This is a genomic window from Chitinophaga sp. LS1 (assembly GCF_034274695.1).
Classification (GTDB): Bacteria; Bacteroidota; Bacteroidia; order Chitinophagales; family Chitinophagaceae; genus Chitinophaga.
Genome location: NZ_CP128362.1, coordinates 7,636,546 through 7,691,255 on the forward strand (window position 1 = coordinate 7,636,546; position 54,710 = coordinate 7,691,255).

The window sequence follows — 54,710 nt, forward strand, 5'->3', positions numbered from 1 at the left end:
GCTGAAGGGAGGCCATAATAGGAGAACCCTGAGACTGGGTTCTTATGCCAGATTAAGGTTCTTTGAACACCATTTTCGTCCTTAAACCAATTCTCTTTTTCAGACTGACGCGGATTGTATAGAGGGAGTTTTTTAGCCCGTTTGATTTCATCTGCTGTGAGATATCCTTTTTGGCGAAGAAACAATTTTGATTGAATAGCATAAGTGATGATATCATCATCGTCTGGTACGCCCAATCGCCATTCAAGAAAATTATGAACGTATACGAAAAAGTACTTCTGTCCAGCAGAAGTAAATCGAACTAATTCAATCGGAACGTTGCCCCAGGTAAAGAAATCCTCAAAGTTCTTCTCTACCAAAGTAGATGCTGGTTCGTTCTTCTTATTCATAGAAGCCAACCAATCATTTAATTCTGGTGGAAGCTCTTGTCCGTCCTTATCATAGAATCCAGCCCCCTTGCAAAACCTTTTCTTTGTAGTAATACACCGGTTGTGTGTAGCTGATAATAACCGGGCCTCCAACAGCTGGCTACCAAAATCATCTTTCTCGTTTAGGAATGGGATATACCGAGTACCGTTAACAAATGAGAATACCCTTCCTCCCTCAAAGGGAATGGGATTTTTTGCATCAATACGTACCTCATTGCTTACCTTACTGGATTTTCTTGCAATCGGCCTTTCATTTGTATTCTTCTTTGGAACGGGCATGTCGGTTGATGATTATTCTTGAGCAGATGGATTGATTACCTGGTCTTCTTCTTTTTTCACAGTCAAAGCCTCGACTACAGGCAAAAGCGGTTGCACCTTTTCTTTTAAAAGTTGATCCAGTGGAGGAAGCTCTTCAAAATGGCTTAACAGGGTCGGATCCTGACTTTGCTGTGCAATAATTGCGAGGTCTAATAGATCATCGCGCTGTGAAAGCGGAAGTCCGCTGGTGCCAAAAGCGACAACAACGGACTCAGACTGCTTTTTTAGTTTAATGGAAGGCATCTTCTTATTGTTTTTTGCCATACTGAAAGGATTATAGATTACATAAGGGCTTCAAGAGATGCCCAGGTGCCAGAATACTCACGCAGGTTACGGGAGTAATTACCTTTCAGGACAATATTGCCACCATTGAAGTCATCGAATACTTTACCAGAAGAACCGTCTGATCCATCCTGAGCGACAATGAACTTAGGAATGGATGCACCACCCACATATTTCTCTCCTGCAATGAAGATTTTCCCTGAGTTCAGGCGGATTGCGAGACCCAAACCGCAGCAACAGCCAGCCGAATCAATTGCCTGCAGGAAGTTGGTCAGCAGGGTGCTGTTTTCTGGTAACTGGAAGTCAAATTCATGCTCATACTTGGTAGCACAACCATTCTTTGACTGTTTCCATTTCCACTCCGCCTGGTCCGGCTGGAAATTGACTAAATACATTTTCGCACCATCCTCCGCGGTAGCACCAGCTCGTAGCGCTATGGCGCTATAAGGAGCGCCTGCAGAGACCTGGGTGAAATTGAAGTCGGAGGGATCAAATATGGCGATATCTGAAATACCCCCTGTTACCCCGCCACATGGTCTTGTATATCCTTGTGCAACAAAACAAAGCATTGTTTAAATTTTGAGTGTGTTAGATAAAAACAATCAGCCCCCGATTATGACCAGGAGCTAAGAGCGATGACAACAAATTCAGGAAGGGCTATCTGAGTGCCTGCTTTCAGGAAGAGACGATAATACCATTGCATTTCCTTTTTCTCATACCAAACCTCCAGCGCGGTTTTATCGTCTTCTCCCTCGCCATAGTTCTTGTCAGTGGCAAAGACGAAGTTTCCACGCAGTGTCAGGATAGCGGCATGGCCCAAAGAGCCTTTCAACTCTGAAATGATAGGCTTCCATATCTGTTCTACGAGAACTGGAATACCTTTGTATGAGAGTTGTTTGATGCCATTTGCCAGGTCAGTATATCCCTGAGCATCCGTACCGGTGATAATCAAGTAATCTTCGTATCCAGCTGCAATGTCTTTTGATACATAGAAAGCCTTTTGATTATCCGCAAACGCAGACATCAATACAGGCTGCTTGTCATACAATCCCTTGATCAGGGTGTATGCAGCAGTAGCATTGGCGGTATAATCTGTACCGTCTGCGATTGCGATAGTTTGACCGGCAGGGATTACTCCTGCGGTGATATACTTTTTAATCCATTTGAAGATGCCATCAAATATGTTGGTACTCCACTGGGCATTGACACCGACAACGCGATCAACGTCACCGAAATAGGCGTTTGATGCTATGTCTACGTTTACTGCTCCTTGGAAGAATGGCAAAATCTTATTTCCGAAAAGCGGATCGTTTGCTCGGAAATCCTTAAGACAGCCGGTGTAGAATTCATTACGGCAAAACTGGGTTGCACCGTACACTTCTTCAACAGAGATCTGCCTGGTAGTAGCACCAACTACCTTTTTGTAGTTTATGTCACAGGATGCGTCTCTGCGCTGCAGGATATTTTGCACCCTGCGGATGTCGATAATTGGCCTTTTGCTGACCACATTATCCATGATTGAGAACTCGTTCAGTGTGCCCTGAAATGGGAATCCTGCCGGAACGATATCAGCAAAAGCTGGCTGAATGATCGATTCGAAGAATGCGAGCGAGTCTATTGAGAAAGTTTCAAACATTTTATTTCAGGTTTTAGAATGGGCAGGTGAAAGAATTACTTTTTGTCCCAGCCAGCGAGATCACCCGCAGCCTGGATATGGAAGGCGCTCCCATCTGCATGGAAGTCCTTGTTTGTAATGACAGTTGCCGTGATATTGAGCGGCTTACTGAGATTGAGCGTAGAGACATCAATTGTTTTTGCACCACCAGATCCGGTGGTGGTAATCGTATCACGCTTCTCGTTACCGAATTGATCATGCACTTTGATATGCACTTTTTTCAGTCCATCACCAGAGCCATAGGTGGAGCCATCTTGTACAGCAACAGTCTTTGCAGAGGCATCAAACGTGTATGAAACCTTTGGCAGGAAACTGGCGATGCTGCAATTGTTCTGGCACATCCCGACCAGGTTGGAATTGTCGATTGCTTGCATTTTATTTACTTATTGAAGAGTGAAAGAATGTAGGGTTGAGTATTAGGATTTTTTGAAACCGCCAATTGGTTTCACATCGCCATTACCGCCAGTACCACTATTTTCATTTGTTGGCTTACCCTTGACGTCAGCTAGCTCTGTCCTCAGAGATGTATTTTCTGTTTTCAGGTTGGTTACTTCAGTCGTAAGATTGGTGATCTTGTCACCGTATTCCTTCGTCAGGGCACTCTGCACCGTATTCTGCACACTGGTTACCTGTGCTGAGATATGGTTTTCAATTTCTGTAGACATGTCTTCCAGCGGCTTTGTAAGAGCTTCTACAATTTGGTTTACAATGTCAGCCGGCTTGGCATTTTCATCCGGCTTAAGACCTTTTAAGCCATTGAGAAAGTTTTCGAAGAACCTTTTCATATCGTTATTTTGGTTTAGAATGAATTGTTGAAGAGTGTTAGTGGGATCAATTGCTGGTGGCTGTTTTACGGCAGAGTTGTATGCCGCGAGGACATCCTTATTAGCGTAATCCCATGTATCAGCGGAGAGCAGATTAGTGAAGGAAACTTCCTCGGAGACTTGTTTGATGAAACCCTTCTCTTTTGCTTCTGGTCCCAGCATCCAGGTTTCAGCATTCATCATATTTGTGATTTCTTCAGCACTGAGGCCTGTCGATTTTGCATAGAAATCACGAATCGCATTGTTAAACTGACGCAGAATTGTAGCCTGTCTTTCCACCTCATTTACATCACCGTATGCCAAACCAGAGGCATTATGGATCATAAACCAGCTATTGGCAGACATTTCCGGAGAATCTCCTGCCATGAGGATGTATGTAGCGGCACTTGCCACAATGCCACGGCCAAAGGTGTTCACCTTCTTACCTCGTTTTTTTTCGTCCTGTAGGTAATCGTGCATCGCCATGGCATCTGTAATCATGCCACCAGGAGAGTTGATGAAGATGTTGTAAACAGCAGCATTTGACTTCTGTAAGTCCTCCCTGAATGACTTGAAGGATACAGAGGTATCGTCACCAAACCAGTCGCGGTAAATCTGCTGGGTTTCCGCATCGACTATGGCCCCGTCGATGAATATATCTACCGAACCTGAAGAGGCATTTTGCAACCGGAAATTGAAAACTTGTACAGGACGCTTCATGAAAACAAAGGTCCGTTTGTAAAGAGTTTTAAATACTCTTTTAGAGTATTTCTATGGCAAAAAAAACCATAGATTATTTAGCCGTATCGCATTTTGTACAACCATATCTAGCCTGGTCAGTGGTTATACCAAGCTTATTTTTAATTTCTCCATAACTGTGGTTATTCTGCCGCAACAGGCAAATCTTAGCATTACGGATAGCATCCTCTCCAATCAGTTGAATAAATTGTTCCCAATTGGAGAGGGCTATTTCCTGGATTTTGCGGTCTAGTTCTGTCATTCTCTTACTCATAGTGTACCTATTTGGGATTGTTTAACGGCCTTCTTTTGCGCATCTGTGACTGTTCTGGTTTCCTGAACCACCTGAATACGATCAATTCTGTTATTGACAGCCTGAATAGATTTAGTTTGCTCCATCAGGATCTCATAGTACTGTTCTGATTGTGCATTGCTGGTACTGATTGAAGTATTAGAAACTGAAGGTACGAATACTGGTGCCTGAAGGCTTTCTCCTAAACCACCACCAAACTCAAACTTCTGAATAGCGGCACCAGGTGCAAAGGATACCCCACCGCCAAGGGAATTGAGAGCAGATGCTATCTGAGTATGATTACCAGAAATGGTATAATCCCCAGTAGGTGCGTTCTTCGTCCGGATTACCGCCAATTCATTGGCTTCAGCTTCAAAAGTTCTTCCCTTATATGCGAATGGAGTACCGCCCCTGTTATGTGATTTACCCCCGAACCTTCCACCGCGTGTCGGGACGTCAGCAGATCCACCATACTCAAATTGGGTGTTATCAATTTCATTAACACGAATTGCATACCTACCCAATGCAAGCAATGACTGTACTGCATACTGTGCAACGCCTGCAGCGCCAAATGTTACACCATTTAATACGTTAGCTGCCGCCGCTGCTGCGATATTAGCAAGCTCTGTTACCAATGCCAATCTCGCTTCTTTTTTCTTTACCTTTTTCAGTTCTTCTCCCGCCTGCTTATCGGCCTGCTTTTTCTTTTCAGCATACTCCTTATCAAGCCTTTCTTCCTCTGCCTTGCTTTGTGCACGAGCTTTAGCTTGCTCAAGCTCGGTATCAAGGCGCTCCTGCATATCCTTCTGGCTCTGCTTAATACGGTTTTCTTCTGCATTGAAGTAGTTGTTCATTGCCGTCTCGGCCAGGCTATAAGCACCTGATAAACCTTGATATATAGTAGCGGTCAATTCATCAGATGCACCAGAAAATTTTTGAATAAGGCTTTTTAAGGTATCCGGAAGAGACAAAAGGGTGGTTTTTTGATTTTCGAGTGTTGCCTTTTGTAATGCTTGTTGTTTCTCATATAACTGGGTAACAAACGTGTTGTACTCCTGTTCGGTTATTTCTTTACTCTGTAATTGCTGCTTGTATTTAGGAAGCAGCTTTTCCATATTACTCACTTCTAAGGCGAGTACACCAACATCCTCCGTCTTATTGAGCTTTTCAGTTAAGTTCTGCTTAACTACAGTAGTATTCTTGCTTTGTGCGATAGCCAGTTTCTGCTTTTCTATATTAGCCTTATATGCCGCAATTTCCGCTTCTCCTTGCTTTTTAATGTCCTCTATAGACGCCTTTCCCAAAGCCAATTGATCTTTCTGAACATTTTGATTAACAGTTGAGATAGAATCAGCCCTCTCTTCAGCATTTTTCTTCGATTGGATATGGAGTGAATTTTCCAACTGATCCATGGATGCATTAAAAGCTGTTTGAGCATTCAAAATTGCTGTATCAGAATCCAGTTTAGCCTGGGCAAGTTCTGTTGGAGTGGCGATGGGATTATTTTGTACTGCCTGCAGTTTGGATTCAGCCTCCTTTTTCGCATGTTCAAATTGATCTTTCAGACGCTCTTCGCCAAGTTTGAAGAGCTTTTCATTAGTTTCTCTCTCATTATCCACCTTCTCTGATTTCAAGTCAGATATGAGCTTCCTTTCAGCAGCATTTGCCCCTTTTATAAGAGCAAGTTTAGCATCGATATACTTTTGATTGATTTCGAGGATATTCTTCAGATATTCTTCCTCTGATTGTTTACCCTGGGTAAACTTCAGCTTTTGAGCGGACAATTCTTCGTCTCTGTTGGCATCTTGATCTCTCAGTACGTCACGCTGATTGCCGGTAAGGCGTGAACCCTTGTCTTTATTTTTTTTATCCTTCCCTTCTGCATTCTGCAGCTCATCCTGTAGCTTTGTTCGTTGTGCTACTAAATCTTTTAGCTTTTGAGAACCTATTTCTGCTCTTTCTATCTCCTCATCCAAAGATTTTATCTCATCTTTTACAGTAGAAATAGTCCGTATTTTTGGGACGTTCGCAACAGCTGTATCTCCTTCTTTAACTGTTTGCGTTAACTTGCCGTATTGTGCTTTCACAAAAGCATTTGCCCGGCTAATTTCAAGATCTTTTGCGGCAAGTTGGTCCTGTACGCCCTGAATTGCGGCATCAATCGTAGATTTTCCAAACAAAGAGCCAACAAAAGCCCCAAATGGGACACTTCTTCTGCCTGTAGAAAGAAACTTCTGCTCTTCATCAGTAAGGTCATTCTTTCCCGTCTTACCTTCCTTCCTTTTCAACTCCAAATCGAAAAGGGTCTTCTCTAACCTGGTCCGATCTTCTATTGCCTTATTCGCTATTGCTTCCCCTGCCTGTAATTCTGCTTTTTCGCGAAGTGATTTTAAATACCCGTCTAAAATCTGTTTCCCTTCGGCCTGGGCTATGTTTTCCAAAGTCAGTCCTCTTAGGTATTCAGGAGCAATGGCTATTAGATCCTGCAAAGCCTTCTTACGGCTCCTTTCACTTATCGTGTGATCACCGATTACAGAGACAAGTAGTTTTGTTTTATTAACAGTGGCACCTATTTGATCCTGTACCTTATTGTGTATATCATTTAAAAGCCTGAGAGATGCGGCATGAGCTAGCACTTTATCTGTAGTCCCGGATATTGCGCCTGCAAAAGCCGCCATTGTGCCCACAGCAAGGCCAGCTAATGTAAGTATTATGCCCAATGGGGTGGCCAACAATGTACTATTTAAGAATTGCGCTGCTACCGTAGCCACTCGCATGGTTCCAGTCCAAAGCGCTAATGCTACAGCGTAGGCATTGGTAAAAATTGTAACAGCCCCCAATGCAATTCTACTGAGAACGATCTGCGTATTGACCAATAATAGATTTGCTTTAGCGAGGAATAATTCCTTATTCAGGATCGCCCATCCAGCAGTCCAAACGGTAGTTGCAATAATTACCCCAGGAATATTCCCTAATAGAAATGTGATAATCCCTGCAATTGCAGTTAAAAGAAGTTGAACTGAACGGTTGCTTCCCAGTATTTCAAACTTTTTAGAAATTTTATCCAGGGTTGCGGCAAATGTATCATTCTTTTTAGCAAATGCATCTGCCAGCGCAGCCTGATCACCTAACGCCCTGGTCGCATCGGCCATACGTTTCTTCGCATATTCTGCATTACCTGCTATATCACCCAAAACACCGATAACCCTGGCACCTCTTAAATGGAAATCTGTTACTCCTTCAAAAAACTTTTCCATTTCGCCAGCATTTCCCTTAAGCTTAGCCGCAACCTCTACCAGCGCATCTATTGGACTATCACGCAGTAACTTATTGAACTCTTCCAGGCTCTTACCCGTGAGGTCTGCATATTTCCTGGTATCAGTAAAAAGTTTGATTACTATTTGAGAGAGGGCAGTAGCAGATACCTCCTGTCGTTGGCCCAATTCTTCAAGCGCTGCACCCAAACCCAATACTTTATCGATCGTAATACCAGTAATACCCCTCACACCGGCTAGTCGTTCAGAGAAGCCTATCAAGAACCGCCCCGTTGCAACCCCTGAAGATGTTAGTTTGGCTATTGCGGCTCCTATATCACCGATATTTTTGGCAGTAACGTGCTTATCCTCACTATATACGTTAACTAACTTTACCAGGCTAGCTACCGCCTCATGAGGATCGCCCGCTTCATTTCCTAAGACTACGAATAACTGATCAAGAGCCTGAGTTACACCTACTATTTCATCCTTAGCCACACCTTTCTTTGCAACGATAGTGGCAATATCCACCAGACCTGCCAAAGAGGTACGGGTATCCAGTTTTTTTAGACTGTCTATGAGACCGTTAACTTCATCAGTGGTCCCTTTTGTGTAAATTTTTATTCTGGCGATGGAGTCGGAAAGCTCATAGTTTTGGTGGATGAGTTTCTGAGTGCCTGAAAGCAATGCCTGAAACCCAAAATAGCCAATAACAAACTGTGCAAGCTGGTTACGCATATCAGCAAATCCCTGGGCAATACCAGAAGTGATCTGGCTCCCTACCCCACCCATACCACGCATATCCTTCTCCAATTGAAGCACTTGGTGGTCAAGTTGAGACGCTTCTTGCCGGTTGGCAATCATTTTCTTTTCAATCGCATCCAGTCCACCCGTGCCAGCAAGCTTGACCTGGTTATATTCGTTTTTCAACTGGGCAAAGGAAGAGTTTAATTCGGTTAGACGGCTCTTTGCCTTTTGTATTTGCCCCCCTACAAGGTCACCAAGCCCCATTTGCTTAAATGCCTGTACAATACCAGTGGTATATTCGCCAACGAGTAATTTATCTTGCGAAAACTGGCGTCGGAAATTCTGTTCCGCAGCAGCTAATTGTTGCAATTTTTGAATGGCACTATCATATGTATAAAGCTGCCCATTAACACCAAGAGGATTACCAGTAGGAGTAGCCTTTACGACCTTGTACAATTCGGCATACTCTTTTCGCAACGCATTATAGCTACCGGCCGCCGCCTGGTTACTTGATTGCTGCTGCTTCTGTTGATTGATCTCTGCCTGCCGGGCAATTTGTAGTGCCTTGGATTCATTACGTTGATTGATAAGCTCTGTCCTTAGCTGGGCTTGTTTGGCTCTCGCTTCCTCATAAGCCGAACTAGCTTTTTTTAAAGCATCTGACTCCACACCTTGCGCCTGAGCCGCTTCCGTAGCTGCTTTAGATGCATTCCGTTTTGCCTTACCTACGTCGTTAAACTTGACAATCAGCGTATCAAGTTGCTTTGATACCTCATCATACCCAAGGGTACGCAGCTCATATATCTTTTGTACTTTACCGAAAGTTGCAGCCATAATTATGTAGTTTCAATGATTGCGCCTGGTATATCTGATATCAGCGCCTTCAGTGGAGAATATTTTGTGTCGTACTTGTCCTGGAACGCTATCTTCAGCGTAGGATAAACAGAGTTAAAATCTGATTCTATGATTAGTGACCATTTCCGCAAATAGCATTCGGTAGAACCCTCTGACATTGGCCGGTAGTCGGTCATTTTAACCAGTTCCCACCGTTCACCACGCACTATTTTATGCTCTCTGTGATACCAATTAGTCGCATCCTTATTATTTAATCTGAAATTGGTAGTATAAAACTGGCCATTCCGCATGATTGCGAATCGCTGCAGGAAGAACCGGCGTAGTAAACCCGGCGTCCTCACATTGGCAATCTTCTCATCACAATATGACAACACTGGATCACCCTGCCCTCCTTCCTGATAGTTGGTTGCAAACATGTAAGGGATACCTGTCTTATCCTCACCATCGAATCGCCATCCACCGGCATCATATACTACTCCTTTGTACCAGGCGAGTTTAGGCTGGAAGGTATTACTCGCCTCATCGTTACTGGTATTGCTGATGTTCTCCGGAATGATACAGATCAACTGAGGCTTCACAGCTACAGCTCCTTTATTCTGCCATTGGTCTATTTCATAGTGCATCACCGGAGAAAAGAACCTGTTTTCTATGGATTTGGTATCAGCTTTAAACCGTTCAGGGAATACATACTTTGCAGCAGCCAATACATTAGCGTTTCGGTCCTGAATGAGCTTTAGAATACCGTCGTTGGTGTCATCTTTAAACTTCATGGTCACCTCTCTTTCATAATCACGATATAGTTCAATCGTTGAGGTTTGAGATAGATCCTGCTTCTGATTCCAGTCGATATAATCTCCGTTGAAGTACCCTGTTCTTGTGTTGGTTAGGTCGGTATCCAAAGAATACGGGTGTGCGGGTTCTAGTATAACAACCTTTTGAAGCGGATCAGTGCCAGGCAGAAGATTGAAAGTATCTATGACCCCAGCAAAGAAGTCGAGAAACTTGTAATTCTGGAAAGCAGTGTAGTTTTGGAAGTCAATTGTGCCTCCTAATGGGATGCGGATGTATGCCAGTGTAAACTGGATCACCTCAACTTTTACTGTAGGGGAGAATGTACCAGTGCACTTGACATAGATTCTGGCACTTACAAAGTCACCGGGAGATACCTGAGAGGTGAAATTATCGTCTTTTACGTCTCGCTTGTTAAATCCTTGAGTAACGGTTGACTGATGGATAACATCATGCGTCTCTCTAATCGTAGTATTAACATACCACTCAACCCTGACGGTTACTTCCTGATGGTCTTGCATCTCGACCTCCCAATCGAACTGAAGGTTGAATGTGGTTTCGATTAAACCATAATTGAACGTAGCATATGTCCAATACATAATATGATTAGTGTAATCATATAGATACAGATCGTTAGGATCAAAAGCTCCATCAGTTGTTTCATTGGTAACCTTCACATCCAGGTTTCCATCAAAGAACCCAGGAGCCGTTACCTTTTCAATGCCTTTAGCGAGGAAGCGTAAGTTATCCTGTCGGTTACCTTCACTAGAAAGAAAATTACACCAGGTCCAAGGCATTACCAGCCGGCGAAAATAATTTGTGGTCAGGAATTCAGATTGAACCTTATATCCCAAACTTTTAAAAGCCCAGTAGATAATCCAATAAACAGAAATGGAAGGACGCATGTACAGCGGGGTCACATTATCATCCTTGTATTCCCCGTCTGTGATTGTGGTATCATAGAAATCGAACGGCTGGCGATACCTCACCGGTGCGAATACATAAGGTAAGGCTTCAGTATTACCAGTAAATAGCCAGGAATCCAGGATATTCTGTTTGGTAAATTGGAAATTAATATGCTTCAGCAGGTCATACAGGGTGGTTTCCTTTAGATCGATCATCCAGTCCGCATTATTGCCATAAAAATCAAACTGATAGGAAACCGGCTTGTCAGTATGGGTCGCATTGGTCAGAAATGCTTTCCCTATCAAAAGCTCATCACCATTTGCCTCAATCTTACCTGATCTGTAACTCCGGAAGATGGAGCCTTCTGTCAAATCCTCAATAGATGGATTGTGAAAGGTGTTTGCCAGCTGGTCATTATTTACCGTAGCGGGTATAGTCACATTAAACGCTTCACTGGACTTCTTCTTGGTAAAATCTTCAGCATCTTCCAGGTTGTAGCTAATGCTGATGTCTAGATCAGTGTTAGAAAGCTCTACTTCCTGCCCATCGAGAGTGATCTTTATGTACTTGGAATTCGGCATCAGTTACGTATTGTAATGTCAGTGTTGGAAAGCTGGAATTCGACAGTAAGGAGGTAAACATACCGGTCTTCAGTCTTCAATGTGTTATAGGTGGCATCTTTCAGCAGGACCGGAAGGTAGTCATCTGGCTGTCCCTGAGTTCCTTTCCACTCAAGCCACACCGAAGGGCTGCGAAATAGTTCTTTCAGCCACTTTATTACATCCTCGCTAAAGACACTGGTAACCTTGTAGGTCTCATTTGCCTGAACGCCGAAGCGGTTCATACCTCCATCAGATTTAACCAATGGCACAGACAGGGGCTTCTGCCATGAACTACTTTTAACCTCGTAGTTTTCCTCTGCCTGGATAAAGGATATAGCATCAATGGCACCGAGACCATTTAAGAAGTGGAGCCTGTACGTTTCATCTTCAGATGCAGCGCCATCCTCAATGAAGTAATGAGGAGTAGTGGCAACGACTGCGCTTTCAAGATTTGTAACCTCGACGTAGTACTCCTCCACGTCCTTCCAGGGTACGGAAGGATAGATGTTTGCAAGGTTCTTTGGTCCAATTGGGATGTATTGTACTGTCTGATCCATAGTATTATGGGTTTAAACCATCTTGTAAATAACCGGTCCTTCCGCCTTCGCAGCTACCGAAGGCTGTGAAATAGATATCATATTTCCCTTTGGGGGCTGTAACGTCTATGTATGCCGGGTTGGGGTCGGCAAAAGCAACAGAGAAATCACCGGTGTCTGTAGTCTTACGGTATTCAATCTTCACACCGGTAGTGTAGTAGGGCAATGTCTGCCAGGTAAAGCGGAATCGCTGGGTAGTAGAATCAATTTCAGCAAGGCCAACAGAAGGAATAACTACAGGACATGCATTTGCGAACACTTTAGTAACATGATTAAAGGTTGTCTGCCCTTTGTACCTGTAATAGGTAATAATGCCCTTAATCGGGCTATTATCTATGTTTACGATGGGGAAATAGTCGCTTCTGCCCAGTTTAATGCTATTCGTGGCTGGCCGGTGAGACAAAGGGAACACATTTGCACCCCAAGTACCCGATTTGAAGGTGTTAAGGTGAGTGGTTAATACCTGGTTATCCTCGTGCTGCAGGGTAGAATTGACAATGTAAGACATGTTGCTTTGGGTGCCAGTGCCGGTACTGGGTGCTCTATTGCCTGTGCCTTGAACAGGTGCGACTCCTTCGTACAGAATAAAGCCATCTGATGTTATCTTCGATGACCGGAATTTACAGTATACACTGGTCATAGCCTGATCAGCGGGGTAAATCTTTTCCCCTCCATTAGGTGCCAGGTACTTTCTGAGGTATTCCTGTGCCGCATCCTGGATATCAAACTGCCACTCACCGGTGGATAAGGCCAGAGTCTTTGACAATGATTTGTAGAACACACCGCCGAAGTAGATATCACAGAATACAATAGGCGGTGCCAAGGTAGTACTATCGGTAGCAGTAGCTGTCACCAGGTAAAGAATGGGCCTGTAAGCCGCACTTAAACCGCTGGTAGCTGGTTGGTATGTGATTGCTGTAATTGGCATTATATGGTCTCCGATTTACATTTTTGAAAATTCTGTTCGACAAGCCTATCAAAGTTTACAGACATGTAGGCATCCAGCTCCTGCTCCTTCTTTGTCATTGCAGCCTCAATCATCCCTGTACGTTGTCCCGTACTACTAAACCTGTTACTTGCGGTAGTGGGCATGCCCTGCTGTTTATGTTTATTGGCGGTAGCAAACGCAAAAGCCAGTGCGTCCTTATCACTTTTTCCTCTCAATATGAAGAACTGCCGCAAGCCTTCTATATATTTGGATGTCCCAGCACCTGTATGTGCACCAGGTGAGTATGGCACCCTGCCTGCAGCAACTCCGTTATTGACAAATCGGGTATATTCCACGGCGGAAGCGGAAAGGATACGGAAAGACCCGAATTTGCCGACCACATAAGAAAGGGAGCTTTCCATTCCTCCTGTTAGGTAGTGGCCTTGTGCCCGGCTTTCTGCCTTGATACCGGCATTTACTATGAATGCCCCTCCTTTCATTACTTCTTCTGGTGTATTCATATGGCATTTAACATGTTTGATTGTTTCTCCAATAATATCAACGTATCCTGCAGCTGACGATAGTTAGTGAGAATTCGTTCTTTACACAGGCCGCACCCCATGTCTATCACCTCATCAGGAGACACATAGGTTTTCCAGATTTGAAGCAAATAGGCCATGCTGGGGTCTGCCTGGCTGGCTGTTGCCCGGCTGATCATGTTTGTTTCCAGAATCTCCTTACGATATTCTGCCGGTATTTTGCCGGCGATTTCCTTGATGGTCATGTCAGTCTGATTTTAAAGTGTTCACAAACCTTTCGCTTAATACGATCTGGTTTCATATGAGGGTACTTTTTACGCAACTTCATGGTATAAGCCTGGATCTCCTTAAACTTTTCAACAGGAAGGCCTAATCGTGCCGCTACCTGTTCGTATGCTATACCTGACTTTTCACCAATTGGTGATATCTTTTGAATATATGGCAGATAGTAGTTCGGTACGATCATAGGCTTTGTACTTTCTTTCATTGCTGCCGCTTCTGCCGCTATCCTAATAGTATTGGGAATACTGCCAAAGTCACATCCGAATTTCATTGGGCCTTGTGATAATTCATCTGAACAATCCATTATTTACAGTTTGTAATTATGAATAGATCAATGAGGGCTATAAATGGCCCTCATTGAATTACTTGCTAAACGTCAGGGTAATAGTATCACCTGGTACGAAGAATGTATTAGCTGGTGCTTCAGCTGTAATCATTATGGTAAGCTCACCAGATGGAGTGTACTTAGTGAAATCTTTGTACTCGCCGTTAGGATCATAAACCGCAGTCAGTTTAGCTCTTTTGGAGCCACCGAAATCCTCTACTGAATTGACTTTAAATTTTGCTACAACTTGATTCATGTTATTATTTGTTCGGTTTATCCCCCGTTCCAGGGTTTTTTACAGTTTGTGCTCCGGATGCGGATCAGCAACCGGCACGGTGATTAAAGAAATGTCTTCGATGTTGTAATCCTCAATCTCACAGCCAACCATCAGAGAAAACTGGAAATCCAGCCTTACGCCGGACACCCGGTCAGTACCAATCAAGGATACCGGGTCTATCATCTTATCATATTGAGAACCACCAGGGAGGCGAAAGATAGAATTGGTAAGGCCCCTATCACGCTGTAACTGATCCACTACACGCAGGAAGTTCACAGCGCATCGCTTCATATCATGCCAGTCTTGCGTAATGGTGTGTGTTGAAGTACGGGTATTTGGGTTGGGTGCCTTTATCTGGTTGTTGCCAGTATAGTAGGTTGTATTCAGGAAGAACATAACAGCTCGGTACCTCTCCCACTCTCCCATTTTACCATCAAAACACCCCTGGCTACGTGGGGGCATCATTATAGCAAGCGGATATTTCTGCCCTGCTACCGGCTTAATGTCATCATTGATGACGCCTTCCAGCTGATCACTGTTAATCTCCAACCCGAAGCGAGGACACAGGTGAAAGCGCCCCTGAACGCCTTTCGACTGTTCAAGAACGCTTTTGAAGAAGGCTTCTATGAAAGGATAGCTGGTCATGCCTGGGCGGTTTTTGCGGAGAAGGAACCGAGTGGGTTTTTATCCAACTCCTCTTTTGCTTTGATGGACTCCACCGCAAGATCTTTTTTGATCTGATCATCTATTTCACCAGATAACTCCTGCCACTGTGCAACGGCCGCAACCCCTGACTGCAGCAGTTCCACATATGACTCAACACTTACACCAAGATCCCTTGCACTTTTATTCTCCAGATTATTAGACAGCAGAGCAAAGTCCATCATGGTTAAATCCTCTTTCTTAACCATCAGGAGCCTTTTAAGCTCATAAGGAGCAATGCCAAGAGATAAACAGGAGGAATACTCCAATGCAATTTTGGCAGCATCAAACCACTTAGGATTAATTGCTTCAAATGGCATGTTGGTAGTTTGTAATGCCTTCTGTTTTCTTTCGTTGAATTGCTGTACTACGTTCATATAGTTTGATTTAGTTGATGACTACTTTGATTTCTCTCTTTCGGCCTCGTAATCGAGGTGCTGTGCTTCGTTGAGTTCCTTTTCTTCTGAGGCATATATCAGGATATCAAAACATTTGGCCTTTCGTACACAGTCTATGCTGCTCATGTTTGATCCAGGTATATCGAATACTTTTGTTTTGGCTATGGATTTAAGGAAATTGACCCATCCCCATTGCTCGAAGTGTTTTGCTGAGTGCCTACCACCTCCTTTGATTCGGCTACGGTGGAAGACTGGAAATGATGAATGGACAAACTCATTGAAGCGGTCAAAAAAAAACCGACACCCATGGCAATATCCATTGGCAATTCACGCATCATTTCAATGCGCTCACTGTTTTCATAAAGGAAGGATTCGTCATATTCTTCAGATGGCTTTCTGAGGTATATAGCACACAGCTGTAGCATTGCATCCCATCTGCTTTTGCCCAAAGCAATTAGGTTCTGTACGACCTGCTTTGAGTCGATGAACTCACCGAACTGCATTTTATCTCCATGCTTAAGTGAAGGCGGGTGGAGAACCCATGTTTCCCCTTTCCAAGAATACTCCTGCCGACATTCTACTTTGCTCTCACTTTCAAATAGCACAGAAAGACAAGCATAGTAGATATTTGCAATCTTATCTACGAACTCACTTTCTTTTAGCGCTTCGGGAGTACAGTTGGCGAAGAAGGCGAAGGTTCGGAACATTTTCTCCATTTGGAACTCAACTACTTCAAGCTCTTTCATAGGCCCATCCTCCATTTCGACAATCTTCTTAAGCCACTCATCGAGGTCATTACCATATTCCTCCTGAAAAGCTATTCTCTGTCCCAGTGTGAACTCAGATAAAGAGGATGGGATAACTACCTCTTTGTCATTAACAGTTATTCTCATTGCTGGCCTGGTTTACGACCTCTTTTTTTAGGTTGATCTACCTGCTGTGTCATGTCGGCTTCCTTCTGCTCATCATCATTCTCTTCTTCCTCCTCCTCACTATCATCATCGTCAGATGAGGTTAACGGATCGACGATAGGATCTGTAACAGGTAGAGTATTGTCTTCCTCCAGCTGTTTGTCAATTGCTGCCTGCTGTGCCGCGTCGGCCTTCTTCTGCATAATGGCGATGGCGATATCTTCAATGAAGTCTTCATCGATCTCACGATCTTCGTAATCATCAACACCAGCCAACTTTGCCACTCCCCGTATAATCAGCTGTTCCTCTGGAATAGTAGCACTATGTACCAAACCTTCAGGAGAGATGGTATCAAATTGTACATAGAGCTGACTTACTCTGTCCCTAAATGCCTGCATGTCTGCTTCATCTGCAGTAAGATCAGCCTGTTCTATCTTCTTACCGTAGGTGACTTCCTCACCCATAAAGTTGGTAATGGGCTGGTGCTCTGGTACAACATCGCTATTTACTGAGCCACCTGTCATACCAGCAAGGCGATTTCTGATTTTAAGTAATCCGGAGCAGACAAAGAGTAGTACAGAAGGGTGGTCCTTAAGCAGCGTTTTGAAGTATCCATCTGCTTCATTAAGCATATCTAATGCTTCCGCTATAGGGGAATTGTTTTTGTCCATAAACAATCTTTTTTTTCAAAGGTAGTCAAAAAGAGTATTTACACATCTAAAAGAGTTTATAGACGGTCTAATTTAGACCGGTTTTGCTCTGTGCGAGTGGTAGGGGCTGCAGTAGTAGTATTGGCTGTCTTGATTTTCTTCTTGCGCTTCAGCCCTTTATAAGTCGTAATACCATACCTACCCGCATCTTTAAGGTGGTTATTTGCGTCTACTGGCTCGTCTGTTGGTTCGCCATCAGCACCTAGTTTCCACTTATACTCTTCGTTCTCCATCCATAGGTTATCAGAACATTCTGTACCGTAGTTCTCCATAGCATTGACTTGTTTGATGCCAAATTTGAGGCTATCAGGACCTTTGTCGGCTGCTCTGATATGGGTAAATCCAAGATCCCGTAATTCCTGTATACTCTTAGGCTCTGCCGAATCAGCAATAATAATTGCATTCCTCGGCACTCCACGTACCCGCATCATGTCTGCCAAAGCCGGATTAGTCAGGCCCGGTTCATAAATCACCTCATGCCAGAATGCCCTGTTATTATGTATCTTGAGCTCTACCACTGCTACGGGATCACCAGAGTAACCAAAGTCAATGGCATATATAGATGTGTATGGTAGAGACCGGAAGAATTCAAGTGTAATATGCTTCCAGTTCCTGTATATTCTGCCTCGGGCACCTTCCGGCACCAGGCCCAATACATCAACGTAATACTGTTCAGGGTTGTAGAACTGGCTATCAGGGTCACCATACGCCTGGTATTTAGCCAGAGTCTTAGGATTAAGGTTCTTTATGTTGTCCTTGTAGGTAGAATGGATGCACAATACATCAGGGTTGGATTTAGGGATGGCCTTATAATATGGTAATGGCTTGCCTTCCGGATGATATTTACCGTCTGAGTCTGTATATGGGTTTCCATCATATAACCCGCACTCCTCCAGGTTATAGAAGCGCTTTATCAGCCAATGGTTTTTACTGGGCGGGTTATACAGGAAGATTACCTGGATATTCTCAACCTTATCTGTACGGATAGAGTCATCCAGCTTATTCACCTCTCCTTCATGGTTCTCATCTGCCTCCTCAATCAATACGTGGGTGATCCCTGCCAAGGATTTAAGTTTTGCGGACCGGTTACCACTGGATTTATTAAACCCCTTACTGATGATGGTATTACCTGTAGGCTTATACAGGATGGTCATTTTACTTTCATTGATCTCAAAGTCTGCCTCGTCGAAATCGCTTTCCTCTATCCTGTCCTTAAAATCAGCAAACAGGGAATCCCTGATATCAGAGAACACGTTGCGCAGGAATACACCACGGAAGTAGGCTGGTTGGGTAAGGAGGATGAGGAAATAATCGGTGCCGAAATGAGAGCGACCAGCTGCACGGCCTCCCCAGATGTGAATATACCTGGCTTTAGTTGTGAATACAGGCTTGTATAGGCGGGATATATGGTGCCGGTGCTCAGCCGCCATAGTCCTCAAAGATTATTCGCGTTGTAACATCGTGTTTGATAGGTTCGCCATTAGGTCCTGATTGCTCCTGTGCCACCCTGTCTTTATACTTTTCAGGGGCATGGGCCTTAAGGAGTACGATCAGGAGGGTATCGCTGTATTCCTGTACCCAGGCAATCCTCTTCCCTTTATAATAAACCCCCTTTTTAACGCCTTTTACTGCCCTGCGCTGGGCTTCGTCTTCCAGTACCCCAACCGACATTTTAGAGGCAGATTTAAAGCCCTCTATGAATGATTGGTTGCCCTCTTTGGTTTCATCAAGCCAGTTATAAAAGGTTCGACGGGCCACCTTTGCCTTCCTGCAGGCTTCAGTAATATTACCGCACGCCTCATAGGCAGACAGGACATCCTTCTGTATTTTTTCGGTTGTTCGTGCCTCTCCTTTTTTTAATCGTGCCATTGTGCCGTGATTACAACACAAAGGTAGTCAAAAAGAGTCAGCAAAACTCTATTAGAGTTTTGCTGACTTAATACTATTTTACCATACCACATTGGACAGGTAAACGAAAAACAGTTTATTTAATATTATTTATGCGTTGTTAATTCAGATGCATGAAGTAATGATATGGGAGATGGTATTATTGGAGAGATGAATGGTTATTATGCAGAGTGAACACACTTAATTTACCGCAGCTGTGAAAAAGGGATTGAGGTGATTACAAATAAAACATCTTATCAAGTACAATCAAGTCCTCCATATCATCAAAAGTACCCCACATTAGCTCTCTCCATAAGTCCTCTATATTTAATCGTTTGTTTCCCGAAAGGGAGATGCAATAAATTTTTTTAATAATAATACGATTCCAAAAGCCCTTGAAACAGCGCTCCCTTATCTTTACCTTCCATATGGTTATTCTTCCATCATTAATAAAAGGTATATTTTCTTCACACTCCCGCGCAAAATTTAATAACTTATATCTACCCTTACCCTTTTCCATTATTTACCGGTAACCTGGCCGGTAAGGTTTAATTGTTAGAGATTGTATCATGATCTATCCGCTTGTCCCAATCTGGCGTAATGCCATCCTCCTTTGTAGGTATTTCGGATACCAGTTCCCCCACAACCTTTAAATACCCCTGGTTTGTATTGCACCATTCCTGAGCCAATCGCTTATTTGGTGCGTCTACATAAGGACCTGCCCAGCTCTTAAGCATTCCATCGTTAGGATCGATGGCTTCGATTTTAGTTACCCACTTTCTCATTATGTCAGTTTTAAAAGAATGATTTAAATAAATCATGAAGTAATTCAGATTCTCTTTTTCTTCTTTCAACCTCTTTAATTCGTTCTTCTTCCGCCTTTTTTATATCCCGCTGTTCATGCTCTATTGACCATTTGGAACGTTCAAATTTGCTGCATTTAAACGCGCCACAGGAATTATAAATTTTCTTTACGGGGTCTCCCGGTTCCCTAGGGCATTGCTGTGTCATCCACAGATTACAATCTCCGCATCTATCATAGTGTTTCATCCTTCCCGGCCTCCTTCTCCGGTATTTGCTTTGGAACCTGTTCCTCTTCATGCCGGTCTGTGTCTGTCTCTTTGAAAAACGGACAATAATGAGCGGCACACAAATTAGATTCGTCCTCTGTACACCCACATGCAGGGCATTCTTTTTTATCCTCATGCGTGCTGACTGGTGCTGCATTTGAAGGCTGCTCAACTTTAGGCGATGACGCTATTACTTTACCGCAATCATAGCAACGCAAAGTCGTGCCGCCGCAGTTATTACATTTGAGTTGTTCCATCAGCTCTTTACCCGGCCCGGATGCCCATTCGTCGAATTTAGGGGCCTTGCCGCTGCTTACATATAGGTGATGCCCGTAATCTTCGTAAGCGTCTGCAATTTTTTTTATAAGTTCGTAATTAGCCATAGTATTGAATTAAAACGTTAATGTCATGGGCAATACATCCAGCTTCTTTTGCCCTGTCTATACTTTGAATCTTCCAACGGAATAGTTCGTCTGTAGCTGATGTTCTGCCGTCCTGCTGGTATATTAACTGGACCAAGGCGCATACATAGCCCTGTAGAAATATCTTTTCTTCTGGTTTCATTATTCAGATTCGTTTAAGGCGTTAATTAATGCATCAGCGGCTTCAACAGCCTGAGCAGCCGTACCGCCAAAATAATCAGCAACAGGATTATTTGCGATGATCATGGCTGCCATAAACCGAGCTGCGAATTCTTGTCGAATAGTTAGCCCATTTAATCCATTGTTGTCTGTAACAGGGCAAGCCGGTTCGTCTCCTGCAATTTTCATAGTATTGCTTTTAAAAGTTGTTCAGGAATCGGGCACCAGTGGGAGGCGGTATAAGTAACACCAGGTGTGGCAAATTCATACATGGTGAAGTCGTCTGGATTACCAGTATAGGTGCCGCCTAACATCCGACCGTTATCATGGCTGTGCTCAACGCCAACAATGAATAGGCATCGGTCCCCTCGTTTTGGCAGTGATTCTGTTACAGGGATCCACCGGAGGTTGCGTAGTGCCCAACCAGCACCAGCAATAAATCCTCGTATAATTTCATACTGACCTGCAGGGCTGGCAATATGCCGACATTGTGCATACTTCCATCCAGCTTCGCGAGTTTCGTTATCCATTTGATTCGGCCCCCTTTGCCGGTTCAGTTAATTCTTTCATCGTAGTATCAAGCTGCTGAGCATCTACGAATAGGCAAACCATAATATGGGTATTAGCCAGCCCAGACATATGCTTTTTAACTAAGGAACCTGTAGAATCATCTACTCCAAACGTAACCAAGCCACCGGCTTTAACACTTCGGAACTCTACAAGAGTGTTAGATAAGCGAACATCTTGATCCCTGTCTGCCATAATACCAATGGCGCGGAACTTTAATTCATTTTTATTCATTGTTACCCGCTAACGTTGCGGTCTCCGGTTTTATCTTATACACAGAAACAATATCTAATGCCACGCTCTTTCGATAACTGACTTCAACAGTCTCCTCAGGATTAATCAGGTCCAATAAGCACTGATCTATATCCTCTTGCTTAGCATAATCATACATATTAAAAACCAGGTTATTTGGACCCATTACTCCACGTTCCATATCTATGATTGTATAGAATACTGTGTGGTGAAAATTGAATGGTTGTGTACAAATAATAAAGCGTTCATTTCTCGCCTTGATAGTGTATGCTCGTTTCCATGGAGCAAAGATTATCTTGTCTCCTGGTTCAGCACTGTTAATATCAATTATCCTTTTCATTATTTTCCGCTAACGTTACGGCCTCCGGTTTAAAGGTGATGAGATTCTTTTCGATCAGGTGAATGTTTCAGGTAATCACTCATAAGTCAAATAATGTGGGCATTTTCACGCTTTCTTCCGCAGCCTTGCAATATGCTGAGCCGTCAATAAAGTAGTTGTGATTAAGCTCAAAGGCAACACCAAACCTTTCCAGTTCAACAGCTATCGACGGTACTGTCATTATCCCACCAAACGGGTCCAGAACGATATCACCTTTATTTGATAGCTGATTGATCACCCGCTTTCCCAAGTCTATCTGTAAAGGGCATAAGTGCATTTCCTTACCTTTGCTGTACTGAGAACTATTGAGTGTTCTCATGCGCGTGATATCTGTCCATACTTCGTCTGACCAGCTTTGCGGCTGTAGAAGCATGAATGTGGTTGGAAGTTTACCGGCAGCTTCCAGGGCATCACCAATTGAAACATGGTAATCAAAGTCGTAAACCTGATTGAGAGAGTAATCTTTAAATACCTTGAATATTTTATCATGCTCCAAACCAGCGATTTCATTAGGTGTAAGAAGCCTGTCTCCGGAAGAACGGGCAAAGTCATGAGCATCTACCTGCCATTTTGATAAGGAGTATTTCTTCTTTTCCTTCACCACAGGGATGTCTGCATAACTGTTTGAGGTATCGGTAGGAGGCTTTCTAAACAGGAGTAGATACTCCGGCATTCCTACGCCCATCTTGCTACCATCCTTACACTGTTCAGACCAGCCGAGGCGATAGGTTTGGTTATTCTCGCGCACGACATCAGTAACTATCGTCTTCATTCCCATGTAAGCAAATCCATGCTTCAGGAAGTGCATTATGGTGTGACAATGGAAGGGATATGAAGTTTGAGTTCCCATTCCCGTCATACCTATAGGGACAATACGATCCTTTACGTGAATTGCTGCTATTCTGCCAGGCATAAGAGACCGGTAAAGCTCCGGGGTGAGGTAATCCATCTGCTCAAAGAACTCCTCATTGTTTTCACTATGACCAAAGTCGGAGTAATTCGGAGAGTACTCGTACTGAGTGGCAAATGGAATACTGGTAAGTACAAGGCCTATGCTATTCGATTCCAGCCGCCGTGCCTCTAAAACACAATCATTATTCACGAGACGGTACCGGCTGCCTTTGACTTCAATCCTTTCTACTCCTATCTTCCTTGTAAGTAAGTTGGCCATAGCCGCTTGTGATAAACCAAACTCTTTAATTATGTCGGTCATTACTTTGACTTGTTTATTGTGATTTTGCCATTTCGTTTCAATATTCTTTCGGACTTCCCGCTCTGCTTCGGTATAAATAAGATCCACTCTTACTCGATGCTGCTGCAGAAATCGCAGCAGACGATGAATTGATTGAATAAAGTCATTGAATTTAAAACCGATACCCAGGTATATTGCCCAGTGGCAGTAGCGTTGTAGGTTGGTACCTGAACCAAGCATACATGGTTTCGCCGCTAACTCTTGAATGCGCCCATATGCAAAGTCAGATACCGTATCCTCCCTTACCTCTAGCTTTTGGGAGCCATAAACAGACAGGCATGATGGTACCGCTTTTTCAATAGCCTGTCTTTCACTTTCCAGGTCGTGCCAAATAATGCGGTGTGCCGCAGGATCCTCTGAGCGTAGCTGCATCATCTTCGATATGCGATCGGAAAGGCTATCACGCTTCTCTTTTGCCGCTCCGGTCAATCCTAATGCGACATCTTTAAATAGTCGGCCCTGCCCACTTTTTTCGGTACCTGCAGATGTGTGGTCAGTTGGCAACTCATGCCATCTCAGGTCGAGTTCAGGAAGGATATATCCCTGGTCATCTGCAGCATCTCCTGTGATATCGGATGGCTTCTGTACAAACAGTCCCCAGCTGGCTACCCATAGCCAGAACTCTTTTTCTTTATGTGCATGCAGGGTGAGCTTATCCGCCTTGGTACTATCACGTTTGAAGAATCTTGTTTTGGCCTGGCTGATATCCATGATGCCGAGAAAATCAGCATATGCCAGAAGCTCTATATAGTCGTTTGGAGAAGGTGTTGCAGTAGCTACGAAACGGTATGGTACACATTCGGATCCTCTACGGTTACCAAGCGGTCCGCCATCACCGGTAAACAGGCGCATAAACTCTCGAAACGTTTTACTTCCTCCGAATCCTCGTAACACGCTTGCTTCATCAAGAGAAGCGACTTGGAATAACCTTGGATCGAGCTTTCCGTCCCTAACCGTTTCATAGTTTGTTATATAGATTCCAGTTTCTTCGCATTCGTCTATGGACCGGATGAATTTAGGAAGCACCTGCCAGCCGAGAATGTTTTTGGCATCATTGATAAACTCCTGACGTACACCAAGTGGAGCAATGATTAAACCGCGTCCACCGGTTCTGGTAAGAATGATGCGAATGGTCTCCAATTGTGTTACGGTTTTATGCAACCCAAATGAGGCGAAATTGGCTCGACGTCCGCCTTCTACATTCCACTTTACCATTAGTCGATTATGTGGTTTCAATGCAGTGCTGATTTCATCGATATTGACATCAAATCCATTACTACCTGCTAACTTTACTTTCCTTCTCAGGAATTCATCATACTTAATCTTGTTCAACTGTTCCATTGTCATGCTGTTTTACGTTCTGTTAATCCCATAATACCAGCGTAACTGGCTTCTATGATCACCTTTGCCTGGTTTACCTCGACCGCGTTACCGATGAATTTCTTCTGATCTGCCTGCGATCCCTTAAGGTGATAATCATCTCCAAATCCCTGGATCCGTAGTAATTCTGGAATCTTCAACATCCTCATTTTAATGTCTACTATTCCATGCTTAATCATAAATATTGTGATTTTGGTATTACTTAAGACGTTGTAAGAATGAGGTGGTGATGGAAATTTCATAAATGATATTTGACCGGCAAACACGCCTCCATCTGCCTGTACCAGGTAAATCGGGGCCTTATCTCCCCTTGCAATGATAACCGGTGATGGCTGGTCAATTGAGGTTGAATAACCTCCCCATGCTGGATTTAATAAGAAGGTAGGTGTAACTAGTGATAACCGGTCCTTAGTCGGTAATGTGGAAGCTGGCTCCTCAATAGTATTCAATTGTCCTCCATTGCTATAGTACTTCGCTATGAAACTTACATTTACCAATGACTGTCCATTAAAAGTCGTCACAGTCCCTGCGGGTCCGTCTACAGGGATAACCTTTCCTTTCGGTCTTCCTGAGAAGTGCTTTGCAATGAACATATCATCACCGTTCGCCACATACTTTAGTAACCCGGCGTAAATTCTCTCAAGTGTTTTTTCGGAAAGCGGCTTCTTTCTATCAAATATGGACTTCCCTTCATCTGTTAAATCCAATACTTCTTTTACAGCCCTCCATTTATCCAGCTGGCCAAACATGCCTGTATGTGATGGCTTTTTGCTGTGCGTAGCTTCCGGCCAGGTAATCGACAAGCCTGGTCGCATAAACTGGGCAAAGTACCTACGGCGGGAGGTATAGGCCCCGAAGTCAGCGGCATTTAAGATTCGGTAGTCAAAGTTGTAACCGTAAGACTGCATTTTGTTTACCCACCTGATATAATCCTCTCCATTACGCTTTGAAATTGGTTTGCCGTTTCCGTCAAGTGGTCCCCAAGCCATGAACTCTTCCACGTTTTCAATAAACCATCCATCCAGGTATAACTCTTCTTCATACCGGAACAAGTGTTCAGCAAGCGTGCGGCTGTCTGCATCCCTCGGAAGCCCTCCTTTTGCTTTCGAAAAATTGGTACACTCAATAGAGGCCCAGATAAATATCAGGCAATCCGGATCCTGTCGGCGGAGCTTTTTTACGATAACCTTCAATTCAGCAAGATCAAGCACCTGAATTTTCTCAACGTAGTGGATACAATCAGGATGATTTGCTTCATGAGATTCGATGGCAAGTGGATCATGATTCACACAAGCAATCACTTTGGCAAACTGCTGCTCCTTATACCGTGCTCGGTGGATGCCTGATGTAACTCCACCAGCACCGCAAAAAAGGTCTATGAAATATATCTTTCTCATAATTGTTTTTCCAGTTCGCTAATAACTTTTTTGTAATTCTTGACTGTAAACCTGATCACCTTCCAACCCAGCCCATGTGCCGCGTTATACTTTTCAGTGTCCTTTGTGTACCCATTGAGCGTTGTATGCCCAGACTTTTCACTCATCAACCCCTCATACTCGATGCCGATCATTTTGTCTGGTAGTGCGAAGTCGAAACGCCACATTCTTTCAGGGTGGAAACGATGTTCCTTTACTACATAGTTTCCAGTTTCCAGAGACCAGGCTACCAGATTTCCCCACATCCAAATAACTTGCTTACAATCCTTACGAGGAATTTTTTCGCCCTTTTTCTTTGCCGGCTGCTCCAACTCCCGGATCACATCCGCGTTGATCTTTGCGCAAGCGCTTTTCTTCAGCTGGTCCAATGGAATTACTGTCTTTCTCATCAGAATGGGAGGTCTGTTTGTTCAAACTTTGCATTGGCCTCGGAAAGAGGGATAAGATTACCTGTATACTTTTCGCTGGCACCTTCCAGGAAGAAAGGCTCTTCGAATATCTGTACATCCAGCCTCGCCTTCAGTGCCAGCGTCTCTAGTTTACCATTCCTGTGCTTTGCAATCTTCAGGTAAGTATTTCCTTTGACGGTATCGTCAACCTCTTTTTCATTCTTCTGGTAATCATCCCGGTAGAGGAACATCACCATATCAGCGTCCTGTTCGATCGCACCAGATTCACGCAGATCAGAAAGCATGGGCATACTCCCGGATCTTTTTTCTACATCACGAGATAGTTGGGATAGAGCTATGATAGGTATGCCCAGTTCTTTCGCAAGAGATTTTATCTGCCTGGAAATTTTACTTATTTCCTGTTCGCGGTTACCGTTCTTTCCATCAGTACCTGCTGTCATCAGCTGTAGGTAATCAATGATGATGAATCCGACCCCGTGCTTGTTTACCATCTTACGAGCCTTTGATCGCAGTTCGAGGATGGATAACCCTGGTGTATCATCAATGAAAATGTTCTGATTGAGCAGCTTTTCATTCCACTGATTGCGGAGAGTTTCAAGTTGCCATGATTCCAGCTTCCCACGGCGGATAGCATCAAGCGGCACCTCACAGGATGCTGACATTATCCTTTGCGTAACCTGCCCAGTGGACATTTCAAGGCTAAATACGCCGGCTTTCACCGGTTTTATTGGGTGATATGCGGCATTTTTAGCAAGGTTCAGCGCGAAGGCAGTTTTTCCTACAGATGGTCTGGCTGCGATGATGATGAAGTCCGTATTCTGCCAGCCGGCAGTGAGTACATCTAGTGATCTGAATCCTGTGTGCACCCCAGTAACATCAAGTTTCTGAGTGGTACGCACCTGCAGCTCATCTATCTCTTTGGAATAGGCGGCTGATATCGGCTTGAAATCTCTCTTCAGATGCCCGGCCGACAGGTTGAAGAACTCTGCACCCACAGTATCCATCAGGTCAAATACATCCTGCTCCTGCTTGTATGATTCTGTCATAGCTATGGCAGCTATCCTGATCAACTCCCTGCTCATGTACTTTTGCAAGATGATTCTGGCATGCGCTTCTACATTGGCAGATGACACAACAGTATTTGTGAGAGTCGTGACGTAGTATGCGTTACCTACATTTTCCAGCTCCCCCATAGTTTTTAGTTCCCCAACAACAGTAAGAATATCGATCGGGGAGAACTTCTCCGCCAGCCTGCCCATAGCCGTATAAATCTTCTGGTGGGCATCGTTGTAAAAGACTTCGGTTTTTACTATTTCAGCAACTATGTCATAAGCCCCTTTTTCAAGCATAATCGCACCCAGGACAGCCTTTTCCATCTCTATTTCCTGCGGGGGTAGGTACCCTCCCATGAAATCATTGGGACGATAAACGTCTGGTACGTTCTTCCAGTTCTTTCCGTTTCCTTTGGTATTCCTCTGTAGATTGAGATCCCTGTTGCCCATCACTGCTATTGTTTTTCACTTTATTAAATTTTGCATCATTCTTTTCCCACTTGATCAGTCGCAGCTTCAGGTCCCACGTTTCCTCCAATTCGCATTTCATCTTAGTTTTAGACCTATTCGGCTCCGACCAGTGGTTGTAAAAAGCGCGCAGCATTTCCGGTTTATACTGCTCCAGGTAATAGGTCAGTTCCTGATAGAACTTCTGCTGACGTTCCACCAGCTTACCCTGCTTTTCCTGTAGTTTATCTTTTTGAGAAGAAGAATTTTCGGTAGGGGGAGGATGAGGCGCAGCCTCTTCCGGCACAATCAATTCTTCTTTTATTTCTTTTTCTTTTCTTTTATTTAATTTGTTGATAACTTCCGCCTTATTTTGAGTTTCTTCCGCCTGATTGCCGTCATTAACTTCCAAAAGCCAGATATTTTCGTTTAGTACCCTATCCTTACGCTTGCGTGTTGCATCCAGCCATGTCTTTTGTATACGTTCTGATGTGAGAATGTGAAACGTATTAAACACGGTCTGATCTAATAGCCCCCATTTAATAAACCTCGGTACAACCTCATTAACGAAACTCAAGGAGAAACCACAGTAATTGTAACGTCTCAAGAACTTCAGTTGTACTTCTTCATTCCACTCAGCAAAGTATCCTTCGTTTTTATAAATCCAACCTAATAGCTTCATCCATAATAATTCACCCTTTGATCCATATTCACCTATGATCATACCGAGCTTGTCATCCTGATCCAGGTCGATGTCGATCGGGAAGTAATCCAGTCCTATTTTTGCCGGCCTAGCCATTTAGAATAATTCCTTTTGTTTTGATTCACGGATCTTTACCTCTTCATTAATGAATGCATCCAGGGACTTCTCCCACTGCTTCGCTTTCTCCAGATCCGAGGAAGCCCTGTACTTGAAATATTCCCTTTGAAGCCCCCTTGTCCTTCTGGCAAGTTCAAATAGGCGATCAAACTTCTTCTGAAGCGCATCCAGCTTTTCATTGGTATTGTCTGCCATAGGTTTACTTTTTGTAGATGTTGATCAAATCATCCAGTACACTCGTCTGAATATCGTCTCCTCCTGCGCTTATTGCCTGTACTATCTCCCTTTTCTTTTCAATAATTCCATAGATATGATTATCGATCGTATTGGTACCGGCGAAGTATACACAATGCACGTTATCCTTCACCCCGATACGATATGCTCTGTCCTCCGCCTGGTCGTGGTGCATCGGGTTCCATCCAAATTCAAGGAACAGGACTGTAGATGCTGCAGTAAGGGTATGACCTACTGCCCCTGCCTGGAAATTGAGAACTATGGCAGGCACCTTCGGATCCTTTTGAAAACGGTTCTTATTATCCTGCCTGGCTTCCAATGATTCTTCCCCGGTCAGCCTTACGGCTCCCTTAATGGATTCTGCCACTAAGGAGACCATCTCAATATGCCAGCAGAAGATGATCACCTTTTTACCGGCGGATATGATTTCCTGTGCATATTCCAGTAGTGCATCGATCTTGCCCTTACCGGATAGCTTCTTCAGAACACCGATTTGAACCAGTGCTTCCGCCCTCATGGCGTTAGTAATCTGTTCTGATGTCTTCCCGGATTCTTCCAGGAACTGCATGAAGTTGCGCTCTGCCTTTTCATATTCTTTTCGGTTAGACAGCTCACAGTGGATAAGCTGCCTTGTTTTGTCCGGCAGATCCTTTAGCACATCCTTCTTCATCCGCATGTAAAAGCATGATTTACGCAGCCGGTAAGCCAATTCAGGCAGATTTTGAGCACGTCCACCAGGATAGAATGTATCAAGAAAGTTCTTCTGTCCGCCGAATTCTGATTTCAATGCACCGGTAATTCTCAGTGGCACCAGCAGATCCTTCGGATCATTCACAACAAAGGTTCCGGAAAGAAGGAGTTTATATTCAGGATGCTGTGCAATAGCTTCGGCATACTTGCTTTGCTGGGTTGAATGGTCCTTGATTCTATGCGCCTCGTCAATGATGATGGATTTGAACATCTTCGCACGTTCATTGACGATGATCTTTTCTATGTTCCCATTCTTGTCAGTAATAACAGAATCAATGAAATACTTTCTCAAACCCTCATAATTGCAGATGAATACACCAATACCCATCTGGCTCCAAATGTTTCCCCAGGTCCTCCTTATTGAATCGTCCATAAGGACCGACCGTCTACCCGCAACTATCTGCCACTCATCCTGCCAGTTCAGCTTCAATGAAGAAGGGCATATTACCAGGCAGGGGAATGCGTTTGCAATGGATACGGTAGCAATTGACTGGGTTGTTTTACCAAGCCCCATGTCGTCACCACACATTACTCCCTTATTGTCCAGTTGAAATGCGACTCCCTCACCCTGGAAAGGGAATAGTTTACGTTTGATATAATCCAGTTCATTTACCTGCAGCTGAGGCAAGGCGGGAAAATCTTTCCAGTTCTGAAGCTGCGTATCAGTATCAACAAAATGGAACTTATGCTTTTGAGCAAAAGCCACCAGCTCATTTCTATGATCCTTTTTGATTCTGAAGGTCTTACTGGCAGGATCGAATCGGCGAGTGGGGAAATGATGTTTTATAAGATCCACCATGATCCTCCTGTAAGGAAACTTAACTTCGAACCATTCCTTCTTTTCTACGATGATATGTGTAGGTGACTGTTCCATTTTTTAAGCTGATAGTGATGGGACCCGAAGGCCCTAATTATGCTGCATCCTCTTCATTACCATTATCAAATGGTAATTCCTGTTGAGCATCAGGCGCATGCTTTCCAGCCAGGTACGATTCAATTTCTGACATCACCAGGGCGGTGATCTCACCAAGCTCAGAGGCATATCCATATCCGTCTTCGTCACCCCATTTAATTGCAGGCGGAGATAGGGGCATCTTCTTTTCCGTAGTGAGTTCCACGGATCCGCTGATCTTCACACCTGATTCGTCAGGTAGAAAGGTTATACTGTTAACAGGATATTTATTTACAATCTCATCGCTGGGGCTGTCAACATCATTTAGCTCATCCTGCTTCAGGTGCTCCGAGGATAAGCCCAGGTGAACATTCATTCTCCGGAACGCCAGTTTCAAATCATTGTGAACCGGCGCGGAGTAATCGCTTTTACTGTCGATGTAAGTACCATCCTTTTGCCTTTCTGACATTTCAAGAGATAGCCCGTGTCCGGATGTCAACACAGCTTTTTTGATAGTAATGTTCTTGCTCATTGAAGAGTGATTTGTTTGAAAAAATATTACTGTTTCAGTGACGCTGTTATTAGCGGCCACAATGTTTTACCGTTAATAGTTATGTGTTCAGAGCCAATGAGAACCCTACCGGACTTTACCTCCTGTACACTATAAACTAATGCCCTTGCCATCACGCTACTATTGAATAGCATCCCTTTAGTTACGTTCTCTTTAGCCCTTAATTCAAATCCATTTTTAGTTACCTCCAAATACCAATCAGTCGGCTCTTCCTCATCTTGATGGAATGATACTCTGTCACCATCTTTCAACCCTATCAGGGTACATGCGCCAATACTAAAGTTGAAGAGACCTGTTTTCGTATTGAAATGTACGCAAGGTTTACTCTCTCTAATAGGAGTGACATTTTCAGAATTGAATGTTTTAAGATTCATGGCATTAGTTTATTAGTTAGATGAATTATGCTCGTTTCTGCCGGCCAACGATTGGAGTTCCCTTTGACCTTTTAAGCACCCTCCCGGGAGTAGTTTTGAAGAACTCATCATACACATCAGCCAGCGCGGTACCTAGTTCTTTGGTATCTATATCCTCTGTCACGTAGAGACGCATTCCATACTGGTAATACTCGCTGAGGATTTTACGCTGATGCTTGCCATTTTTATCCTGGCGGGTAACTATCTTTCCGATCATTGGATTTGATGTTTTAGTATTCATTTGGGTACGGTATTACAATGTTTAAGTATTGAGCAGCCCAGCTTATGATCTGCTCGATGTATTCTGAGAATTCAAATGTTGTTAGTTCGGTAGTACTTCTCGTGGACGGGATACGCTCGTCTGTATTTTTATTCACGATCTCCTTCTTCAAAAACAGGTGCTTCATTACTTCATGGGCGTCTTCATCTGTCACAACTGCATCGTATCCAGCATCTCTGAGGCCATCCTTTACCATACCGCAGATGACACCCCAGTAATAGGCATTCTGAGATAGGCTTCTCACCTTACGCGGTGATACCTTGACCAGGTACATACCGTCGCGCAGTTCATCAAACTGCTTTCTGATGACTGCAGGATTAGCAATTTTACCGTTGGCAATATGTACTACGCGTTCTGACATCAGATAGGATTTACATTGAATGGAATCTTCAATCCCTTCTCAGCTATGTGAACCATCTTACCAGTTAGCTCCCTGATTTCCCTCCTAAACAGGAATTGATCACTGTTGCTGTCTGAAAGGTGGATAAGGACAATATTGTTTACACTGCTCATGTCATTGGCAGCCAGCAGTTCCTTGCAGGTTTTAAGGTTCATGTGTGACTGAATAATTCGGTCACGAAGAAAGACTGGCGTACCGTTATTGTCGATTATATCTGTATCGTGATTACACTCTATAATGATATTATTCAGGCCAGGGAAGGTGTAATCACAATAGTATGTATCTGTCAGGAAGAGCACTAACCCGCACTCCGCATGAGAGATAAGGAAGCCGTGACAAGGGACATCATGATTTACGTCAAATGCTTTCACTCTGAAACCTTCGATATGACAAGTCATCCCCGCCACCAAGATATTGGCCCGGTAATGCAGTCTGACTCCTTTCTCATCAAGTGTGTGTGCATTTGACCAAACAGGAATACCAGCTTTTAAGACATCACCTATTGATGAAGCGTGGTCACCGTGGCAATGAGAAACAATACAAGACACTCTGCTCAGGTCAAAGTTTAGAGCTTCTTTTATCCGCTTCATAGGCACCCCGCACTCAATTAGGAGTGTTTCACCATTACTGGCGCGAAGTAGGTAGCCGTTACCAGCACTGTTGCTGCCTAAAACAATCAGTTCCATCAGATAGGATTTTGTTCGCCGCTTGTTGAATTGATTTCTTCTCGTTTTTGAGCAGAAGGATCGGCCGCCGGTGTGGTAGCAGGAGTGCTATCCATTGTCATCTCCTGCTTATTCGCATTCTCTTTAATCTTACCGGCAACCTTGGTAGAGATCTCTTCGTAGTCTATGTCTTCTATATCCTGATTCTCTTCTACAGTTCTCATTCCAAGACTCAGTTCAGGAGCATGCTCATTTGTCCAGAATGATGCGGCGCGATAGCGTAACATCTTTTTGGTCATGATAGGCCACTTGGAACCGGCTTTCGTGTACCAACCCTCAAGAATGGCCATCTTAATGGTTACTTCGGAGCTTTCAATAACCTCATCAGAACCTTTGATAGTGGTATAGGCCACACATTCGATATTGTCGATCTCCGAACCATCGAAGGGAATTTTATAGGTTTTCTTTTGTCCTCCTTCCCACTTTGTTTCAGTGAGTTCCAGCTTTCCAACCTTACCCAGGTTCTGAAACCTGTATTTAAGTTGTTCATACTTTCCGCAAGTATTTATTGTAGAGATCAGGAATTTTGAACTCCATGATGGTTTTCCTTGAATAACATCAAGATTTTGCATTACCATCAATGGACTTGCATTGATTCTTTGAGCTGTTTCAAGTGCTATCATGCAGTTGGCAATTGCTTTTGCAGCTGGATTCTTCTCGGAAGTCCTGTATTTATCTGGAACCAAATCAGAAGCTGAAAACATCTGGCAGAGCCGTTGCATAGTTGCAAACTGCTCGCTGTCGAAATAATTGAAGGCTACTGCCTGATTTGATTGTTTTACTATTTCCATTGTAGTGGGGTATTATGCTGCTTCAATCCGGATGGACTGGTCAGCGGGTGAAACAAATAATGAGATTGTTTGAGATTCAATCTCAGGGATGATGGTTACAGACTCACGGTTGTCACAGAACACCGGAGCAAATACGTCATAATGATTTGAGAAGGTATTGATCACGTCGAGACCAGCCATCATTTTGGCAGCAGTATTCAGGGTAGGATACGGTACTCCCTTGTATTCACATACACAGGTATCAGCCTCCCCACCGTTTACCTGGCGATCGAACAGACGGAAGGATACATATTTGAATTTCCCGTTTACACGACTTTCCAGAATATCCATCTTTGCGCGGGAATATGCATCTACTTCAAACTCCTGACTCTCTATGTCGGCGATTGCCTGCGCGGTGGCCTGCTCATCCTTCTTAAGTTCTTCCACCCTTGCATTGGCTTTAGCGATCGTATCACGGAGAGCCAGCTTTTTACTCAGATCGAATATTTCGGCCTGAATGCGGGCTTTTTCTTCTTTCTCTGAGGTAAGGTCCTGCTTCTCCCCAAGTGCCGCTGTTTCGGCCTTAATTTCAGCATCCAGTGCGCTGATCTCGTCTTTCAGGTTGAGATAGTCTCCGTTGAGATTCAGTTTTGCCTCCACGGCTGTATTGATGTCGAAAGTGCCTTTATTGCGCTCCTGCTCTTCCAGCTGGGATAACTGGTTCTGCAATTCGGCTAGTTTTGCTTTTTCTTCAGAGATATTTATTTGAACTTCGGTAATCCATGATCGTGCTGATTCTTGATTTTCAGAAAGAGTACCTCTGACGTATTTGAATTCATTCGATTCGTCCACCAGCTTTTGCTTACCTGATGCAATTTCAGCATTGAAGTTCTTCAGCAGCTCTTCCTTTTTTATAGCAATATCGCCAGCAGGCAATACCTGTTTGCAGGTAGGACAGGTACAGGACACCTCATCAAAAACAAAAGACTTTGCATTTAGCTCACTCCAACCACTGCGATGTGCTGCTATAGCTCTATCAAGAACCTCAATTTCGTGCTGCCATTTTTCGATTGTTTTTTCTTTTTTGTCTACTTCATCCTCACGAAAACTGATATTCCTTTCAGCAGCTGATATCTGGTTTTTCAACCCTGCGATTTCCAGACCGCCCTTACTTTGCTGAGCAACCAGATCCGTCTTAATCTTCTCACGAATCTGCTCAACCGCCTGTTTCTTGGAGAACACCAGATTACTTTTGGCTGTGATTCCCTTCTGCCTATCAGCAAGAGCTTTGGAGGAATCCATCAGGATAGCCTCAATCTCATTAATTCTGGCCGTGCGTCGGTCAATATCAGACTGCAGCTCTTTCCAATCATGTGCCTCCGGTGTACTACGCATAGCTTCATCAATACGTGCCGGGAATTCGATAGCTGATTTCTTAAGAGTAAGCTTTTTAGCAGCCAGCTGCTTCTTGTGCTCATCCAGTTTTGTACCTGAGTTTAATACCATCAACAACGTGGAAAAGTCGTTTTCAGGGGTAGCAATTTGGCTGATGATATCCTCGGTACTGATTTCTCCGGCAAGTGCAAGCAACCCGCGACGTTGATCCTGCCATGGCAAGGTGTTGAAGAAAAGAGGGTTGGTTACCATCTTTAAGATGTTGGCGGGGATAATCTCATCAACCTTCTTTTGATACTCAGTAGCAGTGTTACACTTAACCCCGTTTACATAAAAGTCGGTATAGTGTCCCTTAAACACCTCCCTGCTTTGGCCTTTTGGCCTCTGCCAATCCTCCAGGTATACACGCTTAAGAGTAACCTCTTTCCCGTCAATAGAGAAGACACCCTCTACCTCGTGGGATTGTCTGTTGAGTTCCCTTTTGAATGTGTTTTTGATCTCGTAATCCTTGCGATCAAATTCGTCCTTACCGGTAAGGAGCCAGTAGAATGCTGTAACAATGGTGGACTTTCCAGATTCGTTTGCACCAGATATTTTAGTCTTATGGCCAAAGTCAATGGACATATCCAAAATGCCTTTGAAGTTGTGAAGTGTCAGTTTTTTAATAATCAGTTTCATGATGTATGGTGTGTTTTATAGTATGATTTTGAATAAAAGGGGGCCGAATTCCTTAGTAAGTATTTGTTATAAATGTTTGTCCGGCCCCCCAGCGTACTTTTTAAAAGGTCTAAATCTCAAAGGGTGTGTTTTCTACTGTTTCATATTGTGAGGTTTTGATGACTAATTAATAAGCATAGCTACTCCAGGCGGTTTATTAACCACAGTGTTGATCTGTAATAACTATCTGTTGATTGATTTGTAATGTTTGAGTAAAAGCAGGGGAATCGAATCCCCCGCCGTACTGCTACACCACAACATAAAGAAATACTTCTTTTGCCCCGTGTACTGGATTCGAACCAGCGACCTCCTATGGTATCCAGCCTTCAAAATATTTCGTTATCAAGCCTCGTATCCTGCCAAACGCTCTACCTACTGAGCTAACACGGAAACCATTCTTAACCCCAAGATCTTTACAACTTCAGAAAGGGCCGGTGCCAGGAATAGCACCGGCTATTCATCCATTGTTTTTAACCCCAAATTTCTTTTCAATTCAATCGATCCAGCCAGTAAGCGAATAATCTAACTGCGATTACTGCGACGAATATTATTAAGAGTCCTGTTGTCATTGATTCTGCTTTGGTGGCGAAGGTATCCGATACCAACACCGAGTAATAAAATGTATATTATGAGTCCACCAACGATGTCTAACCAATTCATGATAATGTTGCTAATGAGTTTACGTATATATAATTTTCACCAATCACCTTTTCCAACTGCCTCCTGTAATATCTCATTAGCCTTTGATACACATACATTCCATCTCTATACGCCCTGTCAATCTGAAATATGGATTCTCCAATGTCATTAATTGCCCTTCCTGATGCCTTAAGCCTGTTCACTTCCACCATAGCCTTGCTTGCTTTATTTTTAGCCCGGATCGCTAGACTCAGAATACAGGATAGCTTTTCGTGTTGCTTTATCAGCTGTGAATTTGATAACTGCATTAGATTACGATTTATGAAGTGATCAATACATGTTGCGTGAAAGGACGTACAACATCACTGATGAAATAAGACTACCCGCAGCAAATCCAGCCGCTAAGTACCACCAGCGATATACAATGTCTCTACGCAATCTGATGTCACAGTCTGGAAACATCTTAATGGCAAAATCGTATGCCGCTTCGGTAGTATTTTTTGCGGTGGCAAACGTTTCAATTCTTGTGTTGCCGTTTTCATCTGTGATAAGGAATTCAAACTTTTTCATATTATGTGTGGTTTTTATTTTTCAATTGTTGTAATCTGACGTAATCTGTTTGCTTTAAACCTCGCGATCTCTGTCTCACTCAATGGACCCGGTTTCCCCTTCTTACGTCCCCGTGAAGGGAGTGAAGCAGAGAGCTGCTCCACCTCTTTCATTAGTCTTTTAGCTTCTTCCTGCACTACCAAGAGGTAGGCATTTAAATTCTTTATTCGGGTCTCTAACTGAGAGAAATCTTGACTCATTGCAATACCATTTTCTTTTCCTCAATCATATCCTGCGCGAGGTTCACAACATCCTGATTCCAGTAGAAGGAATTAGTAGAGAAAGCCGCTTTCACTGTCTGATAATGCACATTACACTCTTCTCTTTCTGACAATTTTATCAGGGTGATGCCGTGGTTGTCAAGCCGCTTTTTAAGCCTTTCCTTCGCTTTTTTGATACCGGATTTTTCCGGTTTTGCTGTTATGCGTACTTCTACTTTTGCCATTTTTCAGTACTTTTACTCGCTTTTGTATTGTATATCGTACAGTACCTTTGCGTTGATAAGTCAAAGATAGTGACAAAAGTCACACAAAAATCACTAATAGTGACTTTTGTCAAAATTTGGATTTTGTTTAATGGATCATACTTTTTATTAAATGGAAAGCAAAAAGGACCTGTCTTTTTTAATAGAAAAGATTAAACTAGCTACCGGGTTGAATCAGGATGGTATAGCTCGAAGGATTAAATACAAGCGAGAAACACTTTCACGGGCTAAGAAGAAGAATGATCTGGAGATTTACGCATTGTTAGAAGAAGAATTTAAGGCAGAACTAGGTCCAGGTCCCGTCGCCCCTCAAAACACAGAAATGACAAAAGAAGATCGGGCACTACTTAAGGCTTTGCTTTTGGAGGTTGTGGCGTTGAAGTCTGAGAGGGAAGGTTCTTCTTTAGAAGAAGCCGAAGCTGAGATAAAGAGAAATACCAGTCTAATACGGAAGGGAATGGACTAGTGCATATTTTTTTGTTTACCATTTTCTCCTTTTTCATAACAATCTAAAATATTGATATTAACAGATATAGGTTGCAAGTACTCAAAAATATATACTCAGTAACGCACTGAATGTGCGTACTATTAATTATTCCAAAAACATGTGAGTTCTCTAACAATAAAATTCTATTAACCGATTTGTCACTCCAAAAACATATACCAAAATGAAGTTGTTTTTACTATTATTTATCTGTTATCCCTTTTTCGTTTCAGCCCAAAATGACACCATTTATCCATATGGAAATAGGACTACAGGAATTTTACATATGTCCCAATATGATTGGTTTAAGGAAGGGGGCAAATTAAAATTGGGCACAGGGAGTGCTCCTTCAGGTGATTTTCAATTTATATACCACACACTTGGCAAGTTGCCACTCCATGGTCAAGACAGTAATAAAATAGTGAAGATTAGCACCATAAAAGCTCAAGGAACCCCAAAAAAAGGACTACGTTGGTTTATGGTGATAAATGGGGAAGGGCTGGAAGATTATATCGTAGAGGTAGCAAATGCATTAGGTTCAGGTGAAATAGCCTCTAATGATCCATCAATTATAAAAAAACTTCAAACAGCTAATAAACCATTTTCTATAGCCGATGAGATTAAGAAGTTTAAGGATTTGCTGGATCAGGGTGTTATTACCCAAGAGGAATTTGATCAACAGAAGAAAAAATTGCTTAACCAATAGCCTGTATTCAAATGAAAGCCTTGATATTATTATTGGCGTCGTTGCTGTTTGCTTCGTGTGGAAAGGAAGAATTGAAACTTGATTTAGTTGAGGTAAAATATGTGATTGTTTCCAATACTAAAGAGCCATATAATTGGATTAAATACTATGAAGCAGATGAATCCGGTTATTCTAAAGATAAAGACTGGATTATTCCTGGTCAAGTAATCGGCAGATTTGAAAAAGTAGTTAAAGTACAAAATGGTCAATCCGCAATGCTAACGGTATATAATTACCAGTCGGGAGATTTTTACATTCTTCTTTTTCAGGGTAATGAAAGATTAGATAGTATAATCGGTGATAGAGCGCGACCTGGCACTTATTACCAAGCAACAATAAGTCAAAAAATTATTAAGAAGTAATGGCAGATAAATTATTCATAGCGGATGAACGTATACTTCAACTTATGGAGTATGCTATATCTACCGATATAGTAGACACACAGAAGGAATTTCTAAATGAAATCGGGTTTGGGGCTAACAACCTTGGGAAGCTGAGAAATGGAGAAAGGCATTTTACGCCAGATAATATTTTGAAAGCAGCAACGATGACAGGAGCAAATCTTAACTGGATATTTGGCCTGGAAAAGAACATGCTAAGAGATGGTAAAAAGCATACAGCAATTGATTTACTTAAATCTGCTGTAATCCAGTTGGAGAGCGAATTACAAGGTAAAAATCAGCGTTAATATAAACGTTAAGACAAACAATAGTTCAAACATAACATACCAGAAAAAAGATTTTATAACTTGTTGATTACAAGATAACGATCGTTTGAATCTAATCACTTCTAAGCAGCAGGTCATTGGTTCGAATCCAATCCGGTTCACTTTTAGAGGTTATTTTTTTCGAAACCCGCTCTCGCAGCGGGTTTCTTGTTTTCGATATTTTTTGGTTGTATCGTGGGACTTTTCCAAGAGGCTGATCACCAATCAACTCACGGTTTGAATCCTAATAAGGAATTGCAATTGTCTTCCTTCGCTTGGGACAAATTTTCAAATCCCTGTAAGTTAGCTGCTATTTCTGCTCTTTAAGTCCCCAGCTATTTTCTGGCAAATTGTCTACTAATAAATATTCCGTCCCAACTTTATTATATTTAAACAGGTTGTTATATTGTCGTTCGCTAAAATCATGAATCGTCTTTGGTAAAGAAATTACATATTTAAATGAAACGGTTGCTGCTTTCCAATAATCAATTATTTCTCTTACTTCTACATATCTAACAGGCCGATTTAAAGTAATTGTCAAGTTTTCTAACTCTTTTTGAGTATAGAATTTGAAAATTATTCCTGATGTATCAATCTTTAATTTTTCAGGATTTAGCGTTTCAATAATAGAACCGTGATTTATCCTGTCAATGCTAATTCTTAAAGTATCATTATCAAGTTCCAATTCCCTTGTCTGTAAGAAGTTTTTAATTCCCGTAGAAATTAAGCGATACTGGCCTATAGGGTCTTGTCTATAAATATTATTAGAGTCGTAATAGAACATCTGTTTAGCTGGAAAATAATTATTCTTACCCCTTTCCTTGTAATAGGAAACATTTCCAATTTTCATTCCTTTTGGAATAATTCTTACTTTATAACTCTCCATTTCTGCAAGTGGAAATATAAACCCTGTTGCTGTGTCAATTTTAATTCTTTGTCCGCAATAATCACAATTGTTCATAATCAGGTTAACTATAGAGCCGGTGTCAGTTTTTTGTATTTTCCCCAAATAATAATAAAATGCTCCATCAGAAGCTGAGTACATCTTTTTCTTCCCAACTATTTGAACAGGGATTTTGTAGATGAAAAAACTGTCTTTGTCAATTAGTAATAAATTTTCATGATACCATTTTCTTGGCGCATCAAAGCATTCATGTTTTCCTTTGTCATCCGTCCAACACATTCTTTCAAGTCCTTTATATAAACCACTTTCAACCTGGGAAAATGATTTAAAACTTGAAAATCCAATCAAAAATATTGTGATGATTATTTTCATTTTAAGGTTGTAAAGCAAGAGAATTGCTTCTGCAGAAGAATAGATAATCTAGGATACAGATCAATCGTTAATCAGCATTAAGGACAGAAGCATGGCTAGTTTGAATTTTTACTGTTATTATTACGTAGTATGATGATTATCTCTTAACGCTAAGTTTGATCGGCGTTTCATCAAGATAAAAATATGTTTTACCATCGCTTTCATCTTTTACGAATATCGCCATTAGTACTCCTTTCTGTTTCGCCATTCTATCCTTCCACTCTGTGATGGTAATAATTTTTTTATCGGCAGTATATTCCCAGTAACCGTTATCTATTCTGAGTTCCGGATCATCTGATGTAACGACTGCCTGATGATTGGCTTTAAATGTAAATGTACTTTTTCGGAATGCTTTTTTTATCATATTAAAGGGCTGCTGCTCAATCGGACTGATTTTGGATGTCATGGCCACCTCTTCTACATGCCAGATACCGATAATTGAATCTTTGCTCTGGGCTGATAATAGTGTACATTTCAATGTGATGGCCAGGGTGATCAGCATAGGTTTTAATAGTCTTGAATATTTCATAGATATCTCTTATTTAGCTTAAACTAGCAAGATATAAAGCGCACTTGTTAAAGCGTATACTTAGAGGTATAGCATAATATTTATATACAAGCCTGTAGTCAGAAATTAATTATGTCCAGCAAAAGTCTACTTGCTATCTTTGATATACTGCCTAACTTTTGCAGTGGAATGTCCTACTTTTCGTACTGCGGCATATAGCTTTTGGTAGGAGACACCCAATTCTTTGCACCAATACTGCACTTCCCAATCCTCTGTAAGGCTTATTTTGCTGCTATCCTGTGGGCGCTTTCTTTTTAGATTGTCTGACATAACATAATTATTTTATGGATTAGCAATTTTCCCCTGGAACTTAAAAATTAGTTCAAATTAAGATATTTATTTTCCTGCTGATCAAAAATATCATAAAAAAAAATTATCAGCAGGGAGTAAGGAACAAGAGATGTTTTCACTAATAGCGGAGCGTGTGAGCAGCGAATAAACGGCAAAAGCATTTTGTGAATTGCATGGCTCTCTTCGATATAATTGGAAAAATAGCTTTCATAAAAAGCCATATTAGCAAAAGATTGACTACTGGTATTGCGGTCCGGCCTTCTTATAAATTGCTTTTGCTGAAGTGCAGCAAAAAGCGCTTCAAACAAGGCCACTCTAGGCCCAATAAATTATTAATTGTAATCCTGCTGCTAACGGCTAATACAAACATACAGGCACAAACGCCCAATCCTTTTCAGTCCATCGGTAAAAAAGCAAAAATAAAAACTGCTTATGGAGGACGTTTTGATGAATTTTTTGATTACGATAGTATTCAACGTGTAGGGTCTGTTCTAATGAATATCTATACTAAAAAAATAGTTCGCTTGCTGGATGTGGACAAAGTGTTTCTGGAATTTTCAGACAATTCCAGTTCCAGCCGGTGGTATAGCGTAGATCCTTTGGCAGATCAGCAAACACAATGGAGTCCTTATCATTTTGCCTACGATAATCCAATCAGATACAACGATCCGGATGGACGTATTCCAGGCGACTTCTACGATCAACAAGGTAACAAGATTGGCACTGATGGTAAAGCAGATCAAAAAGTATATGTGTAAACAGACCAAAAAGAGGTGCAATCCGCTCAGAAATCTACAGCTAAGGGTAAAACCCTTGATGCAGATAAAATGCAGTCTGATATATTGTTGCCAAGTGAGCACGTCCGCACAAGAATTGGAGAAGCGGTGGACAGATCAAATAACCCTTCCACCGCAGCAGACGATGCCACCGGAGGTATGCACGAAGAAGGCGGTTATTACGGCACAAATGCGAGTGGAAAGGAAATTGCAATTAGGGCGAATCCTGGCGAGGCTTATGTGGAGGGTACAAGCGGCGTTGGGGTTAAATCCAACCAAGCAGGAGATCAGTATGATGCAAGCTACAGAAGCCAGGATAATAAAGAAGGGACATTTCATGTACATCCTAAAGGGGATGGCAAAACGGCTTTCGTTCAACCGCCATCAGGAGCTGATCTCCGCAACTCTGTATCCAGAGGATTGCCGGGGAATAACTATGTATTAGGTGCAGGAAACAATACAGTTTATATTTACAAACCGGTAAATGGTACAGGCACCGTAATTGCCACATTTCCGTTGAATACTTTTATTACCGTTAAAGCTAAATAAAATATGCAAGGCAAGCTGATAATTCTATTTTCCATATTTTTTATTCTTTCAGGCTGTTCAGGACAGGAGAAGAAACGGCCTGCATCTGAAAGCAAAACATCTAATAAAAAACTATTAGTAAGTTTTACGCTTAACGATAGCACTATCAATATCAATGACCGCTTTAATCTATGGTTGGCCAACGGGATAGATACATTACATGCTTCAATAAAAGGGAATGAACTTGTCTTGCCTGATTTTATAGAAAAAAAAGATACAGGATATACAGTTGGCTTTGAATGCAGTGGATATAAACTTCATTTCAGCAGCATTACAAAGCGGATGATATTTTCGGGCCAAGATGTAGAATGGAAATTTGGCGTTCAGAACAAAGCGCTAACTAATAATTATCGAGGCTTACTTTCCGAACAGGAATATAAATCAGGCAAAAAATACAATGAAATACAATTTCTACAATTCAATCCACTTGAAGAAGGTGATGGTATCCAGTTTGTAAATAAAATTGAATAGCGGGATAACAAAGCCCCCTTAAATCCCTACTCACTGATGAGAATATATGCACTCCTTATTTTGCTTATAATTATTAGCGGCAACAGATTATTAGGACAGGATAGTTCAATACAGGTTTATCAGCATGCACTTCGTGAATTGGAACAATTAGCGACCACCCCATATAAAGGGAGCTTTAAAAGAGCTGTTTTTATAACTGAGAACGCCTATAGTAGAAACCATCTATATAGTAGAAACCATCTAAGCGAGACAGAATTTAACAATAACATACTGCAGCTCACTACACTTGCCACCGTTGAGTAAACATTGCAGCGTTTCGCATTCAATTCGGAACAGACTGCTTATCGAGAATACAGGTGCCTTTATAAAATAAGTTAAAAAGACCTTGCAGCTCTTTAAGTTCATTATTCTGAGCATTCAAACAAAGAAGACTGTTTATTAAAGTGTACTTGAATAGATATAGGCTTATGAAAACAAAACAGTTATGTAGGAAAAGAAGTAACATATTATAAATCAGGAATTCTTTTCAAATAATGCAGCAAAAACTCATCATTGAAATGTTTACACTGAACCTGCGGTGGTTAAATTATGGGAAAAGATAATGCACGAGGCTGAAACGCTATATATGAAAGCTCTACCTAACATACCAAAAGATAAACTGCCTGTTAAGGGGAAAGATACTCCAGCCTTATATATTTTCTCAGAAGACCTTAAACCAATGTTAAGAGATACACCAATTCGCCAGGAACAAATAAGCCGGCGATGGAATAGCCACGTTAAAAAGGCACTAAACATCACAGCAGACTTTTACTCGCTAAAGCACTCTCGTACATCTGATGACATTAATAGCGAGATTAGAAAAGTGATAAAGAAAGCCACTAGAAAGGCGGCAAGGAAAAATGGCCATACCACATCCAGGATGGTGGAACAGGTTTATGATACCCAATATAAAGACAGGTTATTTAAAATTAACAAGAATTCAAAATCTCAATTTGCCCCAGAAGATCTACATACAATTACCAATATTAAAAACCATCAATAGTTATACATGTATGTAATTTATTGAATGTTAAATAATTATCCTAATACTTTATTAATTCCCAAATTTCGACATTTAGTGCGTTTGCCAGTTTAATTATAGTGGTAAGAGTAGGGTTAACTTTTCCCAACTCGATTCTACTAACAGTATCCGGACTTAGATCTGCTTCATATGCTAAATCTGGCTGTGATTTCTCAAGTGCGTTCCGCAAATCGCGAATTCGCTTCCCAAAATTCACTTTAATGTGTTCTTCATTAAACTCTTCCATTAATAGCGAACATATAAAGAAACAATATTATAATCCTAGACACTCTCAATTACGTTATTAGACCTAGGATTATAATACTAATCTATTTACTACATTCGTAATATGAGAGCAAGGAAGTTTACCGTGGACGGCTTCCCCTGCTGGGCCAGACCTATTCCACATACCGATGTAGTAAATATCACAAATGATAACAATAAAGTTATCTATGCTGAGTAATCAAAGAGCTCTAAGCAGTTCAAAAAAATTTCTGAAGAAATGGTAAGAGATAGACAAGAAAAATTATTACTGGTCCTTAGCGCATATTACTAATAACGCAATCTGCAAGACTTCTACTATAAAATGAAACAGAGTTCAGATACAACAATGAAAGAAATTTCAGAAGAGTTTGGGAAATATCCGGAGATCCCAGAATCCCATATGATGCAGGCGATTGGTATAATTCTAAATCACTTCAACACTGCCAAAGGGAGCACGATAGAAACGGCTGTACAAGATTTTATAAAATTTTACGAACTGGCCGAGGGTGTCGAGATGAAGAAAATAGGCGAATGAATGAATATTAATAATAAACGAACTATATATAAATTTGTTTAATTATATTAAATCTATTATAGATAGGATATAATTAACAAGGGAAAGCTCAAAACATATCTACGTTTTAGAGGGTCTTTCAAAAAAAACGTCTGAGAATTGGGGTTTCCCAAGCCGCAAAAAACAATAAACAATTTTCTTCCTTTCCAGGAGGAAACGATATTTTATAAAAGACGGCACAGAATTCAAAGAAGGGAATAGGCTCTTGCCTCTTATTTGACGATAATAATAATTGCCATTTATTCAGCACTTATATAAGTTGCTAATAAATAAATAATTATACATATAGAATTAGCAATAATAAAAATTAAAGATTAATTATTCTATACCTTCCATATTGCATGGTCTAAATTCTCTGACCTTTTTCAAACAACAATTAACGCCCAGTCACTGAAAGAAACTATTATTGGAAATCAATTTCTTATATGTTAATTTGAGCGTTTTGAGCGTTTTCTTGAGAGATAAATGTTAAATGCATTTGTTGTTCCGTTAACGGGTACTATATTTGTACCATCATCAATTGTAATAATTGTATTGCACTATACTACCAAAACTGAACTATATGGCTGGAATATCTATCAAACCCGGTAAAGACGGCCAATCTGCTAACATTGAAATGAAGTTGCCAGTAATTATCTTTAAAGAGCAGGGCACTTTTATAGCACACATTCCCATTCTTGATCTTTCTGGATACGGTAATTCGAAAAAGGAAGCTCTTGATTCATTGGATATAGTGCTTACGGATTATATATGTTACGCAGTTGAAAATAATACTTTGCACGATGATTTAATTTCTCGTGGGTTTATTTTCAAAAATCACCAGGTAAACCCGCCAGGGCTGGAAAAATCCATTAAGCTCTTCCCTTATAACTTAAAAAGAGTTTTAGAGAATAAGGACTATACAAAAACCGATAAATCCATACGCATCCCTGCTTATTATTAATGAATACTTTTAAGCTATCAAATATATCATTAGATGAATTCAGAGATTTTCTGAAATTTAATGGTTGCGTATGCCATGCATCTACGGGCGGTTCTGGACATGAAAAATGGGTTAGACCTGGATTGCAGAGGCCATTAACTTTACAGACACACACTACTCCTGTCCCGGAGTTTATTATTAAAAATGGTCTGCGTAATTTGGGACTAACAAAAAAAGATTATCAAGAATACCTTAAAAGCAAAACTAAATCTAATAAACAAGCCGGGTAAACACCCTACGGTTTGGACACAAATAATGATATTATATTTGTCCGAAAGTGCAGACCAGATATTTAGAAGATTTAAAAGACAAGCGATTGTTGAACAGAGGCAACTCTATTCTCAATCGCTTGTTTTGTAATAGTGTACATTCTATTCGTCAATTAGCCACCAACGATTCTGAGGCCAAAGCCTTCTACCGTTTTCTTCAGAACGATCATGTTAGTGAGGCAGATATTATCAGAAATATGTCCTCCAATTGCCAGTCCTGCGTTATCGGAAGGCCAGTTCTTTGCATTCAGGATAGCAGTGAGATCAATTTGTATGACCACCACAATCGCATTAAAAAAGATAGTTATATAGGGTTAACCAATGGAACAGAATCCGGACTTGGCTTCTTTATTCATCCGAGTTTCATAATAGATGCTGAGACATTTATGCCATATGGATTTGCTAATGTAAAAGTCTGGAACAGGGGACACACAGCCGTACCCAAAGACAAGTCTCATGCTAAGAACCTGCTTGGGATGGAGGAAAAGGAATCTTACAAATGGATAGAATCATCCATTAAAAGTAAACAGGTACTTAATAAAGCCACTGAAGTTATTATTATCCAGGATCGGGAAGGCGATATTTATGAACAATTTTGCCAGATTCCAGACGATCGTACCCATTTGCTGATCAGGGCCAAAGCCAATCGCGTACTTGCCGATAAAAGCAAGCTTTTCGGGCACCTGTCACAATTACCGCTACAAGGCAGTTACGAACTCAATCTGGAAGGGGATAAAAGGAAAGGCATAAAAAAAAGGACAGCCACAATGGAGGTGCGATACAGTAAAATAACCATTGGCAGAAATCAGTATAATGACAAGAGCATGCCGCCTACAGTAACCCTTTATGCCATTGAAGCCAGAGAATCTACAGAAGGGGTCGACAATCCGATACTTTGGCGATTGCTGACCACGATGAGCGTTGAAAGCCTTGACGCAGCATTGCTTTGCATAGAATGGTATACTTGTCGATGGATTATTGAGGAAGTGTTTCGGATCTTGAAAAAAGAGGGGTTTAATATTGAGGCCAGTGAACTTGCTCAGGGTAAATCCATCAGAAAACTATGTCTGATGATGATGGAAACAATTGTTAAACTCTTCATCTTGCAAATAGCCTATAGCTCAGAAGAAGAAGTACCCCCATCCTGTTGCTTTTCTTCAGAGCAAACTCAATGTATGGAAATGCAAATGCAGCTACTGGAGGGCAAAACCGAAAAATTGAAAAACCCGTATAAACCGTCTGATTTAAAACGATTTATATGGGTTATTGGCAGATTAGGCGGATGGAAAGGCTACTCATCCGAACGAAAACCGGGAATAACTACCTTTTGGATTGGCCTCAAAAAGTTTAGCGATATTTTTCAAGGATTCATGCTTTTTAGAGATGTGTCCAAACCGTAGGGTAAACACCCGGCTTGTTATCACATTAACCAAAGTCTAAATTGTAGCTATTTAATCTCCGGCCAGTCGCAATATGCACCCTGAATCTCACCCTCATAAACCGGAACTTCACTTTTATGCGCAACAGAATACCTGAGTACAACTGGACCGTCCTGATTCATAAATGTTACGGCTAAATTCGAATGCCCTTTTTCATGAAAATAGCTTACTCCAATTGGGCATCTTCTATTTTAGCTCACTGATATATGTAAAATCATCCCGACTTACCAACGAAAGTTTGATGAGTCGAATCAGTCACTGGCCGTTAATAAGGTCAAGGCAAAAGGCAATTTGTGCATCCCTGTTTTTGTATATATCGCTTTGGGAGTCAGGTACGCTAAATCCAGGTGTTATGCCGCAATCTGGCTTGTCAGGATGATAGTTATAAATGAGCGGCAAATCAATTTCAAAATGAGAATAAGGAAGGGTCAGAAAGAAGAACTGGCCTCCATTAATACCTTGTCGATCCCCCCGGTTGTTTCGCCAACGACAGTTCCTAATTGGTTCATTTTGAAATTTCTTGCCATTTCATAACTCGCAGAACTGTTCTTTGCGTTTATCAACAAATATACTTTCCCTTTGAAAACTTTTTCTTTTGGTGTTATGTACGCACAATCGTCGTGGTCTTTCTTTTGTTCGTATAAATTCAGTTTATTAATGAAAAAATGAGTGGGATCTTTGGGTGCTTTGAATGACCTGTCCCAGGTAGACAGGTAAAGCAGTAAGCTGTCCGGTACGGTCAAAAAACGGAAACAGCGGTGGTCCGGATCATCACAACCTAATTTTTGGCGGGTAATATAGGAAAGTATATAATTACCCGTATTATCCCCTCCCTCATTATTACGAATATCAATGATGAGGGTGCTGACTTTTGCTTTTGACATCACATCTGCAAATATGCTGTCGACATACTTCCTGGTATTAAAGGGACTGTTCCAGAAGGCAAATGGTAAACCATCGAGCATCCCCATATCCCTTTCTGATGATTTATATCAAAAAAGACGTATAGACTGTTAATAACATGTGCAGATGTTTCCATTGATAAAATGTAATAGAGTTGAGCGGGTAACTATTTTTGCCGTTAAATAAATAGTTATGCCACATTACATTTGCAGCAATCCATTTCTTCGTTTAAATGAAGGTATTGAGACCATGATGTATCATAGTGACAGCCCTCGTTATTTTTCATGTTTTTAGTTTTCTTACATTTGTACAAACTCATACTATGAAATTTAATAAACTACTACTGTTTTTGTGCTGTATGCCCTTAACAGCACTCTATGCCCAGAAAACAAACAAGATTGACAGTGTTGGTAATGTTGGTATTGGTACAACTACTCCTGCAAACACTTTAAATGTTTATCCTGCTGGTAGAGGTGGTATTTTAATTGGTAACCCAAATATAGGTTCCGGGGGGTATACAAATCTTCAACTCCTGACTTCATCAGACCAAGGCGGTTTTGGCGTTATCCAGGCAGTCTCAAGTGCAGGTAGTACCTTGGGAAATATCGTTATGAATTCGAAGGGTGGAAACGTGGGTATAGGCGATTCTGTGCCCAGCACTAAATTGAGTGTGGCTGGAAATATTTTGGCCACCGACCTTGAGTTAGGAAGGGCCGGTGTTGAAAATTACCCATACATTGACTTTCACTATTACACCGGCACTACGCAGGATTATAATGTGAGGATCCAAAATGTATTGGATAAGTATCTTATATTTTCTGCTCTTAATGGTGATATCATTATGCCTGTGCAGGGAACACTTAGCGCAAAGAAAATTAAAGTATCCACTTCCGGTTGGCCTGATTATGTATTCAGTAAGCAGTATGAATTACCGACGCTTGCTTCAGTAAAGAGTTATATTGAGCAAAATCAGCATCTGCCAAATGTACCTTCTGCTGAGGAGGTGGAAGAGAATGGACAGGATCTGGGAGAGATGAATAAGGTGTTGTTGAGAAAAGTAGAGGAGCTGACGCTTTATTTGATTGAACAGCAGAAAGTGAATGAGGAGTTGAATAGAAGGTTGGTTGCGTTGGAGAATAAATAGACGGAATAAAGAATTGTATTCAATTAAACAAGTACCGCTATTCAGCGATGCTTGTTTAATCCTCAAAAATGAACAAAAGTGAACAAGGAAGAGGTTTGTTTTATTTTTGGTAACTACATAATAGTGTTACGTTAATCATTAATTGACGGATATAATCTTTTCAACTTTACTCTTGCTTCTTTGTTTGTAAACTGCCAATTTATTTGACTATTTTTATTATTTCCGTTTATTTGCCACTCAGTAACCTCTTCTTTAACCTTCTCCATTGTAGATATATACCTGTTCAAGCGTAAACCATCGAGCATCCCCATATCCCTTTCTGATGATTTATATCAAAAAAAGACGTATAGACTGTTAATAACATGTGCAGATATTTCCATTGATAAAATGTAATAGAGTTGAGCGGGTAACTATTTTTGCCGTTAAATAAATAGTTATGCCTCATTACATTTGCAGCAATCCGTTTCTTCGTTTAAATGAAGGTATTGAGACCATGATGTATCATAGTGACAGCCCTCGTTATTTTTCATGTATACAGTCGTTGGATTTAAACAGCAGGATGCCGGTTATATATGAGACAGGTTTAAATTTAGGTTTTGTTCATGTGACTCCCGACCAGCAGACACGCCTTTATTTCATTATAGTTGACGATAATCTCAACAAAGCCTCTTTACAAAAGATGCAGAAAGTAATGCAGGAACAGGCGCAGTTTTTTATCGATCAGTTTATTGCCGTAAAATATAAAGATAATGAGGATAAAAGCAAGTGGATGCTCATGCGTGACTATAACTCATTTACTCCTGGATTAAAGATTATTCACTTTAAAATTCATGATACCTTCCTCGTATCATGTGAGCGGGGGCTGTATGGCTGTACTACAGAGGAAGAGGTGTTTGAGTTCCTGACGGATATTTTAGAGTATCCTGAACAACACGTAGGGAAAGGAAGTTTCAATCTCATCGATCCTGCTAATACTCCTTCGATTCAGGCACTCTGAGTTTCAGCATAGTTATTTCGTGGTTGGGGCTTCCAGTTCTGCGGCAGCAGTTCCCATAATTTATTTTGTTTATGATCATTAATACGCAGCAGTACATCATGCAGATATTCATCAGGATCTATTCCTTGCAATTTACAGGTTTGTATAAGGCTGTAGATAATAGCTGCGCGCTCTCCATGTTCATGCGACCCGGCAAACAATTAATTTTTCAATCCTACTTTAGTTGGACGGATTGCTTGCTCTACGAACATGTTCGATATTGATAGCATGCCGTCATTACAATACTCCGTCAGTTGCTTCATTCTTTTTAATGTATAAGCCATGGCGGTGTAAATGGGCGTACCTTCTATTACTTGAAGTTGTTTAAACTTTTAATTTTCTACAGAATAAGGTTATAAAGGCGAGCCAATGTAATCCCATCCAGGTGAAGGCTTTTGTTTCATAACGCACCAATAGGGCTTTGAAAGCATCGAGCCATGCATTTGCATGCTCAATTTTTGTTCTTTTTTTATATAATTCATCGTCAAAATAACGATACTGGTCTGTACTGGTCTTGCTATTACGCTTATTGGGTTTGACATTCAGCTCTATTTCTTCTTGTTCGCATACCTGACGAAACGCTTCACTATCAAAGCCCGGATCAGCATTCAAAAAAACACCTTTACAACTAATATCTGCTTGCTCCAATACTGCTATTATTTCTTCAAAGAGGCGGCTGATTTCAAACAAATCATTATGTTCTCCGCTTTGTGGACTACCTACAGATAGCAGTTGACCATTGTTATCTCTCAAATACAAGCTGTTTGTGGTCTTACACCCTTTTCTGCCCTGATAACCCACTTGTTCTCCGCCCCGTTTTGATGGTGTATGGCTACCATCTAATTGAGCACTTGACAGGTCTATTTTGCTCTTATTGGCTGATAATAACGCAATCCACGCCTGCCTGAACGATCCATCTTTACTCCATTTATTGAAATAGTAATATATCAGTTGCCAACTTACAGCATCCCCCTCACAATATTCTTTAAGGCTTAACTCTCGCCATTGACAACCTGTCTTCATCCGCTTCAGGATCAGCTGAACCACTTTTGTTAAACATATTTTCGATTTAAAGCCCCGTTTTCCCTTACTTACTTAAAGGAGGTATTATCCAATCTCTTATTTTATCTTCGTCTATGAGTCCCAGATTTGTTCTTTTTTTTCGCAAAACAAAAATCTACATTTCATGGGACTCTTGTATTTTCTTCATAAGTTTAAACAACTTCAAGGAAAAATTACTATGGGTCAGAATCTAAGTATTCCATGCATAGATAGCCCCCTTTTCCCGGAGGAAACCACCAATACTAAATTGCCCCTAAGATTTTTTCCAGACCGCTTCCCAATTTTTAAATTCTGCCGGTCGAACATAATAAGTTGCAAAATTACCCTCATGAAGGGACAACAATTCTGTGTCAACAGTTTCAATAAATCTCTCCTGATCTACCTGGGGTAGAGCTGCTGCCCTCCTGGCAATCAATTTCCCAGCTTCTCCCGGAGGTATGGCGTTAGCAACTATTTCAGTAATAAGGCTACGAATATCATTTCTATATCTGATTCTGAAGGGATCCGGTTCTCCTAATGACTGGCGTAAAGATGCATAGCGAAGTGCGGACCGTTCATATGCCCACATATAAACATCCTTTAAAAGTTCAATGTGATTGAGTTCATAGACCCCCAATGTTCCCATTATGTAAATATCGTTAGGCACATCAACAAATGCCAACGGAGCCAGGTTATATCTGTTTAATGATAAATTCGCCGCAAGACGGGAAACCCGTTTATTTACATCATCAAAAGGCTGGAGGTAAGGCAAATGTACCATTACAAAAAACGACTGTTCAAAAGGATCATTAATTTCCCTTGCCTTTTCAAGTATGATTTCAAACATTTCTTCAATCCCTTGTGGAATCGCCAGCGGTGTAAACACTGAATTGCCGATACCTACGCCAAATGTCCGCAATCGCCCTCTTGCTCCAGGATCCGGCAATAAGTTATTAGACAGCAAAGCATGCAGATTCTTTATTGTATAGCGGTTGTATCCTATATCCTCAGTCGTCTGGACTATAAACTCAATTGCATCCTTGTGATTGAGTATCATTTGAGCTTCTGCAGCTGATTTTTCGTCAGCAAACTTTCCAAGAGAGATCAGTTGTTGTGTATCTAACAGACTATATGTATTTCCCTCCAGGCGGCTGGAGTTCCAGGATAAATCGATCAACAGGCGTTGCAGAATCTCTTTAGCATATGTGCCTGCTGGTTGATGTAATCTTGCCGTCTTTCCTAATGTAGCAAGTTTACGTTTGTCATCCTCACTAAGATAACTATCAATGTTAGGTCGGTATGAAAGTAAAAAATCACGTTGATATCCCACAGGATAGCGAGTATTGGTCGGTTTGGAAATAATCTCCTGTATTTCTTTACCTCCTTCTGATAATGGGATGGTACTATTGTCTCCTCCACCTTTTTGCTTCTCAACAGGTGGAGTGGAAACTAAATGGTAAAGTCTGGCTTTAGTTTTACCTGAAGTAGCAATAATGCCGTCATCAATTAATTTATCCAAACGCCTATGTAAAGTTCGGAGCTCTATTCCAATATCCAGCGCATTCTTTATCATCTCAAGACTTGCTCCATCCCCAAACTTTTCCAGCGTTTTTCTAATCTGTTGTAATTCCTGAAGAATTTGAGTATAACTGACCTTTGCCATAAAACATCAATTATACCAAATTTACGACAATAAATTCAATTTTATTGTCGTAAATATTTTTTTTATGACATAATTATCGTTTATTGTCATTATTATGGTAATAATGTTTATTGTAATAATAAACATTAAGTAACCTATTGTTGATCCACTATACCGATTTTTTACCTCCCGGTAGTCCGTAGCGCTTAGTTTACCATCCAGCATAAGTTGCTGTGCATTGGCAATGCGAAGCCGGTTCTTGTCTATTTCCGCTTGTAATTCGATTGCCATATTGCTTTCTTCCTTACAGGTTTGCCGGTGGATTAGCCGTGCCTCTGTTCTTTTTTTAAAAAGCCTGCAGTTCGTTATGTGTTAGCCGATGCCCTTAATATCAGCCAGCAGAGTATTTCTTTACTGGAAACAAAGAAACGATTGAACCACCCATGCCCAAAAGACACTATTGAACCTATCCAGCAAAAGAACCAGATACAAACTATCTTAAGTCAATCTTAAGAATCTGCTAAACACATTCAAATATAGGGGAGACCATCTTTGTAAAAAAACGATTATGATCTCCCCAACACATCTCCATGCAATGGTAGTCCACTTTCCCATTGCTTTATTAATAGTAGGATTTTTATTT

At 41.6% G+C, this 54,710-nt stretch carries 70 protein-coding genes, 1 tRNA gene and 2 pseudogenes (2 of these 73 only partly in view); 14 read left to right on the forward strand and 59 right to left on the reverse strand.

Translation table 11 applies throughout. From position 1 onward, the window contains the following. From QQL36_RS31255 to QQL36_RS31490, 48 genes are all read right to left on the reverse strand, one after another. On the reverse strand, positions 1-389 hold the 5' end (the start) of the coding sequence (locus QQL36_RS31255) for a hypothetical protein (RefSeq protein WP_321567954.1). 700 nt of this gene lie to the left of the window's left edge; 389 of the gene's 1,089 nt are visible here — the first part of the coding sequence; its start codon is at positions 387-389; its stop codon lies beyond the left edge, outside the window. Positions 390-719: 330 nt separating this feature from the next. Then, complete coding sequence (locus tag QQL36_RS31260; protein ID WP_321567955.1) at positions 720-1,010, reverse strand: hypothetical protein; 291 nt, start codon at positions 1,008-1,010, stop codon at positions 720-722. A gap of 17 nt (positions 1,011-1,027) precedes the next feature. Beyond that, a complete protein-coding gene (locus QQL36_RS31265; protein ID WP_321567956.1) occupies positions 1,028-1,597 on the reverse strand; it encodes a hypothetical protein in 570 nt (189 codons plus the stop codon). A 44-nt stretch (positions 1,598-1,641) separates the two neighbouring features. After that, complete coding sequence (locus tag QQL36_RS31270; RefSeq protein ID WP_321567957.1) at positions 1,642-2,664, reverse strand: hypothetical protein; 1,023 nt, start codon at positions 2,662-2,664, stop codon at positions 1,642-1,644. Between the two features lie 35 nt (positions 2,665-2,699). Then, positions 2,700-3,044, reverse strand: coding sequence for a hypothetical protein (locus QQL36_RS31275; protein ID WP_321567958.1), 345 nt, complete (start codon positions 3,042-3,044; stop codon positions 2,700-2,702). A gap of 75 nt (positions 3,045-3,119) precedes the next feature. Then, the gene (locus tag QQL36_RS31280) at positions 3,120-4,226 is read right to left on the reverse strand and encodes a head maturation protease, ClpP-related (RefSeq protein WP_321567959.1); all 1,107 of its coding nucleotides are present in this window, start codon (positions 4,224-4,226) and stop codon (positions 3,120-3,122) included. 73 nt (positions 4,227-4,299) lie between these two features. Continuing rightward, positions 4,300-4,518, reverse strand: coding sequence for a hypothetical protein (locus QQL36_RS31285; protein WP_321567960.1), 219 nt, complete (start codon positions 4,516-4,518; stop codon positions 4,300-4,302). Beyond that, on the reverse strand, positions 4,515-9,371 hold the full coding sequence (locus QQL36_RS31290; protein WP_321567961.1) for a phage tail tape measure protein: 4,857 nt from the start codon (positions 9,369-9,371) through the stop codon (positions 4,515-4,517). The genes QQL36_RS31285 and QQL36_RS31290 overlap by 4 nt, the downstream gene beginning before the upstream one ends. Before the next feature lie 2 nt (positions 9,372-9,373). Continuing rightward, positions 9,374-11,668: a hypothetical protein gene (locus tag QQL36_RS31295; protein ID WP_321567962.1), complete on the reverse strand. Its 2,295-nt coding sequence runs from the start codon at positions 11,666-11,668 to the stop codon at positions 9,374-9,376. After that, a complete protein-coding gene (locus tag QQL36_RS31300; RefSeq protein ID WP_321567963.1) occupies positions 11,668-12,246 on the reverse strand; it encodes a hypothetical protein in 579 nt (192 codons plus the stop codon). Before QQL36_RS31300 ends, QQL36_RS31295 begins: the two co-directional genes overlap by 1 nt. 4 nt (positions 12,247-12,250) lie before the next feature. After that, complete coding sequence (locus QQL36_RS31305; protein WP_321567964.1) at positions 12,251-13,213, reverse strand: hypothetical protein; 963 nt, start codon at positions 13,211-13,213, stop codon at positions 12,251-12,253. Continuing rightward, positions 13,213-13,734: a hypothetical protein gene (locus QQL36_RS31310; protein WP_321567965.1), complete on the reverse strand. Its 522-nt coding sequence runs from the start codon at positions 13,732-13,734 to the stop codon at positions 13,213-13,215. Before QQL36_RS31310 ends, QQL36_RS31305 begins: the two co-directional genes overlap by 1 nt. Beyond that, on the reverse strand, positions 13,731-13,997 hold the full coding sequence (locus QQL36_RS31315; protein ID WP_321567966.1) for a hypothetical protein: 267 nt from the start codon (positions 13,995-13,997) through the stop codon (positions 13,731-13,733). Before QQL36_RS31315 ends, QQL36_RS31310 begins: the two co-directional genes overlap by 4 nt. Next, the gene (locus QQL36_RS31320) at positions 13,994-14,305 is read right to left on the reverse strand and encodes a hypothetical protein (protein ID WP_321567967.1); all 312 of its coding nucleotides are present in this window, start codon (positions 14,303-14,305) and stop codon (positions 13,994-13,996) included. Before QQL36_RS31320 ends, QQL36_RS31315 begins: the two co-directional genes overlap by 4 nt. A 91-nt stretch (positions 14,306-14,396) precedes the next feature. After that, the gene (locus QQL36_RS31325; protein ID WP_321567968.1) at positions 14,397-14,615 is read right to left on the reverse strand and encodes a hypothetical protein; all 219 of its coding nucleotides are present in this window, start codon (positions 14,613-14,615) and stop codon (positions 14,397-14,399) included. A gap of 39 nt (positions 14,616-14,654) precedes the next feature. Then, positions 14,655-15,281, reverse strand: a complete 627-nt coding sequence (locus QQL36_RS31330) for a hypothetical protein (RefSeq protein ID WP_321567969.1) — start codon at positions 15,279-15,281, stop codon at positions 14,655-14,657. Beyond that, complete coding sequence (locus QQL36_RS31335) at positions 15,278-15,715, reverse strand: hypothetical protein (protein ID WP_321567970.1); 438 nt, start codon at positions 15,713-15,715, stop codon at positions 15,278-15,280. Before QQL36_RS31335 ends, QQL36_RS31330 begins: the two co-directional genes overlap by 4 nt. A 21-nt stretch (positions 15,716-15,736) precedes the next feature. Beyond that, the gene (locus QQL36_RS31340) at positions 15,737-15,862 is read right to left on the reverse strand and encodes a hypothetical protein (RefSeq protein ID WP_321567971.1); all 126 of its coding nucleotides are present in this window, start codon (positions 15,860-15,862) and stop codon (positions 15,737-15,739) included. A gap of 35 nt (positions 15,863-15,897) precedes the next feature. Then, the gene (locus QQL36_RS31345) at positions 15,898-16,629 is read right to left on the reverse strand and encodes a hypothetical protein (protein WP_321567972.1); all 732 of its coding nucleotides are present in this window, start codon (positions 16,627-16,629) and stop codon (positions 15,898-15,900) included. Next, entirely contained in the window at positions 16,626-17,318 is a 693-nt protein-coding gene (locus tag QQL36_RS31350) for a hypothetical protein (RefSeq protein WP_321567973.1), read from the reverse strand. Before QQL36_RS31350 ends, QQL36_RS31345 begins: the two co-directional genes overlap by 4 nt. A gap of 56 nt (positions 17,319-17,374) precedes the next feature. After that, the gene (locus tag QQL36_RS31355) at positions 17,375-18,787 is read right to left on the reverse strand and encodes a PBSX family phage terminase large subunit (protein ID WP_321567974.1); all 1,413 of its coding nucleotides are present in this window, start codon (positions 18,785-18,787) and stop codon (positions 17,375-17,377) included. Beyond that, positions 18,777-19,226, reverse strand: coding sequence for a hypothetical protein (locus QQL36_RS31360; RefSeq protein ID WP_321567975.1), 450 nt, complete (start codon positions 19,224-19,226; stop codon positions 18,777-18,779). The genes QQL36_RS31355 and QQL36_RS31360 overlap by 11 nt, the downstream gene beginning before the upstream one ends. 566 nt (positions 19,227-19,792) lie before the next feature. Next, on the reverse strand, positions 19,793-20,029 hold the full coding sequence (locus tag QQL36_RS31365) for a hypothetical protein (protein WP_321567976.1): 237 nt from the start codon (positions 20,027-20,029) through the stop codon (positions 19,793-19,795). Positions 20,030-20,280: 251 nt separating this feature from the next. Continuing rightward, positions 20,281-20,697 (reverse strand): hypothetical protein, encoded by a 417-nt coding sequence (locus tag QQL36_RS31370; RefSeq protein WP_321567977.1) that lies wholly within the window; start codon positions 20,695-20,697, stop codon positions 20,281-20,283. After that, positions 20,690-20,878 carry a hypothetical protein gene (locus QQL36_RS31375; RefSeq protein WP_321567978.1) on the reverse strand — a complete coding sequence of 63 codons (189 nt, stop codon included), beginning with the start codon at positions 20,876-20,878 and terminating at the stop codon, positions 20,690-20,692. The genes QQL36_RS31370 and QQL36_RS31375 overlap by 8 nt, the downstream gene beginning before the upstream one ends. After that, a complete protein-coding gene (locus QQL36_RS31380) occupies positions 20,878-21,084 on the reverse strand; it encodes a hypothetical protein (RefSeq protein WP_321567979.1) in 207 nt (68 codons plus the stop codon). Before QQL36_RS31380 ends, QQL36_RS31375 begins: the two co-directional genes overlap by 1 nt. Then, positions 21,081-21,425 carry a DUF551 domain-containing protein gene (locus QQL36_RS31385; RefSeq protein ID WP_321567980.1) on the reverse strand — a complete coding sequence of 115 codons (345 nt, stop codon included), beginning with the start codon at positions 21,423-21,425 and terminating at the stop codon, positions 21,081-21,083. The genes QQL36_RS31380 and QQL36_RS31385 overlap by 4 nt, the downstream gene beginning before the upstream one ends. After that, the gene (locus tag QQL36_RS31390) at positions 21,418-21,696 is read right to left on the reverse strand and encodes a hypothetical protein (RefSeq protein ID WP_321567981.1); all 279 of its coding nucleotides are present in this window, start codon (positions 21,694-21,696) and stop codon (positions 21,418-21,420) included. The genes QQL36_RS31385 and QQL36_RS31390 overlap by 8 nt, the downstream gene beginning before the upstream one ends. Then, the gene (locus tag QQL36_RS31395; RefSeq protein ID WP_321567982.1) at positions 21,689-22,054 is read right to left on the reverse strand and encodes a hypothetical protein; all 366 of its coding nucleotides are present in this window, start codon (positions 22,052-22,054) and stop codon (positions 21,689-21,691) included. The genes QQL36_RS31390 and QQL36_RS31395 overlap by 8 nt, the downstream gene beginning before the upstream one ends. Before the next feature lie 79 nt (positions 22,055-22,133). Next, the gene (locus tag QQL36_RS31400) at positions 22,134-24,686 is read right to left on the reverse strand and encodes a DNA methyltransferase (protein ID WP_321567983.1); all 2,553 of its coding nucleotides are present in this window, start codon (positions 24,684-24,686) and stop codon (positions 22,134-22,136) included. A gap of 2 nt (positions 24,687-24,688) precedes the next feature. Continuing rightward, on the reverse strand, positions 24,689-26,122 hold the full coding sequence (locus QQL36_RS31405) for a DNA cytosine methyltransferase (RefSeq protein ID WP_321567984.1): 1,434 nt from the start codon (positions 26,120-26,122) through the stop codon (positions 24,689-24,691). Then, positions 26,119-26,550, reverse strand: coding sequence for a hypothetical protein (locus tag QQL36_RS31410; protein ID WP_321567985.1), 432 nt, complete (start codon positions 26,548-26,550; stop codon positions 26,119-26,121). The genes QQL36_RS31405 and QQL36_RS31410 overlap by 4 nt, the downstream gene beginning before the upstream one ends. Then, entirely contained in the window at positions 26,550-28,073 is a 1,524-nt protein-coding gene (gene dnaB / locus QQL36_RS31415; protein ID WP_321567986.1) for a replicative DNA helicase, read from the reverse strand. Before dnaB ends, QQL36_RS31410 begins: the two co-directional genes overlap by 1 nt. Then, the gene (locus QQL36_RS31420) at positions 27,985-28,869 is read right to left on the reverse strand and encodes a DUF4373 domain-containing protein (protein ID WP_321567987.1); all 885 of its coding nucleotides are present in this window, start codon (positions 28,867-28,869) and stop codon (positions 27,985-27,987) included. The genes dnaB and QQL36_RS31420 overlap by 89 nt, the downstream gene beginning before the upstream one ends. Next, positions 28,870-29,085: a hypothetical protein gene (locus tag QQL36_RS31425; RefSeq protein ID WP_321567988.1), complete on the reverse strand. Its 216-nt coding sequence runs from the start codon at positions 29,083-29,085 to the stop codon at positions 28,870-28,872. Positions 29,086-29,089: 4 nt separating this feature from the next. After that, positions 29,090-30,748 (reverse strand): DEAD/DEAH box helicase, encoded by a 1,659-nt coding sequence (locus QQL36_RS31430; protein ID WP_321567989.1) that lies wholly within the window; start codon positions 30,746-30,748, stop codon positions 29,090-29,092. A gap of 37 nt (positions 30,749-30,785) precedes the next feature. Next, positions 30,786-31,298 carry a hypothetical protein gene (locus QQL36_RS31435; protein WP_321567990.1) on the reverse strand — a complete coding sequence of 171 codons (513 nt, stop codon included), beginning with the start codon at positions 31,296-31,298 and terminating at the stop codon, positions 30,786-30,788. Positions 31,299-31,324: 26 nt separating this feature from the next. Next, positions 31,325-31,711, reverse strand: coding sequence for a hypothetical protein (locus QQL36_RS31440; RefSeq protein ID WP_321567991.1), 387 nt, complete (start codon positions 31,709-31,711; stop codon positions 31,325-31,327). A gap of 25 nt (positions 31,712-31,736) precedes the next feature. Then, positions 31,737-31,991: a hypothetical protein gene (locus tag QQL36_RS31445; protein ID WP_321567992.1), complete on the reverse strand. Its 255-nt coding sequence runs from the start codon at positions 31,989-31,991 to the stop codon at positions 31,737-31,739. Further along, complete coding sequence (locus QQL36_RS31450; RefSeq protein WP_321567993.1) at positions 31,981-32,391, reverse strand: hypothetical protein; 411 nt, start codon at positions 32,389-32,391, stop codon at positions 31,981-31,983. Before QQL36_RS31450 ends, QQL36_RS31445 begins: the two co-directional genes overlap by 11 nt. Next, positions 32,391-33,116: an MBL fold metallo-hydrolase gene (locus QQL36_RS31455; RefSeq protein WP_321567994.1), complete on the reverse strand. Its 726-nt coding sequence runs from the start codon at positions 33,114-33,116 to the stop codon at positions 32,391-32,393. The genes QQL36_RS31450 and QQL36_RS31455 overlap by 1 nt, the downstream gene beginning before the upstream one ends. Then, the gene (locus tag QQL36_RS31460) at positions 33,116-33,946 is read right to left on the reverse strand and encodes a hypothetical protein (RefSeq protein WP_321567995.1); all 831 of its coding nucleotides are present in this window, start codon (positions 33,944-33,946) and stop codon (positions 33,116-33,118) included. The genes QQL36_RS31455 and QQL36_RS31460 overlap by 1 nt, the downstream gene beginning before the upstream one ends. A 12-nt stretch (positions 33,947-33,958) precedes the next feature. Further along, on the reverse strand, positions 33,959-35,998 hold the full coding sequence (locus QQL36_RS31465; protein WP_321567996.1) for an AAA family ATPase: 2,040 nt from the start codon (positions 35,996-35,998) through the stop codon (positions 33,959-33,961). Positions 35,999-36,316: 318 nt separating this feature from the next. Beyond that, positions 36,317-36,427: transfer RNA gene (locus QQL36_RS31470), tRNA-OTHER, on the reverse strand. Between the two features lie 266 nt (positions 36,428-36,693). Further along, positions 36,694-36,984 carry a hypothetical protein gene (locus tag QQL36_RS31475; protein ID WP_321567997.1) on the reverse strand — a complete coding sequence of 97 codons (291 nt, stop codon included), beginning with the start codon at positions 36,982-36,984 and terminating at the stop codon, positions 36,694-36,696. A gap of 22 nt (positions 36,985-37,006) precedes the next feature. Next, positions 37,007-37,246, reverse strand: coding sequence for a hypothetical protein (locus tag QQL36_RS31480; protein ID WP_321567998.1), 240 nt, complete (start codon positions 37,244-37,246; stop codon positions 37,007-37,009). A 14-nt stretch (positions 37,247-37,260) separates the two neighbouring features. Then, on the reverse strand, positions 37,261-37,485 hold the full coding sequence (locus QQL36_RS31485) for a hypothetical protein (protein WP_321567999.1): 225 nt from the start codon (positions 37,483-37,485) through the stop codon (positions 37,261-37,263). Continuing rightward, entirely contained in the window at positions 37,482-37,730 is a 249-nt protein-coding gene (locus tag QQL36_RS31490) for a hypothetical protein (RefSeq protein WP_321568000.1), read from the reverse strand. Before QQL36_RS31490 ends, QQL36_RS31485 begins: the two co-directional genes overlap by 4 nt. 151 nt (positions 37,731-37,881) lie before the next feature. On the opposite strand from QQL36_RS31490, the gene QQL36_RS31495 reads away from it, so the two are divergent. The 4 genes from QQL36_RS31495 to QQL36_RS31510 all read left to right on the forward strand — a co-directional run bounded on the left by QQL36_RS31495 (position 37,882) and on the right by QQL36_RS31510 (position 39,686). Next, complete coding sequence (locus QQL36_RS31495; RefSeq protein WP_321568001.1) at positions 37,882-38,235, forward strand: hypothetical protein; 354 nt, start codon at positions 37,882-37,884, stop codon at positions 38,233-38,235. Positions 38,236-38,437: 202 nt separating this feature from the next. Continuing rightward, complete coding sequence (locus QQL36_RS31500) at positions 38,438-38,959, forward strand: SHOCT domain-containing protein (protein WP_321568002.1); 522 nt, start codon at positions 38,438-38,440, stop codon at positions 38,957-38,959. Between the two features lie 11 nt (positions 38,960-38,970). Beyond that, entirely contained in the window at positions 38,971-39,360 is a 390-nt protein-coding gene (locus QQL36_RS31505) for a hypothetical protein (protein ID WP_321568003.1), read from the forward strand. Continuing rightward, positions 39,360-39,686 carry a hypothetical protein gene (locus QQL36_RS31510; RefSeq protein WP_321568004.1) on the forward strand — a complete coding sequence of 109 codons (327 nt, stop codon included), beginning with the start codon at positions 39,360-39,362 and terminating at the stop codon, positions 39,684-39,686. The genes QQL36_RS31505 and QQL36_RS31510 overlap by 1 nt, the downstream gene beginning before the upstream one ends. Positions 39,687-40,014: 328 nt before the next feature. Here QQL36_RS31510 and QQL36_RS31515 read toward each other — a convergent pair whose 3' ends face one another. The 3 genes from QQL36_RS31515 to QQL36_RS31525 form a co-directional block, all read right to left on the reverse strand. Beyond that, positions 40,015-40,980 (reverse strand): hypothetical protein, encoded by a 966-nt coding sequence (locus QQL36_RS31515; RefSeq protein WP_321568005.1) that lies wholly within the window; start codon positions 40,978-40,980, stop codon positions 40,015-40,017. A gap of 136 nt (positions 40,981-41,116) precedes the next feature. After that, the gene (locus QQL36_RS31520; protein WP_321568006.1) at positions 41,117-41,548 is read right to left on the reverse strand and encodes a hypothetical protein; all 432 of its coding nucleotides are present in this window, start codon (positions 41,546-41,548) and stop codon (positions 41,117-41,119) included. A gap of 126 nt (positions 41,549-41,674) precedes the next feature. Continuing rightward, positions 41,675-41,857 carry a DUF3606 domain-containing protein gene (locus QQL36_RS31525; RefSeq protein ID WP_321568007.1) on the reverse strand — a complete coding sequence of 61 codons (183 nt, stop codon included), beginning with the start codon at positions 41,855-41,857 and terminating at the stop codon, positions 41,675-41,677. 296 nt (positions 41,858-42,153) lie between these two features. Here QQL36_RS31525 and QQL36_RS31530 point away from each other — a divergent pair, with 296 nt between their 5' ends. The 4 genes from QQL36_RS31530 to QQL36_RS31545 all read left to right on the forward strand — a co-directional run bounded on the left by QQL36_RS31530 (position 42,154) and on the right by QQL36_RS31545 (position 44,755). Continuing rightward, entirely contained in the window at positions 42,154-42,636 is a 483-nt protein-coding gene (locus QQL36_RS31530) for a hypothetical protein (protein ID WP_321568008.1), read from the forward strand. A gap of 15 nt (positions 42,637-42,651) precedes the next feature. After that, a complete protein-coding gene (locus tag QQL36_RS31535) occupies positions 42,652-43,203 on the forward strand; it encodes a hypothetical protein (RefSeq protein WP_321568009.1) in 552 nt (183 codons plus the stop codon). Positions 43,204-43,206: 3 nt separating this feature from the next. Then, positions 43,207-43,713: a hypothetical protein gene (locus QQL36_RS31540; protein ID WP_321568010.1), complete on the forward strand. Its 507-nt coding sequence runs from the start codon at positions 43,207-43,209 to the stop codon at positions 43,711-43,713. A gap of 625 nt (positions 43,714-44,338) precedes the next feature. Further along, complete coding sequence (locus tag QQL36_RS31545) at positions 44,339-44,755, forward strand: hypothetical protein (protein ID WP_321568011.1); 417 nt, start codon at positions 44,339-44,341, stop codon at positions 44,753-44,755. 40 nt (positions 44,756-44,795) lie between these two features. On the opposite strand, the gene QQL36_RS35810 is transcribed toward QQL36_RS31545, so the two are convergent. Next, on the reverse strand, positions 44,796-45,020 hold the full coding sequence (locus QQL36_RS35810) for a helix-turn-helix domain-containing protein (RefSeq protein ID WP_415751040.1): 225 nt from the start codon (positions 45,018-45,020) through the stop codon (positions 44,796-44,798). A 339-nt stretch (positions 45,021-45,359) separates the two neighbouring features. On the opposite strand from QQL36_RS35810, the gene QQL36_RS31550 reads away from it, so the two are divergent. The 3 genes from QQL36_RS31550 to QQL36_RS31560 all read left to right on the forward strand — a co-directional run bounded on the left by QQL36_RS31550 (position 45,360) and on the right by QQL36_RS31560 (position 48,262). Next, positions 45,360-45,572, forward strand: a complete 213-nt coding sequence (locus tag QQL36_RS31550; protein ID WP_321568012.1) for a hypothetical protein — start codon at positions 45,360-45,362, stop codon at positions 45,570-45,572. Between the two features lie 601 nt (positions 45,573-46,173). Further along, positions 46,174-46,554 (forward strand): hypothetical protein, encoded by a 381-nt coding sequence (locus QQL36_RS31555; RefSeq protein ID WP_321568013.1) that lies wholly within the window; start codon positions 46,174-46,176, stop codon positions 46,552-46,554. Positions 46,555-46,870: 316 nt separating this feature from the next. After that, positions 46,871-48,262 (forward strand): IS4 family transposase, encoded by a 1,392-nt coding sequence (locus QQL36_RS31560; protein WP_321568014.1) that lies wholly within the window; start codon positions 46,871-46,873, stop codon positions 48,260-48,262. A 467-nt stretch (positions 48,263-48,729) separates the two neighbouring features. Here the strand turns inward: QQL36_RS31560 and QQL36_RS31565 are convergent, their stop codons facing one another. After that, positions 48,730-49,272 (reverse strand): S41 family peptidase, encoded by a 543-nt coding sequence (locus QQL36_RS31565; RefSeq protein ID WP_321568015.1) that lies wholly within the window; start codon positions 49,270-49,272, stop codon positions 48,730-48,732. Between the two features lie 254 nt (positions 49,273-49,526). Between QQL36_RS31565 and QQL36_RS31570 the strand changes: the two genes are divergently transcribed. Then, on the forward strand, positions 49,527-50,348 hold the full coding sequence (locus QQL36_RS31570) for a hypothetical protein (RefSeq protein WP_321568016.1): 822 nt from the start codon (positions 49,527-49,529) through the stop codon (positions 50,346-50,348). Positions 50,349-50,479: 131 nt separating this feature from the next. Here the strand turns inward: QQL36_RS31570 and QQL36_RS35815 are convergent. Further along, positions 50,480-50,605: pseudogene (locus QQL36_RS35815) on the reverse strand (IS630 family transposase); the annotation flags it as partial. A gap of 179 nt (positions 50,606-50,784) precedes the next feature. On the opposite strand from QQL36_RS35815, the gene QQL36_RS31575 reads away from it, so the two are divergent. Then, positions 50,785-51,345, forward strand: a complete 561-nt coding sequence (locus QQL36_RS31575; protein WP_321568017.1) for a hypothetical protein — start codon at positions 50,785-50,787, stop codon at positions 51,343-51,345. Here the strand turns inward: QQL36_RS31575 and QQL36_RS35820 are convergent. The 5 genes and pseudogenes from QQL36_RS35820 to QQL36_RS31590 all read right to left on the reverse strand — a co-directional run bounded on the left by QQL36_RS35820 (position 51,333) and on the right by QQL36_RS31590 (position 54,088). After that, entirely contained in the window at positions 51,333-51,545 is a 213-nt protein-coding gene (locus QQL36_RS35820; protein ID WP_415751041.1) for a transposase domain-containing protein, read from the reverse strand. The two genes, QQL36_RS31575 and QQL36_RS35820, sit on opposite strands and share 13 nt — an antisense overlap. Further along, positions 51,546-51,695 carry an IS66 family transposase gene (locus QQL36_RS35825; RefSeq protein WP_415751086.1) on the reverse strand — a complete coding sequence of 50 codons (150 nt, stop codon included), beginning with the start codon at positions 51,693-51,695 and terminating at the stop codon, positions 51,546-51,548. It lies immediately after the preceding gene. 13 nt (positions 51,696-51,708) lie between these two features. Continuing rightward, positions 51,709-52,278 carry a transposase gene (locus QQL36_RS31580; protein WP_415751087.1) on the reverse strand — a complete coding sequence of 190 codons (570 nt, stop codon included), beginning with the start codon at positions 52,276-52,278 and terminating at the stop codon, positions 51,709-51,711. Between the two features lie 15 nt (positions 52,279-52,293). Next, positions 52,294-52,455: pseudogene (locus tag QQL36_RS31585) on the reverse strand (transposase); the annotation flags it as partial. 244 nt (positions 52,456-52,699) lie between these two features. Next, positions 52,700-54,088 carry a Fic family protein gene (locus tag QQL36_RS31590; RefSeq protein ID WP_321568018.1) on the reverse strand — a complete coding sequence of 463 codons (1,389 nt, stop codon included), beginning with the start codon at positions 54,086-54,088 and terminating at the stop codon, positions 52,700-52,702. Positions 54,089-54,635: 547 nt separating this feature from the next. Here QQL36_RS31590 and QQL36_RS31595 point away from each other — a divergent pair. Further along, positions 54,636-54,710 carry the 5' end (the start) of a DUF2231 domain-containing protein gene (locus QQL36_RS31595; RefSeq protein WP_321568019.1) on the forward strand. 393 nt of this gene lie beyond the right edge of the window, so 75 of the gene's 468 nt are visible here — the first part of the coding sequence; its start codon is at positions 54,636-54,638; its stop codon lies beyond the right edge, outside the window.

Excerpts from the sequence above, each read along its gene's own strand:
- QQL36_RS31430 (WP_321567989.1), bottom strand. The coding sequence starts at position 30,748 with ATGGAACAGTCACCTACACATATCATCGTAGAAAAGAAGGAATGGTTC.
- QQL36_RS31475 (WP_321567997.1), bottom strand. The coding sequence starts at position 36,984 with ATGCAGTTATCAAATTCACAGCTGATAAAGCAACACGAAAAGCTATCC.
- QQL36_RS31350 (WP_321567973.1), bottom strand. The coding sequence starts at position 17,318 with ATGGACAAAAACAATTCCCCTATAGCGGAAGCATTAGATATGCTTAAT.
- QQL36_RS31360 (WP_321567975.1), bottom strand. The coding sequence starts at position 19,226 with ATGGCACGATTAAAAAAAGGAGAGGCACGAACAACCGAAAAAATACAG.
- QQL36_RS31485 (WP_321567999.1), bottom strand. The coding sequence starts at position 37,485 with ATGAGTCAAGATTTCTCTCAGTTAGAGACCCGAATAAAGAATTTAAAT.
- QQL36_RS31405 (WP_321567984.1), bottom strand. The coding sequence starts at position 26,122 with ATGAGAAAGATATATTTCATAGACCTTTTTTGCGGTGCTGGTGGAGTT.
- QQL36_RS31480 (WP_321567998.1), bottom strand. The coding sequence starts at position 37,246 with ATGAAAAAGTTTGAATTCCTTATCACAGATGAAAACGGCAACACAAGA.
- QQL36_RS31335 (WP_321567970.1), bottom strand. The coding sequence starts at position 15,715 with ATGAACGTAGTACAGCAATTCAACGAAAGAAAACAGAAGGCATTACAA.
- QQL36_RS31520 (WP_321568006.1), bottom strand. The coding sequence starts at position 41,548 with ATGAAATATTCAAGACTATTAAAACCTATGCTGATCACCCTGGCCATC.
- QQL36_RS31380 (WP_321567979.1), bottom strand. The coding sequence starts at position 21,084 with ATGAAAATTGCAGGAGACGAACCGGCTTGCCCTGTTACAGACAACAAT.
- QQL36_RS31410 (WP_321567985.1), bottom strand. The coding sequence starts at position 26,550 with ATGAGAAAGACAGTAATTCCATTGGACCAGCTGAAGAAAAGCGCTTGC.
- QQL36_RS31340 (WP_321567971.1), bottom strand. The coding sequence starts at position 15,862 with ATGAGCAGCATAGACTGTGTACGAAAGGCCAAATGTTTTGATATCCTG.
- QQL36_RS31290 (WP_321567961.1), bottom strand. The coding sequence starts at position 9,371 with ATGGCTGCAACTTTCGGTAAAGTACAAAAGATATATGAGCTGCGTACC.
- QQL36_RS31390 (WP_321567981.1), bottom strand. The coding sequence starts at position 21,696 with ATGAATAAAAATGAATTAAAGTTCCGCGCCATTGGTATTATGGCAGAC.
- QQL36_RS31300 (WP_321567963.1), bottom strand. The coding sequence starts at position 12,246 with ATGGATCAGACAGTACAATACATCCCAATTGGACCAAAGAACCTTGCA.
- QQL36_RS31515 (WP_321568005.1), bottom strand. The coding sequence starts at position 40,980 with ATGAAAATAATCATCACAATATTTTTGATTGGATTTTCAAGTTTTAAA.
- QQL36_RS31545 (WP_321568011.1), top strand. The coding sequence starts at position 44,339 with ATGAAAGCTCTACCTAACATACCAAAAGATAAACTGCCTGTTAAGGGG.
- QQL36_RS31435 (WP_321567990.1), bottom strand. The coding sequence starts at position 31,298 with ATGAGCAAGAACATTACTATCAAAAAAGCTGTGTTGACATCCGGACAC.
- QQL36_RS31500 (WP_321568002.1), top strand. The coding sequence starts at position 38,438 with ATGAAGTTGTTTTTACTATTATTTATCTGTTATCCCTTTTTCGTTTCA.
- QQL36_RS31575 (WP_321568017.1), top strand. The coding sequence starts at position 50,785 with ATGCCTCATTACATTTGCAGCAATCCGTTTCTTCGTTTAAATGAAGGT.
- QQL36_RS31355 (WP_321567974.1), bottom strand. The coding sequence starts at position 18,787 with ATGGCGGCTGAGCACCGGCACCATATATCCCGCCTATACAAGCCTGTA.
- QQL36_RS31345 (WP_321567972.1), bottom strand. The coding sequence starts at position 16,629 with ATGAGAATAACTGTTAATGACAAAGAGGTAGTTATCCCATCCTCTTTA.
- QQL36_RS31565 (WP_321568015.1), bottom strand. The coding sequence starts at position 49,272 with ATGGGGATGCTCGATGGTTTACCATTTGCCTTCTGGAACAGTCCCTTT.
- QQL36_RS31505 (WP_321568003.1), top strand. The coding sequence starts at position 38,971 with ATGAAAGCCTTGATATTATTATTGGCGTCGTTGCTGTTTGCTTCGTGT.
- QQL36_RS31555 (WP_321568013.1), top strand. The coding sequence starts at position 46,174 with ATGGCTGGAATATCTATCAAACCCGGTAAAGACGGCCAATCTGCTAAC.
- QQL36_RS31320 (WP_321567967.1), bottom strand. The coding sequence starts at position 14,305 with ATGAAATTCGGATGTGACTTTGGCAGTATTCCCAATACTATTAGGATA.
- QQL36_RS31310 (WP_321567965.1), bottom strand. The coding sequence starts at position 13,734 with ATGAATACACCAGAAGAAGTAATGAAAGGAGGGGCATTCATAGTAAAT.
- QQL36_RS31550 (WP_321568012.1), top strand. The coding sequence starts at position 45,360 with ATGAAACAGAGTTCAGATACAACAATGAAAGAAATTTCAGAAGAGTTT.
- QQL36_RS31265 (WP_321567956.1), bottom strand. The coding sequence starts at position 1,597 with ATGCTTTGTTTTGTTGCACAAGGATATACAAGACCATGTGGCGGGGTA.
- QQL36_RS31495 (WP_321568001.1), top strand. The coding sequence starts at position 37,882 with ATGGAAAGCAAAAAGGACCTGTCTTTTTTAATAGAAAAGATTAAACTA.
- QQL36_RS31275 (WP_321567958.1), bottom strand. The coding sequence starts at position 3,044 with ATGTGCCAGAACAATTGCAGCATCGCCAGTTTCCTGCCAAAGGTTTCA.
- QQL36_RS31295 (WP_321567962.1), bottom strand. The coding sequence starts at position 11,668 with ATGCCGAATTCCAAGTACATAAAGATCACTCTCGATGGGCAGGAAGTA.
- QQL36_RS31270 (WP_321567957.1), bottom strand. The coding sequence starts at position 2,664 with ATGTTTGAAACTTTCTCAATAGACTCGCTCGCATTCTTCGAATCGATC.
- QQL36_RS31525 (WP_321568007.1), bottom strand. The coding sequence starts at position 41,857 with ATGTCAGACAATCTAAAAAGAAAGCGCCCACAGGATAGCAGCAAAATA.
- QQL36_RS31460 (WP_321567995.1), bottom strand. The coding sequence starts at position 33,946 with ATGGAAATAGTAAAACAATCAAATCAGGCAGTAGCCTTCAATTATTTC.
- QQL36_RS31375 (WP_321567978.1), bottom strand. The coding sequence starts at position 20,878 with ATGAAACCAGAAGAAAAGATATTTCTACAGGGCTATGTATGCGCCTTG.
- QQL36_RS31510 (WP_321568004.1), top strand. The coding sequence starts at position 39,360 with ATGGCAGATAAATTATTCATAGCGGATGAACGTATACTTCAACTTATG.
- QQL36_RS35810 (WP_415751040.1), bottom strand. The coding sequence starts at position 45,020 with ATGGAAGAGTTTAATGAAGAACACATTAAAGTGAATTTTGGGAAGCGA.
- QQL36_RS31425 (WP_321567988.1), bottom strand. The coding sequence starts at position 29,085 with ATGGCAGACAATACCAATGAAAAGCTGGATGCGCTTCAGAAGAAGTTT.
- QQL36_RS31325 (WP_321567968.1), bottom strand. The coding sequence starts at position 14,615 with ATGAATCAAGTTGTAGCAAAATTTAAAGTCAATTCAGTAGAGGATTTC.
- QQL36_RS31365 (WP_321567976.1), bottom strand. The coding sequence starts at position 20,029 with ATGAGAAAGTGGGTAACTAAAATCGAAGCCATCGATCCTAACGATGGA.
- dnaB (WP_321567986.1), bottom strand. The coding sequence starts at position 28,073 with ATGGGCAACAGGGATCTCAATCTACAGAGGAATACCAAAGGAAACGGA.
- QQL36_RS31465 (WP_321567996.1), bottom strand. The coding sequence starts at position 35,998 with ATGAAACTGATTATTAAAAAACTGACACTTCACAACTTCAAAGGCATT.
- QQL36_RS31385 (WP_321567980.1), bottom strand. The coding sequence starts at position 21,425 with ATGGATAACGAAACTCGCGAAGCTGGATGGAAGTATGCACAATGTCGG.
- QQL36_RS31370 (WP_321567977.1), bottom strand. The coding sequence starts at position 20,697 with ATGGCTAATTACGAACTTATAAAAAAAATTGCAGACGCTTACGAAGAT.
- QQL36_RS31440 (WP_321567991.1), bottom strand. The coding sequence starts at position 31,711 with ATGAATCTTAAAACATTCAATTCTGAAAATGTCACTCCTATTAGAGAG.
- QQL36_RS31330 (WP_321567969.1), bottom strand. The coding sequence starts at position 15,281 with ATGACCAGCTATCCTTTCATAGAAGCCTTCTTCAAAAGCGTTCTTGAA.
- QQL36_RS31455 (WP_321567994.1), bottom strand. The coding sequence starts at position 33,116 with ATGGAACTGATTGTTTTAGGCAGCAACAGTGCTGGTAACGGCTACCTA.
- QQL36_RS31540 (WP_321568010.1), top strand. The coding sequence starts at position 43,207 with ATGCAAGGCAAGCTGATAATTCTATTTTCCATATTTTTTATTCTTTCA.
- QQL36_RS31305 (WP_321567964.1), bottom strand. The coding sequence starts at position 13,213 with ATGCCAATTACAGCAATCACATACCAACCAGCTACCAGCGGTTTAAGT.
- QQL36_RS31315 (WP_321567966.1), bottom strand. The coding sequence starts at position 13,997 with ATGACCATCAAGGAAATCGCCGGCAAAATACCGGCAGAATATCGTAAG.
- QQL36_RS31590 (WP_321568018.1), bottom strand. The coding sequence starts at position 54,088 with ATGGCAAAGGTCAGTTATACTCAAATTCTTCAGGAATTACAACAGATT.
- QQL36_RS31450 (WP_321567993.1), bottom strand. The coding sequence starts at position 32,391 with ATGTCAGAACGCGTAGTACATATTGCCAACGGTAAAATTGCTAATCCT.
- QQL36_RS31400 (WP_321567983.1), bottom strand. The coding sequence starts at position 24,686 with ATGGAACAGTTGAACAAGATTAAGTATGATGAATTCCTGAGAAGGAAA.
- QQL36_RS31285 (WP_321567960.1), bottom strand. The coding sequence starts at position 4,518 with ATGAGTAAGAGAATGACAGAACTAGACCGCAAAATCCAGGAAATAGCC.
- QQL36_RS31570 (WP_321568016.1), top strand. The coding sequence starts at position 49,527 with ATGAAATTTAATAAACTACTACTGTTTTTGTGCTGTATGCCCTTAACA.
- QQL36_RS31490 (WP_321568000.1), bottom strand. The coding sequence starts at position 37,730 with ATGGCAAAAGTAGAAGTACGCATAACAGCAAAACCGGAAAAATCCGGT.
- QQL36_RS31395 (WP_321567982.1), bottom strand. The coding sequence starts at position 22,054 with ATGAAAAGGATAATTGATATTAACAGTGCTGAACCAGGAGACAAGATA.
- QQL36_RS31260 (WP_321567955.1), bottom strand. The coding sequence starts at position 1,010 with ATGGCAAAAAACAATAAGAAGATGCCTTCCATTAAACTAAAAAAGCAG.
- QQL36_RS31280 (WP_321567959.1), bottom strand. The coding sequence starts at position 4,226 with ATGAAGCGTCCTGTACAAGTTTTCAATTTCCGGTTGCAAAATGCCTCT.
- QQL36_RS31420 (WP_321567987.1), bottom strand. The coding sequence starts at position 28,869 with ATGGCTAGGCCGGCAAAAATAGGACTGGATTACTTCCCGATCGACATC.
- QQL36_RS31445 (WP_321567992.1), bottom strand. The coding sequence starts at position 31,991 with ATGAATACTAAAACATCAAATCCAATGATCGGAAAGATAGTTACCCGC.